The following is a 57671-nucleotide window of genomic DNA, read 5'->3' as shown; positions in this document are numbered from 1 at the left end:
AAAACAAGTGCCTGATTACCGCAACCGTCAAATTCGGAACAATTTTCATCGAGTAAGAGATTTCAACCCGTTCCCATTGTTTATGGGCATCTTTGCCATAAGGACCGATATTGATCACGGGGACATCCAGCTGACGGATCGCTTCCAGATCCATCTGGTGCTTCACTCCCCAGACGGGCATGTTCATTTCAAAGGCCTGAATCTCTTTTTCATCATCACTCAGCGCCACAAAGCTCATGTCCGAAATATACGGAAAAAATTTGCGAACTTGTATTTTTTCCGCACAGTAAGGTTCGATTTGCTCCACAGCGCGATGAACTGCTTCAATCAGGCGGAAGTCGCGCGGATCATCTTCGTTCAGGACAACACGGGGGATATACGGAGATGCGAAAAACAGGATGACCGCCGGTTCCGCATCCCCGCCCCAGCGCCATAATTCCTCTACCATCTGCTTGGCGTACTGGCGTATATCCACTGATTCCTTGTTCAGCATATTGTGGGAAAAAGCCAGGATCTGCTGTTCAAACTCCGCCCCGTGTTTTTCCCGGCAAAGGTGGTAAAATTCCTCATATGTGAAAACGCGCGGTTCAATCTCCGGAGGAACATACGAATTTCCGCTTAATCGGCTGTAAAGGCGACCCCGCTGGTGATACTTTGCAATGGCCGCTTCAAACGCTTCACGGGCAATCCCCTTCAACCGGCACAAAACATCGCGCGGCGACCAACTGTGAACAAAAAAGTTGTAGTAAACAAAGGCGGTTTGTGGAGTTTGCACATCATACTGCTTTTTTAGATCAGTCTGTTTCAACGAAACCGGAGGCATCGTCACCTCGCCGAACATTTCATCGCACAGATCAGGATTGTAATCAATGCGGGAGGTAAGTTCAGCCGCAATCAGGTTTGGGTCGAATCCTTCAAACGCCTGACCGACATGCGTCTCTTTGCCGACAATATAAAAGGCGGGGAGCAGTTTGCCAACCGTACCCAAATAAATATAGCGGTTCGGGTCCCCGTCAAAACGCGGGGCCGTATAATCGGAATTCACCGCGGCAATGAACCGGAGTTCTTCTTCCCGGGCCAGCTGATGGATGTCGGCCAGAGCAGATAAAATTCCCCGCGAATTATTCTCTTCATCACATGTGACCAGAAAGAGAAGGTTCCCTTGAAAACGGTGCCTGTTTTCGGCAAAGTAGCGCAAAATCGCCATATTGCCGGCAACCCCGCTTTTCATGTCCAAAACTCCCCTGCCGCCCATGTAATTCCCGCCGGCCAAGTCCCTGGCAACGGCAGCGGGAATTTTTCCTTTGCTCCATTCCCTGAGCAGCTCATCCGGTGAAAAGGCCAGTCCCATCCATTTGCCGTAATCCTCGACACCCACGGTATCCAAATGCCCCATCAAGATCACCGTTTCGGAACAATTTTCATCCCTTCCTCTGACCAGCGCCAGCACATTGTACCGTTCCCGGTCATCATGCCGGGTCGGCGTAATGCGCAAATGATGCGGATGATCAAGGAAATAAGGGAGCTGACGCAATTTTTCATAAATAAAAGCCGCCATGTCCCGCTCCCCGATCGTGCCGACAATGCTGGGATGCTCGACGAGCTCTTTGGTTAAAGCACAGATTTCATCCTGGAAGTTAATCATCGCTGATCCCCTCCATTTCAAAATATCAAAAAATATATCCAGGGAGGAAGATTCTGATTTCATCAAGTTTGAAAGCGATTTTTGAGGAGGCAAACTCAAAAATCGCTTTCTTCAGCTCAGAAGAAGGAAAACTCTTCTTCCGGTTCACCCGGATTTAATTCGATCACTTCCGTCCCTTCAACCGCTTCACGCACCAGGCGTTCCAGATCCAGTTTGGCTTCTTCACGGGCCGCCACCTGTTTATCCGGCCGGGTTTTGGGCGCTTTTGGCAAAAAGACCGTACAGCAGTCCTCATAGGGCAAAATCGAAGTTTCATACGTTCCGATCCGTTTGGCAATCGTCATGATTTCCTGTTTGTCCATCCCGATCACCGGCCTTAAGATCGGCATATTTGTCACTTCATTGATGGTATTCATACTTTCGAGCGTTTGGCTGGCAACCTGCCCCAGGCTTTCCCCCGTCACCAGGGCAAGCGCACCATGTTTTTTGGCGACGGCCTCGGAGATGCGCAGCATGAACCGGCGCATGATCGTAATGGAATAAGAGTCATAGCAATGTTTGTTTATTTCCGTTTGAATTTCCGTAAACGGAACGATGTGCAGATGGATTTTCCCGCCATAACGCGTCAGGATCTGTGCCAGGTCGATCACTTTCTGCTTGGCCCTCTCGCTGGTGAACGGGTAGCTGTGGAAATGGATCGCATGCAGTTCCACCCCGCGCTTTAAAGCGAGATAGCCGGCCACAGGACTGTCAATCCCTCCCGACAAGAGCAGCAGGACGCGGCCGCTGGCTCCCACCGGCAATCCGCCCGGTCCCGGAATATCATTTCCGTAGATATAGGCGTATTTGCTGCGCACTTCCACATGAAGCGTCAATTCGGGATTGTGCACATCCACTTTGAGTTCGGGGACATTTCCCAAAATGAATCCGCCGAGGCGGTGATTCATCTCCTGCGACCGTATCGGAAACTTTTTGTCCGCCCGCTTGCTGTTCACTTTGAATGTCCGGACACCTTCCTGCTTTCGCACCAATTCCAGGGCCGCTTCCTTAATCTTTTCCCAATCGTTTTCCACCCGGATCGCCGGGCAAATCCCGACCAGACCAAATACGGTCTTCAGTTCGTCAATGAGCGCTTCCGGTGCTTCATCTTCCAGTTCCACAAAAATGCGGCCCGGTGTTTTCACCACGCTCACACCGGCAAAACGCGCCGTTTTTTCGCGGATATTGTTTACCAGACGGTCTTCAAAATCCGCCTTATTCTTTCCTTTTAATGCCAATTCTCCGTAGCGGAGCAAAACACAGTTTCTTTTCATCTGTTATGCACCTTCATCACCTGTTGTAACATGGGGATCACTTTGCCCAGCGCATCGGCACACCGCATGAGATCCTCTTCGGTGTTCATCCGTCCCAAACTGATGCGAATCGAGCCGAGCGCTTCTTCATCCGACCGTCCAATCGCTTTCAGGACGCGGCTGGGCAACTCTTTTTTGGAGGAACAGGCCGACTTGCTGGAAACATAGACTCCCTCTTTCTCCAACGCATGAACGATCACTTCCGATTTCAGGAAGGGAAATGAAAGATTGATAATATACGGCGCACCGCCTTCCCTGCTCACATCGCCGTTGATGATCACGGAAGACAACCGCTCCTGGATCTGTCTGAGAAAAGCTTCTTTCCAGTTGGCAGAATCGCGTATAAAAGCATCCCCCTTCTGCCGGGCCAACACGACCGCTTTTGCCATTCCGACAATTCCCGGTACGTTCTCGGTTCCGGAACGGATTCCCTGCTCTTGTCCGCCGCCGATCAAAAGAGGCGGGAGGTGAAGATTTTTGCGTATATATAAACAACCGACTCCTTTCGGTCCATGCAGTTTGTGGCCGGACGCGGAGAGGAAGTCGATTTTCGCCTGGCGGGGCAATAAGGGAATCTTGCCGAAAGACTGTACGGCATCCACATGGAACAGCACTTTGGGATAGCGCTCCAGCCGCCGCCCGATTTCCTCAATCGGCTGAATGGTGCCGATTTCATTATTGACATGCATGATGGAGACAAGCACCGTTTCCTCTGTGATCGCCCGTTCCACATCATCAGGATTCACCCGTCCCTGTGAGTCTACAGGGAGATAGGTAACGTTCCACCCTTTGCGTTCCAAGTATTGAAACACCTCATATACCGACGGGTGTTCAATCTCGGTTGTAATCAGGTGTTTTCCGCGGCCGGCATATTCTTCGGTTACCCCGCGAATCGCCAGGTTATTGGCTTCCGTACCGCCCGAGGTGAAAAAAATTTCCTCAGGGGAAACGTTCAAGGCTTGCGCGATCACCTTGCGCGCCCCGGTGACCAACCGCTCGGCTTTTACCCCCAGTCCATGCAAAGATGAAGGGTTGCCGAACACATCGACCATCACATCAGCCATTACTTTGGCCACTTCGGGATCTGTTTGCGTTGTGGCGCTATTATCCAAATAGATCACCGACTTGCCCTCCTTTCCTCTCTTCATAACTTCACCATTCTATCATAAAACAAAACACCTGACATGAGATTCAGGTGCAATCCATTTCCCTGTTCTTTTTCAAACTCGATTGGCGGATGATGAGTTGTGACGGAATCACATGCTCAGCAGGCAAGCTGCAATGTTCCGGATCGCTCAAAGCGTTCAAAAGCAGTTTCACCGCCTCCATGCCGAGTTCGTACGATAAGATTTTGACACTGGTCAAAGGAGGATTCGTAAAGGACAACAACGGCGAATCGTTAAAACCGACAATCCCGAGTTCTTCGGGGACGCGCAGTCGGTTATGTCCGGCAAATTGCAAGGCTCCCAAGGCGAACAAGTCATCGGCCGCCAGCACCGCGTCAAAGTCGACACCGCGGGATTTCAGTTCCTGCAGGGCATTAAATCCGCTTTCGATGGAAAACTCCGCCGTCACTGCTCTTTCCGCCGCGAAGCTTATTCCCTTCTCGCTCAATGCTTGTTTATACCCGCTGATCCGGTCCTGACTTACGATCAGATTGGGATCGCCGCTGATAAAAACCACTTTCTCATATCCTTGCTCCAATAAATGCAATGTTGCTTTTTTGGCCGCTTGTATATTGTCATTATTCACCGATAAAACCGGGTGTTCACAGCTTCTCCCGATCAAGGCGAAGGGAACGTTTTCGGCAATCAGCAGGTCGATCAGCGGATCCTGCTTGCGTGAAGTGGAGACAATCAACCCGTCGACCCTGCGCTCGCGAAAGAGTTGCATGCATTTTTGCCGTTCCTCTTCCGGTGTCCGGCTGATAGACAAAAGGATGTTGTAATCCCTTGCTTGGGCGATAGTCGACATCCCCCGCATCACTTCTGAAAAAAAAGGATTGGAAAAAGCCTGATCCGCCTCCCGGGCGATGGTAAAACCGATGGTTCGCGAGCGGCTCCGCGCCAGACTTCTGGCGATCGCGTTCGGAACGTAGTTCAGTTCTTCCATCGCCCGTTTAACGCGGAGCTTGGTTTCAAGGCTGATCCGGTTGCTTCCGGCAATCACCCTCGACACTGTCGATGGCGACACATCCGCCAGTTTCGCCACATCTTTAATCGTTGCCATAAAAATACCCCTTTAACAAATGATCAGACTGTTTTTCAAACCAGCACCATTCCCTGATAAGGGGAAAGAATCAACTCCATCCGGTTTCCTGATGCCTGGCCTTTTTCCCCCGTCAACAAATCGGTCCAATTCCTTTTTGCCCATGTATCCAGCGGCAAGGAAACATTTTGCCAGCTGTCGCTGTTATTCAGGACAATTCCTGCATTTTCCCCTTGCCATGAGCGCACAAAGGCATAGACAGGGGAACCTGGATCAGCCAACCATGTCCGGAAACTCCCCCTCCGCAACGGAGCACAACTCCGGCGAATCCGGATGAGCCGTTGATAATAGGAGAAAAGCGCCTGATTTTGCTCCTCTTTATCCCACAACATCGGCCGGCGGCAATCAGGATCTGTCTCTCCGGTCATGCCTATTTCATCCCCGTAATAAATCAACGGCGTCCCCACATAGGTCATCTGAAACAAGACGGCCAGGCGGAACCGTTCTTCCTTTTCACCGCAAGAGGTCAAAAAGCGCTCGGTATCATGGGAATCAAGCAGATTCCATGCCACTTGCAGCGCCTGATCCGGATAAGAGATGCGTGCTGTGGTCAATTCGGCATCAAACTCGCTGGCATCTGATGTTTGCTCTGCAAAAAAACGATAAACGCAGTCGCGAAACAAATAATTCATGACCGAATCAAACTGATCCCCTTCCAGCCATTTTACCGCATTATGCCATACTTCGCCGATGATGAGGGCTTCCGGATTCAGCATCTTCACAAAAGATCGGAAATCACGCCAAAAGGCATGATCCACCTCATTGGCCACATCCAGCCGCCACCCGTCGATCCCCATTTCTGTCCAGTAGCGGACGACCTGGAACAAATATTCTTTTACCTCCCTGTTTTCCGTGCGCAGCTTCGGCATGACAGGAACATTGACAGCAAACGTCTCATAGTTGGGCTGTGGCGTTTGCACAACCGGAAACTGCTCGATGAAAAACCAGTCTCTGTATTGCGAGTCCGCTCCCTTTTCCAGTACATCGCGAAAAGCAAAAAACCGGTCACCCGAATGGTTGAACACCGCATCAAGAATGATTCGCATCCCGTGCCGGTGAGCCTCCCTGATCAGGCGCTTAAACGTGTCCAGATTGCCAAACTGGGGATCAATTCTCAGATAATCCGCTGTATCGTACTTGTGATTGGATGGGGAGGCAAAAATGGGAGTGAAATAGAGCGCATTAACCCCCAGTTTGCGCAAATAGGGGAGGGAATGGATCACCCCCTCCAAGTCACCGCCGTAAAAACTGTCCCTTCCGAGCCGTGCATCCTTGCTCCAATCTTCCGTCCGGGGCGGGTCGTTCTCCTTGTCACCATTGGCAAACCTGTCCGGAAAAATCTGATAAACCACCGCATCCCTGGCCCACTCCGGGGTCACAAACAAGGCTGATTCATGGATATAGGCATACTGGAAAACTCCTGCCCGGTTCCGTTCCTTTGACACTCCCGATTCTCCGAAATAAACCCGCTCTCCTTTTTTTCCTTCCAGGAGAAATACATATTGCAGGCGTTTTGCAGTGCACTCCAGCAAAGCTTCAAAATAATCAAACCGCTGGTCCGAGGCCATCCATTCCGCTTCCGTCTGCTGAAAACAGGAATCCAGTAATTCATAGCGATCCGCGTGGAGCACGAGACAGCGGGCGATTTCTCCTTTCCCGGCACGCAGTCGCACCCTGAGGGAATGCAAATTTTCCGGACAGGCATAGGGAACCCTCGTTTCGTGAAAAAGTGCTTCAATAAGCATGAAAGCTCATCTCCTCCCTGAATCAGCCTTTATTCGCTCCTGCAGTCAATCCGGAGATAAAGTAGCGCTGTAAAGACAGGAAAATCACCGTGATCGGAACGGCAATCAACACGGAACCGGCAGCAAACAACGTATATTGCTTGCCCACATCTTTGTTGATAAAGCTGAACAGCCCGACCGCCAGCGTCTGATTATCCGGGCTGGTCAATATGATTTGCGGCAACAGAAAATCAGTCATCGGTGTCATAAAATTAAACAAAAACATCACCGCCAGAATCGGTTTGGCCAGCGGCATGATCACTTTCCAGAAGATGGTGACATGGCCGGCCCCGTCGATCCGCGCTGCTTCATCAAGGCTGTAGGGTATCGTGTCAAAATACCCTTTCACCAACCAGGTGTTGAACGGAATTTGCGTTCCCGCGTAAAAAATCAGCAACCCCAGGTGCGTATCCAACAGACCGATCCAATTCAGCAACAGATAAATGGCAACCATTGTCATCATCGACGGGAACATCTGCAAAGTCAGAAATAAAACTAATCCGTATTTGCGTCCGAAAAAACGGTAACGGGAAAACACATAGGCCGTACCAGTGGTGATGATCACGGACACAAACGCATTGATCAGGGCGATTTTCAGGGTGTTCCAATACCAGGTCGGATACTGGCTGTTAGGATTGAAGAAAAGCCAGCGATAATGAGCCAAGGTCGCATGTTTCGGAACCAGCGAAGTGGAAAAGATGCCGTCCCCCGGGCTGAATGAAGCCCCGATCACCCACAGCAACGGGTAAATACAAATCACAGCCATGATGATCAGAATCAGGTAACTCAGGAGAAGCCGGAGATACGTTTGCCGTTTGCTGCTGTTCATCGGATCATCCCTTCCTCTTTGAACGAACGGGTTCCCCTGAATTGCAAAACGGCCAGCACGGTTACGATCAAGCCGATGATGACGGAAATCGCCGCGGCATAGTTGTATTTGGAGGTTTCAAAGGTTAATTTGTAAACCCAGGAAATAAGAATGTCCGTCCCCCCGGCCGTTTGTCCCGGGATGGCCGGAAGCCCTTTATTAAAGAGATAAATGACATTGAAATTATTAAAATTGCCCACATATTGAACGATCAGCAACGGAGCCGTTGCATAAAGCGCCATCGGCAAAGTGATATGGCGAAATTTCTGCCAGATCGTCGCCCCGTCCACCTCAGCCGCCTCATACAGATCCGCAGAGATCGCTTGTAACACACCGGTATATAAAGCCATGCTGAAGGGAAAGCCAAGCCAAAATTGGATCAGCAAAATGGCGATTTTGGCCCAAAAGGGATCCGTCATCCACGGCAGTGCCCCCAGCCCGATTCCCTGCAAAAAAAGGTTAACCGTTCCGAAGTTGTTATCAAACAGGCCGGAAAAAACAATGATCGAGACAAACGAGGGAACTGCCCACGGCAAGATCAAAATGGTGCGGAAAAACTTTTTAAACTTCAGTTTTTTCTGATTGAGGATCACGGCCAAAAACAGGCCCAAAATCACCTGAACCGTTGTCGAAACCAACGTCCAAACCACCGTCCAGCAGAGAACGCTGAAAAAAGATGTTTTCCAAAAGCTGAGTTGAAACAGGTGCACGAAGTTATCCAGCCCGACATAGTCGACCAATTTGGCCGGAGGTTGATGATAAAGGTCATAGTTCGTGAAAGCGAGCACTATCATGAACAAAATGGGAAAGAGCACCACAAACACAAGCAATATCATGGCCGGTCCGATCACAAGATACGGAAAACCCTGATCGGTAACATGCCGGAAGGTCTGCATCACTCCGGGAGGTTTGACTCCCCGTTCCCGCAATTTTCCCACTTTGTAGGCATCGCGAATATTGAAACCGTAACAGCCCAGGCCAAACAGGATAAGTAAAATGGAAATAATCCCCTCCGCCATCAAATCGAGCGAATTATCCACTTGCGGAATTGTGCCCAAGGTGGCAATGCCCCAGAGTCCGATGTTAAAAAAAGGATAGAAAACAACGATATAGGCGATCTGCAACCCCAATAACAATCCGCCTTTCACCCACTGTCGATTGTACATTTGCCCGAGGCCCATCGACAAAGCGGATAGCACGGCGGCAACCCTGCTTCTTCTTATTAACGGACATTTTGCTGAATTCATCCAACCTCGCATCCTTTACCCTGTATTCCGTCTGAAAAAGCATGTTGCAGGACGGGTCGTCGGGGCCCCGGCAGTCGGAGGCCCCTGTCTTCCCTTCTGATTTTGCTTATTGTTTCATCGTTTTGATGTTTTCTTTGATCAATCTGACTGCGTCATCCAGTGCTTGTTTGGGAGTCTGTTTCCCTTCCGCGACAAAGGTGTGGGCATTGTTAACCGGTTCCCAGACAACCCCCATCTCCGGAATGCTCGGCATGGGCACCCCTGTTTTCGCCTGCTCGGCAAAGCCATTAATCAACGGATTGTTTTTAATCATCGGATCATTCAGAAGATCCTTGCGCGGAGGAATTTCACCCGTTTCCAGAAATCGTGATTTCAATGCTTCTCTTCTTGTCAAAAATTTCATCAGATCAGTCGCGTATCGGGGATGCTTGCTGTAAGCGGATAAATACCATCCTTTCACACCGACAAACGTCCGTGCCGGTTTTCCGTCAACCTTGGGAAGCGGTGCGACACCCAGATCAATGCCGGCAGCCTGATAGTCCTTGACTGCCCAGGGACCGTTCAGGACGGCCGCCACATTCCCTTCTTTAAAGAGCCCGCTCACGGTATCCCCTTTCAGCCCTTTCGGCAACAACCCCTGACTGAACCATTTTTCCACTTCTTTCATCCCGGCAATCGAGCCCGGGCTGTTTAATTCAATTTTATCCGGATCGGTTTTGCCACCGGTCTCCCCAAAAACGGAACCGCCTTTGGCCGCAAACAGGAAATACGTATAATAAAGATTATTCGCCTCAAACATGATTCCATATTTATTTTCCGCCGGTTTATTGTTCTCTTTTGCGTACTTCATCAGATCTTCATACGTTGCCGGTACGTTGTTCATTAATTTTTTGTTATATATTAAAGCGATACTCTCCGTCACTTTCGGCAGACCATAAACCTGACCGTTATAAGTCATGGCCCGCATGGCGTTATCATCAAATTGCTCTTTGACGGAATCATCTACCTGAATCGGTTGCAAAAGACCTTTGACAATCGCTTCCCCCAGCCGGTCATGCGGCCAGGTAACCAGGTCAGGCCCTTTTCCGGCCGGGCCATCCAGCGTCAGTTTATCTTCCTGTTTCAAGAGAGGAACGGCAACGACATCGACTTTGATCCCCGTTCGTTTGGTAAACTGGGCGGCCAATTTTTTGGTGTTGTTGATTTGCACCCCGTCATCCGCGTTTTCCCAGACTACCAGCTTGTCCGGCTTCCGCTCGATTCCACCGGCCTGAACATGGGGATCGCGCTTCGGCCCGCATCCGCTCAACAGTGCGGTCACTATCGCGAAAACCGCGACAAGACCGATCCATTTTTTCATCTCCGAAGCCTCCTTTGTGCAAACGGTTGCATAAACAAAAATACGTCGATTCCATCTCTATTTTATCGCCTCATCATTTATCTCACAAGAAATTATATTATTTATTTTCGCAATAATATTTTTGTAAAAAAAGATGCCGCCTCTTCAAGAAGCAGCATCGGTCGATTTCAGGATCAGATATGGCACGAGTCAAGGCCGCGCTTTTGCAGGTAGCGTTGATGATATTCTTCTGCCCGCCAGAATGTTGAAGCCGGTGTGATCTCCGTGACGATCGGATTTTTCCAGCGGCCGCTTTTGTCCATCTTTTCTTTGGATGCTTCGGCTAATTTCTTTTGCTCTTCATTATGGTAGAAGATCACGGAACGGTACTGCGTTCCCACATCGGGACCCTGACGGTTTAACGTCGTCGGATTATGGTTGTTCCAAAAGATATCGAGCAGATCCAGATAGGAGACCTGCTCCGGATTATATTCGATTTGCACCACTTCCGCATGTCCGGTGCGGTCAGTGCATACATCTTCATAGGTTGGGTTCTCCAACGTCCCGCCCATATAGCCCACTGTGGTGTTGATTACACCCGGAACCTGGCGAAACGTTTCTTCTACTCCCCAAAAACAGCCTGCACCAAATGTTGCGAGCGCCATTTTTATTCCCCCTTTTCTTCATCAATTTTATCAGAATAAGATTCCACTTGAAAGCCGGAGACCAAACTTATTTCCGCCCGTCATGAATCAGCTCCAGCTCCCCGGTTTCGGGATCAATGATCAAACCGTGAACCTGAATTTCCTGGGGAAGCAGGGGATGATTTTGGATCAGACGGATGCTGTTCATGACCCCTTCTTCCACGTTTGCGCATCCGGCTAACCATTTATGCAGATCCACCCCTTGCTCACGAACGGCTTCAATTTCGTTCTGCGTGACCCCGTGCTCCTCTAAGTGTTCCAGAACCGATCCGGCTCTCAGCCCTTCCATGCCGCATCCTTTGTGCCCAATCACAAAGATTTCTTTCGCTTTCAGCAGCGACACTCCCACCAAAATGCTTCTCATCACGCTGCCATATGGCTCTGTCACCATGGCACCGGCCGTTTTTACCACTTTGGCATCTCCGTTTTTAAGATTGAGCGCCTTTGGCAAAAGCTCAACCAACCGGGTATCCATACAGGTTACGACCAGCAGCTCTTTTTTCGGATATTTTTCCGCCAGATATGGTTCATATTCCTTATTATTCACAAATTCCCGATTATAGGCCAGAATCTCTTCCAGACGGCTCATCTGATCTACTCCTTTGATGTCGTTTTTTAATTGTCCAAAAAGCTGACCATTTTTTATCCCAGGTTGGTCGGGTATACTAATTACGATGACACCCCAAAGCAAAAGGTGGTTTATTGTTCCCCATGAATGACAGAGTAAAACACGTGATCAAAGTCGTACTTGGCTGGACATTTCTCGTCCTCGGGATTATTGGCTTTTTTGTCCCGATTCTGCAAGGGTTTCTCTTTACGCTGATCGGGTTGATCCTGTTGTCGCAAACCACGCCCTGGGCGAAACGCCTGCTTGATCGCCTGCGCCGGCGGTACCCCGAAATAGCAGTAAAATCGGAGAAATGGATTGAAAAATGGGGAAATAAATTCCGCTTTGGCTCAAAATCAAATCCGGAATGAGAAAAACCCATGTGAATAACTGCCGAAGTGAAACATTTTCCTCCGGCAGTTTTTATATTTATTTGACGCGGCAAATTCCCAGACCGTCACCGATGGTAAGCAGAATGGATTCCAACCGGGGATCGGTGGCAATGCGGCGGTTAAATTCCCGTACGGCCACAGGGGACGGACCTTGATAAGACTCATCCAGGATTTTCCCGCCCATAAAGAGATTGTCCGCGGCAATGATCGCTCCCGGTTCAGCCAGTTCAATCGCTTTTTCCAAGTAATGCAAATAATTCATTTTATCTGCATCAATAAAAATAAATTGAAACCGCTCATTTCTTTGGGTCAATTGGGACAAACTATCCGCCGCATCCCCCACCATAAAGGAAACGCGTGTATCCAGCCCTGCTTTTGTCAAGTTTTCCATGGCAAAGTCGGCATGCTTCTGTTTCAGTTCAAGCGATACCACTTTCCCGTCTTCCGGCAAGGCTCGGGCCAACCAGATCGTACTGTATCCACCCAGTGTCCCGATTTCCAACACCTTTTTGGCTCCGGAAATCTTGGTGAGCAGGTAAAGCGTTTTTCCCACTTCCGGCGGTACGGAAATCTGCGGCATGTCGCGTTCGGCCAATCCGGCGGCAATCCCTTTCAAGACCTCGTCTTCCTGGACAAAGAGAGAACGGACATATTCTTTTTCCTGCACAAGCATCCTCCCCGATATTTTTTTAAAAAACACTCTCTTATTTTATCCCAATTTAATGAAAAAAGAAAAGGTACCACCTGACGGTGGTACCTTTTCATGTTGGAGCGGACGACGGGAATCGAACCCGCACTACTAGCTTGGGAAGCTAGTGTTCTGCCATTAAACTACATCCGCGTATCGACATGGTCATTATACCATAAACCAATACACAAAAACAAGCCCCCTTTTTTGGGGACTTGTTTCCACCCGGAAGGTTAAAATATCAAACGAAACGGAAAGAGTACAAACGCTAAAATCAAAGCAACGATTCCCACAGCAATGGCCCACCAGCCCAACGTGCTTTTCCTTCTGACGGCGAACGCACCGACGACGATGCCGGCAATCGACAAAACGAAAGGCCAGAAGAAAAAGGCGAGGACGGACAGAACCAAAGCGGCGATGCCAAGTCCCATACCACCATTTTCGGTACGCGCGCCTCTCTGGTCGTCACGGTCGTTGTCTTCACTGGCAAAGGTGGGATTGGGTGAAAGTTCCGCCGCTGTTTCCTCATCATCCGGTCTATTTGCGACATTCGGTTCGTTCTGGTTTTCTTCTTCCTTATTCAGCTTCTTGTCCTTAGCCATGCCGATCCCTCCATTTGGTTTCCGGGTTTAGGCTTAGTATGTGTTTCTTCCTGTAAAAAAACGTTTGTTAAATGGAGGAAATAAAAATGGAGCGGAAACCGACTCCGCTCCCAAGCCAACAAAGAGGTTTTGCAACAAGTTGTTCCCATTTTCCGTTTTTCCCCAAGCAAATTCCTTATTTTTTATCTGCTTCCGAATAATCATTCGGCCCGACCGGATGGCGGATAATTCCCGTCACGTCCGGCTGCTGCGCATAAGCGATATTGTAGAAATACAGCGGAGTGATCGGCGCTTCATCAAACAAGATCTGTTCAGCATGATGAAGCAACTGGTCACGTTTGTTGATATCGCTCGTTTCCGAAGATTGTTCCAGCAAAGCGTCATATTCTTTGTTGCTCCAATGCGTATGATTCATTGAATGATCGGTTTGCCAGCTCTCCAGATAATTATAGGTGTCGTTGTAGTCAGCTAGGAAACTTGCCAGCTGCATGACGAAGTTCGAACTGCGTTGATCGGCGAAAAACACCTTCTTCTCCTCGGCCTGCAATTGTATCTCCACATTCAGGTGCTGATGGATCATCTCTTGTACTGCTTCGGCGATCTTTTTATATTTCTCATTGGAATTGCTGTACAGCAGCGTGACTGTCGGCAGTTGGCTCCAGCCTTCTTCTTTCATGCCTTCCTGAAGCAATTTTTTGGCTTCATCATACTGTCCGTCCTTAATCAAGTCGCCGCCTTGTTTGCGAAATTGATTCGGGGCGGAAGGGGCCACATAGCCATACGCCGGTTTTACTCCTCCGCCGACGATCTTCTCTGCGATGGTCCGGCGATCAATGGCCAGTGCAAATGCCTTGCGCACCTTAGCATTGGTAAACGGCGGTTTCTTCGTATTAAAGCGGAAAAAGGCAAGCCCGTTGCCGTCCATCGTCTTGATTGTCCCGTTTTTCAGCATGGAGGGAAGCAGATCCGCCGGCATTTGCGCTCCGGCTGCGACATCCAACTTTTTTGTTTGATACAGTTGGTAAATCGTTTTGTTATCACTGACAATCGAATAATGCAGTCCATCGAGTTTCACTTTCTCTTTTTTGTAATATTGGTCATTTTTCTCAAGGGTAAGATGATCATTGTGCTTCCACTCCGTCAGGTTAAACGCCCCGTTGCTCACATACGTTTTTGCATCGGCAAATGCATTCGGATTTTTCTCGACTACTTTTCGGTCAACAGGGAAGTAGACGGGATAAGCCGTCAACTGTAAAAAGGAAGGGGTGGGCTTTGCCAGCCGGACTTCCAGCGTGTCATCATCCAAAGCTTTGACCCCGACCTGATCCACGCTCCCTTTCCCCGTGTTATATGCTTCCGCTCCTTCAATAAAATAGAGCAAGAACGCTGGTTCCGCGGCCGTTTTCGGATCGAGCACCCGCTTCCATTCGTATTCAAAATCATGCGCGGTCAAAGGATCCCCATTGGACCATTTGGTCTTTTTCAGGTGAAACCGGTAAGTCAGCCCGTCGGAACTGACATCGACCTTATCGGCGAGCGCCGGTTGCGGCTGATCGTTTTTGTCCAGACGCATCAAACCTTCAAACAGGTTGTTGGTGATTTCCAGCGTATCCTCATCAAATGCCTTGGCCGGATCGAGACTGGTCGGTTCGCCGGTGGCATTCAAATTCAGGATCTTTTGCTCTGGACCATTGGCTTTTGAGGCGCATCCCGATAAACCGGCAGCCAAAACAAGCAATAAAAGCAGAGAAATAAGGCCGAACTTTTTCAAATCTCTCCCTCCTTCAATACACAAACAAAAAACGGAATGAAAATTACTTCGTCATATCCGTATTAAAAACCTTCCGATAAATGAAATTATACTAATATTAAATAAAAAATATGACTCTCACGATGACAGGCTTGATTTGCAAGGCGGCAACACCAGAAGGACGGATGAGGGGTCTCCAAAGAACAAAATCTCTCCGGGTATCCTGTCTCTTTTTTTGCACAAAAAAAGCGATGGGTATCCACCGCTTCAGATGTACATTTGCCCTGACTGCGAATTCTCTTGTCTCATACGTACCGTTGAATAAATCAATCCTGCCGATGATATAATCAGAAAAATCTGTCAAATAAATCTTCCTTAAACAGCCGGCTTTCGTCCAGAAATTCACCCGTTACTCAAATCTTTGCTCAATCGTCGGTCCAAATATTGATAGATGCTTCGGATAATTTTTCCGTTCCACCCGAAGTCAACAAACTTTGCCCTCAGTGCGGCATGAATATCAACCGCCGTCCGGAGCGGGGTGATATCGATCACGGTGACGACCAAATCATGTTTCAACCCTATACCATTGCGACATTCCAACATAACCTCCCCGCGAGATTCATCCACATGAATCAACCGAAAGGAAGGAAACTGCCCGGGCAACCCTTTTAACGCTTCGATTGCCTCCCATTTTTGATTTCGGTAATATCTTGTCCTCAAATTGGGCTCCTGCTGATCCCCAGTTTCTGTCACTCCGCTGAAAAAACGCTGAATCGCTGACAATCGTCTCCTCCTTATCTGAGCACGATTTGTTCCAATCTCTCCAGGCGCATGAGAATCTGATCCATCAGGTCATCATTCTGATTGGCTGCCGCACCCGAACCCCCTTGATTTTTCTTTAATTTTTTGATCTGATCCTTTAAATATTCATTTTCTTGCAGCACTTCTTCATAATTTTTTATAACTAAATCCAAAAATTCGTTAACCTCTTCAATATCATAACCACGGATGGCATGCTTAAAATCCTTATTAAAAATATCCATTGGGGTTAGTCTGCTCATGGATCACACTCCTCGGCCAACATTTCTTTCACAACCATTATATAAAAAAACAAAGACGAATAAATCCCTATAGAGAAACTTAATTAATTACAAATAAGAAAACCCATTCCCCGTAGAAAATGGGTTTCTAAGGAAAATGGGTTTTCTGCTTATTTTGCTTCCGGGAACGTTCTTCTGATCATATCGCCCAAGTTTTTGATAAACCCGCTGATCGGTCTCCCGTTTCGCAAATCATTGGCATAATTATTCATTTGTTTGACAAAGTTCGGATTGGAGGAGACATAGACGTTGCGCAAGCTTGGATCAACTGCTTTGGCCCTCCTGGCAATCTGTTTTTTTATCCTCTCCGTCAATTTCCCGTCGCCGGTGTTATGTTTCAAAGTGACCGCAACATAAGCGTTACGACCCATCACAATGGCGGCAGCAGTATTCACCTGTTTCAAACCCGCTACCCCCCTGGCAACGTCATCCGCCACCCGCACGTTGCGCGACAAATTATTATCATTGGTATCGGTACGATTCAAGTAGGTATTCCCATTGCGTACATCATTGCGCACATTGCGGTTGCGCAGCGACTCATTGGCCACTTTTTGCGTACGATACCCCGGTTCGTTCGGATTGGGCAATCCTTGCTTGCTTGTGGCACAGCCCACGGACATGGTGATCATCGAAAGCACGACCAAGCCGCTGATGAACAGCCGACGAGTCAGCATTCACAGTTCCCTCCTTCAACTTTTTATTTGCCTTTAGTATGTGAATGCCAACCGTTTCTATTACCCCTGAGCCGCTTCCGTTTTTTTACAACAAAAAACTCAAGCCTTTTCGGCGCAATCCGGGTGAGAAGTCCGAAAAATCGGGGGGAAAGTGGTTCCCGACGGTCCGGCCACCGAAATGCCGGCAAAGAAAAAACCCCTGTAAAAGGGGCTTTGGCTTGTTAATCCCGGTCATTCTGGAAAAAGAGAATAAAGACATATTGCAACAATTCAAGCAAGGCGACCAACGCACCGGCAACGTAGGTGAGCGCGGCAGCACCCAAGACGCGGCGAACGCCTCTTTCCTCTTCAGGACCGTGCACAAACCCTTCAATCGCCATGATTTTCTTGGCCCGGCTGCTCGCATTGTATTCCACCGGCAGCGTGACGAGATGGAACAGCACCACAACCGAGAAAAAGATCAAACCGAGCATCAACAGGCCGGTAAACTTAAAAAAGATCCCCGCCATCAACAAGAAAGGCGCCAGACCGGAGGCAATGTTCAGAACGGGAACCATGCGGTGGCGAAACACCAACGCTCCATAAGCTTCTTTATGCTGAATGGCATGTCCGCATTCATGGGCCGCCACGGAAATGGCCGCGATTGAATCAGATGTGTATACGTGTTCTGACAGGCGAACCGCCCGCGCAGTCGGATCATAGTGGTCAGTCAGACTCCCCGGAACCATTTGCACCGGCACGTGATACAAACCGTTTCGATCGAGAATCCTGCGTGCAACTTCCGCCCCGGTCAATCCCGATCTCGCACGAACCCGCGACCAGATTTGGTAATTTCCCCGCACTTTCCACTGGGCCCATAGCGTGATCACGAGACCGATAATGGAAACTAGCACAAAGATGGGGTTCACACCATACCAAATGGGAAAAAACAATCTGATCCACTCCTCTCATCATCTATTTTAACATTACCCGCTTTTGTTTCATTTCATGACATGTACTTCCCTTCAAAATCAACGCTTCTGTGAAGAGATGATCGAATTTGGTCAAAAAATTTTTGACTTCTTTTCCTATTATTAATGATAATTATGACATTCTCCTCAATCAATGGTTTTATTTACCACCCTTTTTTTTATAAAAAACCCCCCTTGGCCGGATGCCGCATTCCGGCAAGGGGGTTGCACCACTTTAAGCAACAAACGTGTCAAACATCAGTTCATTGCGCGAACGCATGCCGACATTGAGCGCAAAGCCGATGGCCATCATCTGGGTGACGAGCGAGGTTCCTCCGTAACTGATAAATGGCAGCGGAATGCCAGTAATCGGCATTAACCCCAGCGTCATCCCGATGTTTTGGTATATCTGGAAGACAAACATGCCGACAATCCCGGAGGTGAGGTAAACGCCAAACGGATGCGAGGCCCTCATCGCAATTTGGATCAGGCGGTAAAGCAAAAAGAGATAGGCACACATAAGCACACTGGCTCCGATAAAGCCAAACTCTTCCCCGATCACAGCAAAAATGAAGTCATTGTACGGTTCGGGAATCCAATTTCCCTGCGCCTGCGTCCCGTGATGAAATCCTTTCCCTTTCAGCATTCCCGATCCGATCGCGATTTTGGCCTGTGTCGACTGATAGCCGGCCCCGGTGGGATCGGACGCCGGATCGAGGAAAATTTGAATCCGTTGAATTTGGTGCGGCTGCAAAATGAGATGGAGCAGGGGCGAATGCGTGGTATAGAGAATTATAACAGTGCCGGCCGCTATGGCCACAACGGCGATTCCCCCGGCAAACCATTTCCAGTTGAGTCCCCCGACAAGCAACATGCTCGCCGTAATCGCCATCAGAATCATGGCTGTTCCCAAATCCGGCTGTAAAACGATAATCAGGAATGGGATGGCAAAAAAAGCGATTATTTTTCCCAATGTCTTGAGATCGGACCAAGGTGCTCCTTTTTTCACGGAAAGGATTTTTGCTAAGATCAGAATAAAGATCAGCTTCATCAACTCAGACGGTTGAAAGGTTAAACTTCCGATTCCGATCCACTGCTGTGCACCGTTTACTTTTATTCCGACACCGGGAATCATGACGATGAGCAACAACAATATGCCAAACCCATAAAGAATGTACAAAAACCGACCCTGAAGCAAAATTTTATAATCAAAGAGGAGAACCCCGATCATACATAGAAAGCCGATTGAATACCAGAGCATCTGTTTTTGCACAAATGAAGGATCGCTCGTGTAAGTCGCACTGGATATGGCAACAATGCTGATAGCAGCAAGTACGAACAGCGTCAGAATAATAAATGGATCGATTTGCTTAATTCGTTGCATTTTCTTTAACATACAATTGATTCTCCTTTTCGCTTCGGTTTCCATCCTGCCATCATGAACGGAATTGAAAAACATTTCGCAGAAGGAGATTTTCACGATGAAACGTGGCAAACCTGATTTTTGGTTAATTTTGGTTACCTTTATCTTGCTCGGTTTTGGTCTGGTTATGGTATTTAGCGCCAGTTATTTTAAAGGTTATACCGACCCGCATATCCATGATTCCTATTATTTTTTTAAAAAGCAACTTGCCAACGGCTTGGTGGGTCTGATCCTTTTTTTCGTCGTTTCCAATATACCATATGAAACTTATCGGAAACATGTAGGCTGGATATTGGCCGTGAGCGTCATCCTGTTGCTCTTGGTTCCCCTGGTCGGACAAGTGCACAACGGCGCCAAACGCTGGCTTGGATTCGGTTTTCTTTCCTTTCAACCTTCGGAATTGGTCAAGCTGGGAATGATCATTTACACAGCTTCGATCATGGTGAAAAAACAGCCCCATCTCGATAAATTCCGTCGCGGGTTGCTGCCGCCCCTGATCATCATCGGCTTTGTTTCCGCTCTGCTTGTCATCGAACCTCATTTCAGTGCGACGATGATCATTATCCTGACCAGTCTGATCATCATTTTTTGCGCCGGTGCCAGGTTCAAGCATCTCATGTATCTCTTTTTGTCCGGTGTTCCCGTTTTGATCCTGGTGATGCTCTCGGGAAGTTACCGGGTAGACCGGATCAAAACCATGCTGAACCCTTTAAGCGATCCCACCGGGGACGGATATCAAATCATCCAGTCCCTTATCGCGATCGGACCGGGAGGGCTGACCGGCGTCGGCCTGGGGAAAAGCATTCAAAAACTGGCCTACCTGCCCGAGGCGCATACAGATTTTATCTTCTCCATCATATCAGAAGAACTGGGCTTTGTTGGTGGCGCTTTTTTGATCACTTTGTTTATTTTTCTCATTGTGCGGGGAGTATTGATCTCATTGCAGGCTCCCAACTCATTCGGGACGCTGCTGGGAATCGGAATCGTCAGTTCGATTGCCATTGAAGCGATCTTCAACCTGGGAGTGGTGACGGCGCTGCTTCCGGTGACCGGTGTTCCCCTGCCGCTGATCAGTTACGGAGGAACCGCCCTGATCCTCAAACTGACCTCGCTGGGAATTCTGCTCAATATTTCCCGCTATCGCACCAAAAAAACAAAAGCGGCCAAGCCCGATCCGGTCTCCCGACAATTCCGCATCTGAATAAAAAATCCCCTTAAGGATGTCCTTTACCCTTAAGGGGATTTTTGTTATTTTACCAAGCCGGTTTGCGGACTGCTGGCACTGGCTGTCGTCCGTTTGGGAATCCGCCCAGCTTCAAAGCCCAATCTTCCTGCTTTTACCGCCCATTTCATCGCTTCGGCCATTTTCACCGGGTCATCCGCTTGCGAGACGGCGGTATTCAGCAGCACACCATCCGCTCCCAATTCCATCGCCTGCACAACATCAGCCGGAGAACCGATCCCCGCATCGATAATCACCGGAACCGGCGATTCTTCAATAATATAACGGAGGTACATCGGGTTGAGCAAACCTTGTCCCGAACCGATGGGCGCACCTCCCGGCATAATGGCATGGGCACCCGCTTCCCACAATTTGCGGGCGATCACCGGGTCATCGGAAGTATACGGCAAAACGGTGAACCCCTCTTCGACCAGGATGCGGGTAGCTTCCAGTGTGGCGATCGGGTCGGGAAGCAACGTTTTCGGATCAGCAATCACCTCGACCTTAATCATGTCACACAGGTTGGAAGCTTTGGCGAGACGGGCGATCCGCACAGCCTCTTCCGCTGTCGTCGCCCCGGCCGTGTTGGGTAAAAGGGTAAAACGCTTCAGATCGAGTTTCTCCAAAAAGTTGGGCTGATCCGGATTAAAAACATCCAGGCGGCGGATGGCAAACGTCAATACATCTGCTTCAGAGGCTTCCACCGCCTCTCGTTGTACTTCGAGTGAAGAAAATTTTCCGGTTCCCAAAAACAAACGGGATTGAAATTGATATCTCCCGATTTTCAGCATGCTATTAACCTCCTCCGACAAAATGAACGATCTCGACTACGTCGCCTGCCCTGAGCGGAGTTGCCTTGTGATCCTCTTTGGACAAGACCCGACGGTTATGTTCCACAATCACAATCCGCTCTCCCAGATGAAAGTGCTCTAGCAGGTCGCCAATTGTATCGATATGTTTTTCCACTTCATAGGGCTGGCCATTTAATTGAATGGTTTTCATCTTCTCCCCCCTTCGTCCGTCTTCAACAGACGCATCGGTGAAAACGGCAACCACTCTTCCGCTGTTTCACCGAAAACCATCCGCGCCATCCATTCTCCGGTGAGCGGGCTGAGCAAAATTCCATTGCGGTAGTGACCACTGGCGATATACAGGTTATCGTATTCCTCCCATCGCCCGATATAGGGCAGACCGTCGTAACTTCCCGGACGAATGCCGGACCAGAACCGCGTGAGATTGGCATGTTCCAAAGCAGGAACGGCCTTGAGGGCCCATTCGAGGAGTGAACGGATCGCTTCCGCCTGCACCTGGCAATCGAATCTCCCTTTTTTTTCCGTCGCCCCGACAATGATTTCCCCGTTGGCTTTCGGCACCAGATAACCTTCTTCGCCAAACAGGGTGTGTTTCAAAACCAGGTGCGGAGATTGCAGTGCAAGGGACTCACCTTTCACCGGAACCATGGGTAGGGAAATATCCATCCCTTTGGCCACCCATTCGGTCCATGCCCCTGTCGCCAGAATCACCACATCGGCACTTTGGAGTCCGAGACTGGTCGAAACGCCGATCACACGCCTTCCTTCCCTCTGAAATGAATCGACACGGCACCCTTCGGCAAACTTGACGCCAAGACGGCCAGCCGCTCTGGCAAACGCCTGTGTCAGCCTCGGGGCCGATACTTGGTAATCATCGGGAAGATGCAGCGCGCCGACAATCCGATCACTCAGACCGGACTCCAATTCAAAACATTCTGTTACAGAGAGCCATCTGGCTGTCTGCCCGGCTTGCCGCTGCCACTCGCCCCGTTTCTTCAACCTTTCGGCTTCCGCTTCATCAAAGGCTAATTTCAATAAACCGGTCCTGTTTAATTCGATATCCAATCCGGTTTCATCCAGCAAGGCTTCAGCCAACCGTAGAAACATCGCCCGGCTCTTCAATCCGGCATCAACCATCGGTCCGGGGCGATCCATTTCCGCCTGGGCCCCAAGCATCCCGGCAGCCGCAGACGATGCCTGTGCACCAATCCTGTCGCGCTCCAGCACGGTTACCGTACATCCTTTTTTAGCCAGATGGTAAGCGATTGAACAACCGATCACCCCACCGCCGATTACCAAAACGTCACGATGCAAAATTCCACCTTCTTTTCATCTCTTCTGCCACTTTCTCCGGGGCTGGTGCTTGCGAAACTGCGGTAATGACAGCAACCCCGGCACAACCGGCCTTTCTGATCCGGGAAAGGTTGTCCATCCCGATCCCGCCAACCGCGATCACCGGAATGTTCACCCGGCTGACGATCTCCTCAAGGTGCTCTGTGCCAAGCGGAGGAAGTCCAGGCTTGGAGTTGCTCGTAAAGATATGCCCGACGAAGATATAATCCAATCCCTCTGTTTCAGCCCGTTTCGCCCCTTCCAGAGAGTGAACGGAACGCCCCACCCGCATCACCCGTTGCAACCTGCATAAAGTACGCGGAGAAATCTCTTCCTTTTCAGGCAGGTGAACACCGCCACAGTTTAACTGAAGGGCAACATCAATATGGGTGTTGATTACAATGGAAGAGGGCGGGAGATCCGTTTGCTGCAACAAATGATTCGCTATCGCCCGAACGCTGTCGGCGGACCGGTCCTTCAGCCGCAGATGAAAAGCATCCACCCACGGACAAAGAGACGGCCATATCCTGACCAGATCAGCCGGCGATTGCGTCCGGTCCGAAATCACGTGCAATTCCATCATCCATCTCCTCTTTTAACAAAAAAACCGGCATCCGCATGGGGATACCGGTATTTATCCAAAAAACAACGAATACACGAATTTCCCCACTTCCTTTCGCTGGTATTAACCAGTTCAAGTTCAAAGGGTTGGAACCCCTTCCGTTCCTCTCAGCACAATGTGCACCCCTAGTGGCCATATGAATATGAAATTAACCAAAATACTAAATGTATCGTTTTTATTCTATCCCTTTTTTTCACTTTTCGTCAATTGTTTTCTAAGATATATCAATACAATCCCCTCCGGGGTCAATCGTTCGGCCACCCGGACAAACCCGTGTTTCTCATAACAGCGGATCGCCGGCAGATTGGCTTTCCCTGTCGTCACTCCCCACTCCTTCACCCCGTCTTCCTGCAATACTTTTTTTAACAACGCAGACGCCACCCCGCGGCGAAAATGGGAGGGGGAAACGGCGAGACGGCAAATGCGGATAAAATCACCCGTCCGCTTAAAAGCCAAAAAACCGGCCAATTCCTCTCCTGCAAAAAACCCGAGGAACGTTTCCCCTGATTGCTTGATTGAATCTTTTGTATCCTTTAACGGCGGTAACTCTTCACAGCCGATCATTTTGGCCTCCACCCGGTATGCCGCCTGCTGCACCTGTAAAATTTGTCTGACCTGCTCTTCGCTGCCCAAATGAATTCGCTTAATCAAACTCATTCACTCTTTTCCGAATTGACTGAGATTCGAACGTCCCCGTAAACAAACAATTGACAGGCTAACCGGCCTCCTTGAACCAGCTCTTCATCCCCCAGCCGATAAAGCTCTGAATCGGTATAATCGCTTAGATTCTCCATTCCCTCCTGCACATGGACCCTGCAGGTTCCACAGCGTCCCGTCGTGCATTGGAACGGCAGAGGAATCGACCTGGAGGCCGCCTCCAACAATAAATTGGCCCCGTCATAAACCTCGAATTCATAAGATTGATCTGCCAGTTCAATCTTCACTCTCGGCAATTCTTCCAGCTCCTCTTCCCATGATAAAAAACCATCACCTCTTGTGCGATGATGGCAAACTGCGATCGCCCGGTCTATTTGGTATCCAATCCGTTGCTGTTCTGGCTCTGGTTCCACAGAAACCACCCCAGAAAAATCAGGATGACGGGCAACGCTACAAGAAGAATACGGGCACCATATTTGTGCATCACCTCAAATCCTGTCTCCCAATTGGAGCCAAGGACATGTCCCAATCCGATAAAAGTGGCGCACCAGATGACTGCTCCCGCGTAGGCAAACAGCGAAAAACGGGAAAATGAAAGGCGCGATATCCCGGCAAGATAAGCAGTTACATGACGAACCCCGGGAATGAAATACCCGGCAAACAAAAGCCAGTTTCCGTACTTGCGAAAAAGAACCTGAGTAATGCGCAGACGGCGACGGGTAATAAAGATTTTGCGTCCGTACTTTTTCAAGAACGGGTAACCCAATTGCCGGCCCAGCAGGTAGCTGATCGTGATCCCGGACGCCGAACCGATCAAAGCGCTCAAATAAGTCATATACAGATTTAATTTTCCGATCGATGTCAAATACCCGAGAAAGGTCATTAAGATCTCATCCGGTAAAGGGATTCCCACAATTCCCAGTACCAGGAAAAGAAAGATGGCTATATACCCATACTCCTGCAGCATTATGAATAGCGTTTGTTCCATTGTATAACCCCGTTTTTCCCTTTACGTGCAAACACTTTAAGAATATCATACTTTAACCTTGAGCAAAAGATGCACGAATCCTGCGAGAATATGAGAACGTTGTTTCCGGAACTCCCCTGTCCTGACAAAGGAATCAGGACGGTTATAAGAAACCGCCCTATAGATACTGCGTGATTTCTGCCACTTTCTGCTCGTCAAGCCCTTTCACCGCTTCATGCAGGAGGCGGGCTGCATTTTCCAGATCGGTTTTGCTTACCATGGAGACATGGCTGTGAATATACCTTGCCGCAACTCCAATCACCAGCGAAGGCGTTCCTTTTCCATACAGGTGGAACTGGCCGGCATCGGTTCCGCCTCCTGTCATGATCTCAATCTGATAAGGAATATTGTTTTTCTCGGCCACTTCGACGACATAATTGCGCAGACGAATATTGGGAACCATTGTCGCATCCAAAAAGGTGATCAGCGGGCCTTTCCCCATTTTCGGTTTATTTTCTGTTTCCACTCCCGGTTGGTCTTCGGCAATTCCCACATCAACGGCAAAAGCCAGATCCGGTTTCACCAGGCGCGGAGCCGTCGTCGCTCCTCTGAGTCCCACTTCCTCCTGAACGGTTGCCCCGGCAATCACGGTATTGGGATGTGACTCCATTTTCAGCCGTTCCACCATTTGCAGAGCCAGCCAGCAGCCGGTCCGGTTATCCAGCGCTTTGGCCAAAATCGTATCATTGTCAGGCATGATCTCAAACGGGCAGAGCGGCACAACGGGATCACCGACCCGGATGCCCCACTCCTTTACCTGCTCATCGCTGTGGGCACCGACGTCAATAAACATTTCTTTCATCGGATACACCCTATTGCGCTCTTCCGCTGTTAAAACGTGCGGTGGTTTGGAGCCGATCACGCCTGTAAACACGCGATTTTCAGTCATGATTTGCACGCGTTGCGAAAGCAGCACCTGGCTCCACCAGCCTCCCAACGGCGTAAAGCGAAGGTAGCCCGATTTGGTAATTTCAGAAACCATAAAGCCAACCTCATCCAGATGGGCTGCCACCATGATGCGGGGTTTGCTGCTGGTTCCCTGAATCTCGGCAAATATCCCGCCAAGGCCGTCTGTCATGATATGAACATGATGCTTTTTCATTTCGCGTTCCATGATGGCACGAACTTCGTGCTCGTACCCGGAAACGGCTCTCGCTTCGGTTAATTCTTTCAATAAGTGCATTTTCATCCCCCTTATGGTCTGGCCTTTTTATAAGTTCTGCTCTTTTCATCCTTTTTATAACCCTCTTTTTAACCAGTCCCTTTACATATTTCTGCGGATCGTTTTTCAAACTATCCTTAAAAGCATTTGAGGAGCCCGATGCGATGAAAGCATTTTTTGCTTCACTGATGCTGTTTGTGCTGTTGGGGCAATCCTTGCTTCCGGACTCCACAGGCAACCCGGCCGCCGGGACGCTATGGCAAAAACCGTTATACGGCGATTACGGGGCTGAAATCAGGGAGAAAAAACCGCGGGCGGACGGGCTCTTCCACGTGGACACCCCGCAAATGATCCATCATCTCAAAGATTTAAAGGTGAACACGTATTTTTACTTAGTTTGGCATCAACCTTCCGACTGGGACGATTTGCGCAATGAATTTCTTCCTGCAGCGCAAAAAGCGGGAATCCGTGTCTGGGTCTATCTTGTCCCTCCTTCCGAAACGGCCATTCACTCACCGGAACCGTACGGGAAAGATTACGTGGCCTGGGCGCGTGCAGTCGCCCGTTTATCGCTGCGTTATCCCAATTTGCAGGGAATTGTGATGGACGATTTCAGCGAAAATCTTTCTTTTTTCACACCGGCCGTCCTCAAAGCGATCAAAGATGCGGGAAAAAAGGAAAATCCCTCTTTTCAGTTTCTGCCGCAAATCTACTATCCGTATATCACCGATGGCTTGCTGAAAGCCTACCGCCCTTACTTTGACGGTGTGGTAATGAGCTTTCGCGACGACCAGTTTCGCAACACGCAAAAAATCGACCGCCTGGTTGACCAGATTGACACGATGCAGGCACGAACCCGGAAGGTTGGATTGCCGTTTATTCTCATGCTCTATACAAGCAAGTTGTCAGCCACCCCTGCTAGTCCGTCCGTTTCTTATGTGGAGGGGGCTTTAAAACTGGCGCTTCACCGCCTGAAACTGAGACAAATTCAAGGTGTGGTCACGTATCTGTTGCAAAAGGAATTTACGGCAGAAGACAATGAGAATATTGCTCCCTCAGGAATGGGATATGCCAATCTCTTCGTTCCCACCGGCATGAAAAACCGGAACGAGAACAATGTACAGTGGGTTCAGCGGATCTATCTTCCACCTTCGCCTTCATATGAACTCACCTTTTGGCATATGAGCACTTATCCGGCCTCCGGCAAGCCGATCTCCATCCAAAAACAGCTGTGGATTGATGACTGCCTCGTTTGGAAAAAACCGCTGAATGCCACCCCGTCTGAAAAATGGGTCAAAGAGACGGTTCATCTTACTCCCTACCTGAAAGGAAAGCGAACCGCCCTTCTCTCCCTGCGCCTGTCCGTAAAGGAAAAAGATCAGGCAGACTGGGCCTACGCCGGTTTTGACCACTTGCAGACAAAAGGATTCGTGGTTCAAAATGCCGATTTTGAAGAACGGGATAAGCATTGGACGGTGATGTCCACATCCCGGGGGTTAATCGGCGAAATCTTGATCTATGATCCCGGTCGCCGGTACCGGGTTTACCAAGCGATCAAAACTCATTTGACCGCATTTGATCTTTATCAAACAATGGTCGAATCGACAGACCGACCATTGCTCGCCCGCCAGGCCGACCACCTGTTAAACTGTGTCCTGCTGAAACAGGACCAATCCGCTTTGCAAACACTGGAACAGATGACGCAAAACCTCATTTTTGACAAATCGGTCTCCTTGATGGCAAAGAAACGGCTGATTCAGGAAATTTATCAACTCTATCGCATATTGGATGCGCAATCTCTGGGAAACAAGGCTGTTGACCTTTCTTCGTCAACGGCCTTTTTTGATATCCCATGCACGCCAGAAATCCCCATCAACTCCGACACACACTCCCGAGCCGACCGCCATATCGCGGGTTTTACCAATCATCAAAAATCTTTCGGCGAACATGATCGCACCTCACATTCCCATCCAGGCCATAAAAAACAGACCATGGCAAATCGCGCATGGTCTACATTTCTTCCCGATCGATCACCTGCCTGCGAAAATTGTCGGAGGCATCGGCAATGGCCAGGCGGTTTTCAAGAGTGTTGATCACATTGGCATAATAGGTGGCAGCCTGATCCATATGTCCCATCTCAATCAAGTTTTGGTAAGTATCATAGCTTTCCGCGAGCAAACGAAAGGTTTTGTTGAATTCAGGCTCGTCCATGATCGGCGGGCGATTGTCCCCTTCTTCGTTATAAAACATTTTATATCTCTCAATATACGCATCATACGAAGTAAAATCCGGATTCATCTCACTTCAACCTTTTTTAACATATTTAGGGTTAGTTTTGCTTCTTTCGCCCCAATCTATGCGAAATCCGGACATAAAAAAAGACTGCCGACATTCAGCCAATGCCAGCAGTCACGGATGACGCACAAGCGTCTTTTTGCTCCGAACAAGCGATGAGAAAAGCAAACAATAAGCCGAGTTCTGTTCTCCGGGTGGTCCGGTCGACGGCTTGCTCGTCTTCCACCCATTGGAGTGGCAATCATCTGTCTAGGTCGTACATTGCTGCACGACTCATGCGACCAACCCGAGATCACTGCGGGCCACAGTTGCACATCATGTGCTGATCTCCTATCAGGTCTTGCTCCGGGTGGGGTTTACCTAGCCAGCATGTCTCCATGCTGCTGGTGCGCTCTTACCGCACCGTTGCATCCTTGCCTGTGAGGCAAACAGCCTCCATCGGCGGTCTACATTTCTGTGGCACTAGCCTTAGGGTCGCCCCCACCGGCCGTTAGCCGGCACCCTGCCCTGTGGAGCTCGGACTTTCCTCCCGTGGGACCTTGCGGTACACCACCGGCGATTGCCTTGTTTACTTTTCTCCTGTGCATCTACATATTTTAACAAAGCGAGAAATCAAGCGCAACTGGTAATAAGCGGAAATGCTATCCCCCGATAAAGCGGAAGGGATTGGTGTTGACGCGGGAAGCAAAAACCGAAACGGCCTCGCCCAGTTGCCGTTGCAGGATATGGCGGACCCGGTCGACAACATGATGCTCAACATGATGGCCGACATCCAGCAGATTCAGCCCGATGGCCTCTGCCTCCTGCGCTGTGTGATAATCGATGTCTCCCGTGATGTACACATCGGCGCCCGCCTGTTTCGCTTCGTGAATATACCGTCCCCCTGAACCGCCGAGAATCGCCACCCGACGGACAGGATTGGACCACTCACCCACCGCTTTTAAACCGTCCAGTTGATAGGACTGTTTCACCGTCCGCGCAAAATCAAGCAGTGTTGTTTGTTCCGGCAGTTGGCCGATTCGCCCGAATCCCAGCTTTTTCCCTTTCAGTTCCAATGGATAGAGATCGTAGGCAACCTCCTCATAGGGATGGGCAGCCAGCATGGCCTGAATCACTTGTTCCTGCAGATGATCCGGCAAAATCGTCTCCAGGCGAATTTCTTGCACTTTTTCCAACTCACCCTGTTGCCCGATAAAGGGGGAAGTTCCTTCGCGGGGCATGAATGTACCGGTTCCTTCCACATTAAACGTGCAATGGCTGTATTTGCCGATCCATCCGGCGCCGGCCGCACACACGGCGTCGAGCACCTGTTCATGATGGGAAACCGGAACGGTGACAACCAGCTTTTTCAGTTTTTCCTCACGGTAGGAAATGAGCACGCGAAGATGCTGAAGGCCCAACTTTTCTGCCAAAACAACATTTACCCCTTCGTCGGCGGCATCCAGATTCGTATGGGCCACATAAACATTGATGTCATGTTTAAGCAATTTGGCAAACATTCGTCCGGCGGGTTGATCCGTGCGTACGGCTTTAAGGGGATGGAAGATGACGGCATGATGGGCGATGATCCAATTCGCATTTCTCTGAATCGCTTCATCGACAACCTCTTCATTTACATCGAGCGTAACCAGCACTCCTTTGACCTCTGCTTCCGGATCACCCACCTGCAGCCCGATCCGGTCGTTATCCACGGCCAGGCGCGGTGGTGCATAATGATTCATCGCTTTGATCAATTCGACTCCCCGGATAGACATGTGAACACCTTCCTCCATTGTTCCAGTTCGTCCGCGAGTTTTTTCCTGCGGATGACTGCTTCCTCCGACTTTCCTTTTGCCAACTGCTGATACACCTTTTCTTTGGCTGCAAGCTCTTCTGCAACCTTCCGATGCAACAACGGATGCTTTTCTCTCCACAATACCGGTCCGATCTCCAGCAGCAGGGAAGAAGGCAGACCGCTCCTGCCATAAGCATCCTCTTCCCCCGGTTCGGCGACGATGATCTCATACAAAATTCCGGCCTCTTCCACAATCGTCTCGGCGACAATGCGGAAGTGGTTTTGCCGCAGCCACTCCCGAACCCGGTACGCCCCGATATTCGGTTGCAAGATCAAACGACGGACACGGGTCAGCTTTTCTTTTCCCTCTTCGAGAATGTTCGCGATGAGTGAACCGCCCATGCCGGCAATCACGACCGCATCCACTTCCCCTTCCTCCAGGACCGACAGGCCGTCTCCGAGACGAACCTCGATCACTTCCTCATACCCCATAAGCCGAACACGATTTTTGGCATTTTCAAAGGGTCCCCGGTTGATTTCCCCGACGATGCCCTTTTTCAGCCGCTTTTGTTTCGCCAGATGGAGCAACAGAAAAGCGTGGTCGCCGCCAATGTCCGCCACGCGGATCCGGTCGGGAACAAACTCGGCCAGGGTCTGAAGTCGTTTGGATATTTGCCATCCTGGTATGTAAGATGATGATTCCACCATGGCTAAAGCTCTCTCCTCCTGTTCTCGGCCCTCTTATTATAACATCTTCGCCCGCCGCTGAATAAAATGGCATCCGAAGGAGGGATGAAGATGTCCGTCAACAATATTTTCAACTGCAAAATCAGCAATATGTTTACCACCGCCCGGATTCAGGTGGGCAACTCCCTTCAACTCGCTCCTGAGAACAGATCAAAAACCCTTGGCGGTGCGTCAACGATCGGAGACGGAGGCGTCAATGTAAGCGGAGCCGGCAACGTATCGATCGATCCGGATCTGATCGACCAAGTTTACGCCTGGATTTAAAAAAAGCCGGAAATGATTCCGGCCCGAAAAACAAGAGTCCGACGGGTCTGTCGAAAAGGTCGCTGCGAGTTTCCCCGCGATTGAACATCGGACGCTTATTTATGCTTGAAATACAGCCATTCATCGAAAAAGGGAGTGAGATCTTTTCCGGCCACCTCGTTGGCAACACGGATAAAATCCCGGGTGGTCGCCACTTTAAAACGATATCGTTCATAATAGGTGTGCAGAATATCCATCACCTTTTTCTCGCCGATCTCGTCCATCAGCTGAAACATCATCGCCGCCGGACGAATATAAACCATCATGCCGTAGACGGCGTCAGGATAGTCATATAATCTCTCCACCGAGGTTACCCCGACGACGCGGTGAATTTCATCCGTCCGTTTGGCAGCTTTTTTTAACAGTCCCCGCTCATCCTCTTTCATTTTCTTTTGCATGTAGAGGAATTCCGAAAAAGTGGTCAATCCTTCGTCCAGCCAGGGTTCTTTTACCTGGTTGTTGCCGACAACGCCATACCACCATTGGTGGGCCAACTCATGCACGACCACATTGACAGCCGGCACCTGTCCCGACTCTGCCGGCACTGTCGGAATCGATGTCACCAGACCGGGATACTCCATGCCGGCAATGCCAAACCCCGTCTCCCCGAGAACGATGTCGACCTCATCATAGGGATAGGGGCCAAACCGCTCTCCGTAAAATTTCATCCCCGAAACAGCCGCCTCATGCAGCGGTTTCACCACATTTTCCATCCCTTTGAGGTACCATAAATTCACCTGGATGTTTCCCATTTTCCCGCGCGTCACCCGGTAATCTTTGGTCAAAACCGCCGCAAAATCGCGTACGCGCTCCTGTTTTACCGTAATGGGGGAACGAACCTTCCCATCTGCATTATTCCCGGTGGAGATCACCTGATATCCTTGCGGTAAACGAAACGTGACTTCAAAGTCGGACATTTGCGTGTAAAAAGGATCGCCGACGGTTGTATACGGCTCTGTATGCCAACCGTCCTGATCCCTGACCGACAGCATCGGATACCACTGCGCCAGAAAAGCAGTCTGTTTAAAGGTATTTAACCTTGTTCCTCCGCGGGGCAGATTCAAAAGAAAATCCATTTCGATCCGCGCACTCTTTCCCTTCGTCAGCGGTGTCGGCAAAGGAATCCGCATGATAATCCCGCTGATTTTTTCCTTTACCGGTTTGCCGTCGACGCGCACATTGGAAATATCGATGTAACCCGGTTTTTGCGGTTTTGCTTCCCGACCGTATTTCCAGTCGCGAAACACATTGGGATAAAGGTGAAAAAAGGCTTCCGTCTGTGCTCTTGTTCCCTGTGCGGGCAGGATCAGCTCCATATGCGCCTTTACTTCATCCTTTTGCGGTACATACGTCGCATCAATCCGGTATTGCGGCCGTTGTCCTTCCGCCGCAGGGGCAGCAAACATCTTCCCTCTCATGCCAAACAGGAGTGGGAATATCAACACCAAACAAACGCCGATAGAAAAAAAGCGGCTTTTCATCTGTCCGTCACCTCGAATCCAAAGTCAATTCCCGTTTAGGATGACCGATTCTCCCAAAAAATATGACAGACGAAAAAACCGCTTCGCTGATTCACCTGTCTTACAAGTTTCCCCGGCGAGCCTGTTCGCGTTCGATCGCTTCAAACAAAGCCTTAAAGTTTCCATCACCGAAGCCACGCGCGCCTTTGCGCTGGATAATCTCGAAGAACAGCGTCGGCCGATCCACGATCGGTTTGGTGAAGATCTGGAGCAAGTAACCTTCATCATCCCGGTCCACCAAAATGTGCAGACGTTTTAAATCTTCGATGCTTTCATCAATTTCGCCCACCCGGTCAAGCAGTGTTTCATAATACGTATCCGGTGTGTAAAGGAATTCGACCCCATTTTCTTTCAGAGATTCCACGGTGGCGACAATATCCTCGGTGATGAGAGCAATATGCTGAACTCCTGCACCGTGATAAAAGTCCAGAAACTCCTGGATCTGAGATTTTCGTTTCCCCTCTGCCGGCTCGTTGATCGGAAACTTGATCCGGCCTGTGCCATTTTGCATGACTTTTGACATGAGCGCCGAATATTCAGTGCTGATATCTTCATCATCAAAATGGATCAATTGTTTAAAGCCCATCACCTTTTCATAATACGAAACCCATTCTTCCATCTTCTCCACGTTGCCGACCACATGATCGACGCCGATAATGCCGACGGAACGAACGGGCAGGTTGAGTTCTCCCGGCACGAATCCCGGTGCGAACAGCCCGTTGTAGTTTTTTCGCTCAACCAGGGTATGCACCGTGTCCCCATATGTTCCGATCACCGCTTTCTTCACGATTCCATGTTCATCTTGTTCGGCATAAGGCTTCCTGATGGCGATCGCTCCCCGTTTGATCGCCTCGGTGAAAGCGGTTTCGGCATCCTCGACGCGAAGGGCAATATCCTTTACTCCATCCCCGTGTTTTTGCACAAACCGCGCAATCTCATGATCCGGCTGATATGATCCGCTGACCAGGATGCGCACGTTCCCCTGTTCAAGCAGATACGAAACTTTTTCCCGATTGCCGGTTTCCAGGCCACTGTACGCCACCGGGCGAAAGCCATAAGTTTGGCAGAAAAAGTAAGCAGCCTGCTTGGCATTTCCGGTGTAATATTCCAAATAGTCAATGTCATAGATCGGGAAAAAATCAGTTTGCAACTCTTCGGGAAGTTGGAATGATTTGCTCATGACAGAATATTCCCCCTTTTTCGAAATAGTTTCCTAACTCAAGAATATCGTGCAGCCCAAAACGACGCAAGCATCTACAGTGCTGCGCCGTCGCTTTTACGTAATGAAAGGCTGTGAAAATCTTCAGGAATCATGGAATAAATGCAGGTGTTTCGCAAACGAAGATCAGCCGACAACTGGTCATTGCGAAGCACGCCTTCCAATGTATAACCCAGCCGTTCAGCCACTTTGCGACTCCTCACATTTCGCTGGTCGCAACGAATTTCAATCCGGTTCGCCTTCAATATTTCAAAGGCAAACACGGTTAAACCCCGGACCGCTTCCGTGATATACCCTTTTCCCATCATTTTTTTCCGGCACCAATATCCAATCTCGAACTTGCGGATTCTCCAATCGATTCTGTGCAATCCGCTGCTGCCGACAAAGAGATTGCTTCCTTTTTCAAACAGATGGAAACGAAGATCGCTCCGCTCGAGAAACTGGCAGTAAGCCTGGCGGATATTCGCTTCCATCTCCACCTGATCCAGCGGTTTCTGTGCCCAATCCATCCATGGTTTCAGCAACTCCAACGTCTCGGTGGCAGCTTCATATACCAACGCTCCGTCACCAGGCAAGGGGCATCGGATCACAAGCCTTTCCGTTTCAAAGGAGTGCGGAAAATTCATCAAAATGGGCGGCAATGGTTTCATGACTGAAAGATCTCCATTTCCTTAAGATTTTTCTATCCAAATTTTACAGGACTCTTCCAAAAAAACAAACCGATTCCGTTTAAGGAAATCGGTTTGTAACCGTCATGCTTCCGTTTCGCCTGCGCCAGCCTAACTTTCCTGACGGTTGATCATAAACTGCTCCCGTAATTTGTATTTTTGAATTTTCCCGCTTGCCGTCATCGGATAGGAATCGACAAAAATCACATGCTCGGGAATTTTGTATTTGGCGATCTTGCCGGTACAAAATTGCCGGATCTCCTCTTCCGAACAATCGGTCCCTTCTTTTTTGCGAACAAAAGCGACGGGAATCTCTCCGTATTTTTCATCGGGGACGCCAACGATCTGGACATCCAGCACTTTGGGGTGCGTGTACAAAAATTCCTCAATTTCCCGAGGGTAGATATTTTCCCCGCCGCGGATGATCATATCCTTGAGCCGTCCGGTAATCCGATAGTAGCCCTCTTCCGTCCGTATCGCCAGATCCCCCGTATGCAGCCAGCCCTCTTCATCAATCACCTCTTCTGTCTCGCGCGGCATTTTGTAATACCCTTTCATCACGTGATAGCCCCTTGTGCATAATTCCCCCTGCTGTCCGTCTCCGAGCAGCTCGCCCGTTTGGGGATCAACGATTTTCACTTCAACATGGGGCAGCGGCTTCCCAACAGTTGTCACCCGCATCTCCAGCGCATCATCGGTTCTCGTCTGCGTGATCACCGGAGAAGATTCTGTCTGCCCGTAGGCGATGGTCAATTCCCGGATTCCCATCTCTTCGGTCACTTTCCGCATCACTTCAATCGGACAGTTGGACCCGGCCATGATTCCCGTCCGAAGCGTACTGAAATCGGTCCGGGAAAAGCGCGGGTGATTCAATTCGGAGATAAACATGGTCGGAACACCGTGAAGAGCAGTGCATCGCTCTTTTTCCACCGTTTCCAGCACCTTGCCGGCATCAAAGGTAACGAGGGGAATCATGGTTGCGCCAACACTGACACAGGCAAGGGTACCCAACACACAGCCGAAACAATGGAAAAAGGGGACAGGGATGCACATGCGGTCCGCCTGCGTCAGCCTCATGCATTCAGCGATATTGCGGGCGTTGTTCACGATATTCCGGTGGGTCAGCATCACCCCTTTGGGAAAGCCGGTTGTGCCTGAGGTATATTGCATATTGATCACATCGTCGGGGGACAGCGATGCTTCTCTTCGCATCAGTTCTTCATCATCCAGCTCCGCACCCATCTCGATCAGGTCCCGCCAGATGAAAGTACCCGGATAACGTTTGTCACCCAGCAGGATGACATTTTTCAGATGCGGCAGCCGCTTCGCTTTCAATCTTCCCGGTTGCGAGTGGATCAGCTCGGGGCAAATCTGGTAGAGCATGTCGATAAAGCGCGTCCCGTGCACCTGTTCTTCCAAAATTAATGTTTCCGTATCTGATTGCCTTAACAAATACTCCAGTTCACGTACCCGGTAATGCGTATTGACCGTAATCATCACCGTGCCGATTTTCGCTGTTGCAAATTGTGTGATCAGCCATTCCGGTTGATTGGTCGCCCAAATGGAAAGATGATGCCCTTTTTTCAGGCCGAGTTTCATCAGCCCTTTGGCTGTTCGGTTTACCTGATTTTGGAACTTGCGGTAGGTCCAGCGAAGATTTTTTTCCGGATATACCACGGCCTCCTCTTCTCCGAATTTGTGGACCTGCTCAGCCAACAGCCCGCCAACTGTGAGATCCAACAATTCCGCCACTCGCCGCCGCCCCCTTTTTTCTGTGAAAATTTTTTGCTATTCCCTGTTAACAGCCGATCTCCCGCGCGATGATGTTGCGCTGTATCTCCGATGTCCCTTCCCCGATTTCCGTCAATTTGGCATCACGGAAGAAGCGCTCCACTTTATAATCGCGCATATAGCCCCAACCGCCGAGAATCTGCACCGCCTGTGTCGTCACCCACATCGCCGTCTCGGAAGCAAACAGTTTGCACATCGAGGCTTCTTTGGTAAATTTGCGCCCCTGATCCTTCAGCCAGGCGGCTTTATACACATAAGTCCTCGCCAATTCGATTTTCATATGCATATCGGCCAATTTATGGGCAACTGCCTGAAATTTGGAGATGGATTGGCCAAATTGAGTCCGTTCTTTGGCATATTGAAGAGCCAGTTCATAGGCTCCTTGGGCGATTCCCACAGCCATCGCCCCGATTCCGATTCGCCCTCCGTCGAGCGTGATCAAAAACTGTTTAAACCCTCTGCCGATTTCGCCCAGGCGATTTTCATCGGGAACCCGTACGTTTTCCAGAACCAGCTCCGTGGTATTGGAACTGTGAAGCCCCAATTTTTCATAATTATCAATCACCCGGAATCCCGGTTGGTCCGTTGAAACGATAAAAGAAGTGATTTCCCTTTTGCCTTGCGAGTTTCCCGTCACTGCGGTCAGGGCCAAGAAATCAGCGTAACTCGCATTGGTGATAAAGCATTTGGAACCGTTAATAATCCATTCATTGCCTTCTTTCACCGCACGTGTTTTGGTACCGCCTGCATCCGAACCGGCATTCGGCTCCGTCAGACCAAATGCCCCCAGTGTCTTCCCCTCACACAACGGAACCAGGTATTTCTGTTTCTGCTCCTCCGTGCCAAACAGGTAGAGCGGGGCACAACCGAGAGAAATATGGGCGGAATAGGTGATCCCAGTCGAAGCGCAAACCCGGCTCAGTTCTTCCACGGCAATCGCAAAGCTGACCGTATCCGCACCGGCCCCGCCATATTCTTCCGGAAAGGGCAATCCCATCAGCTTCAATTCGCCCATTTTCTCGAATATCTCTTTTGGAAATCGCTTGGTCCGATCCCGCTCATCCGCTCCGGGAGCAACTTCTCCTTCGGCAAAATCACGCATCAAGTTGCGAATCATCTTTTGTTCGCTCGTCAGTTCATAGTTCACAGCACTCCACTCCTCCCAGATGTATGACAGCGCTTTCATTTTCATTATAGGTTGACTTGTTTTATTACTTCAAGAATTTTTAAAAGTCAGTTGGATGCCTGCCAAATTAAACAAAAATTGTCCGAAACTTATTTGCATTGGGGATTGAAAAGGGATAAAATTTAATCAACAAAAAACAAAAAAGCACCCAATCCGTGTGGGTGCCCAGTTTGCGGGAGAGAGTTATTCAAGGAAATCTTTAAGCCGTTTGCTGCGACTCGGGTGGCGCAGTTTCCGTAAAGCCTTGGCTTCAATCTGGCGAATCCGTTCCCGTGTAACACCAAAAACTTTTCCTACCTCTTCGAGAGTCCGGGTACGTCCGTCATCCAGCCCGAAACGCAGGCGCAAGACGTTTTCTTCCCGTTCCGAGAGAGTGTCCAGCACTTCTTTCAACTGCTCTTTCAGCAGTTCGTAAGCTGCGGCATCCGCAGGAGCTTGTGCATCGTCATCCGGAATGAAATCCCCCAGGTGAGAGTCGTCCTCTTCACCGATCGGCGTTTCCAGAGAAACAGGCTCTTGGGCGATTTTCATGATCTCACGCACTTTTTCCGGGCTGAGCCCCATCTCTTCCGCAATTTCTTCGGGAGACGGCTCTCGTCCCAACTCCTGAAGCAACTGCCTGGAAACACGTATCAATTTATTGATGGTTTCCACCATATGAACGGGAATCCGAATCGTCCTGGCCTGATCGGCAATGGCGCGGGTGATCGCCTGGCGAATCCACCAGGTTGCGTATGTGCTGAATTTGTATCCTTTGCGGTAATCGAACTTCTCAACGGCTTTGATCAAACCCATATTGCCCTCCTGAATCAAATCCAGGAACAACATGCCACGCCCGACATAGCGTTTGGCGATGCTGACAACCAGGCGCAGGTTTGCCTCAGCCAGCCTTCTCTTCGCTTCTTCATCCCCCTGTTCGATCCGTTTGGCCAACTCCACTTCTTCTTCCGCCGTCAACAGGGGAACACGGCCGATCTCTTTCAGGTACATCCGAACGGGGTCATTGATTTTAACCCCCGGGGGAGGGGTCAAATCCTCTTCCAGATAATCCTCGGCTTCTACGTCGACATCATCCGCATCTTCAAACTCATCGTCGTTGTCCTCGTTAATCACTTCAATTCCCTGATCGCTCAGATGTTCAAAAAACTCATCGATATGCTGGGAATCCTGCTCAAATGGAGCCATTTTTTCCATAATCAGCTTATATGTGAGAACCCCTTGTTTTTTCCCAAGTTCGACCAGTTGCTCTTTCACTTGGTCCAGAGTTAATTCCAACTCGGTATCCACATTTTGTTCCTTTGCCAAATTCGTCTTCCTCCTTTCTGATGAACTCGCTTACTTCATCCGCATTTGCAACTGCTTTCTGAGCTGCAAAATTTCCAAGGACAACTGGGCGGCTTTGACGGGTTCATCAGCACGCGATAATTGTTCAACCATTTTCTCTTTTTCTTCGATCTCTTTAAGAAGAGGAGCCATTTTCACATGCCGGACATAATCCAGAAGCGCATCCTCCGCAATCTCCTCCGGTAACTCGAGCATAGCCAGTTCGCTCGCTTTTGAAGACAGGCTCTCATCCTCGAGAGAACTTATAAAACGGCCAGGGTTTTCGGGATTTCCTTGGTCATAATAAGCATATAGATAAGCAGCCAGCGCTGCGTAAATTTCATTATAAAAGTCTGCTCCCAAATGATTTTTCACCCATTCGGTAACAGATTTGCTTCGGATCATATGGGCTATAAGAAACATCTCGGATTTTTCGGCAACCGATGCCGGACCACCACTACCGAGCAAATGTTTGCTAACCTCTCGATACCCATTATTCCACTTGGTTCCCTCTTTATCCCTTCTGGCCTCTCTCTTTTTTCGCGTTCGCGCCTTTCTTCTCTCTTCCTTCAGGGCCTCCAGCGACAGCTGAAACTCTTCGGACAAACGGCGCAGGTAGTGATCCTGTTCGATGGCCAGCGGCAGTTCGGCAATCGCATCAATAGCTTCAGCCAAATACTTCATCCGCTGGTCTTCGTCCTTAAGATCATAATTTTTCTTTAGACTTTCCAGTTTAAACGCAGTTAATGACAACGAGGCAGCCAAGATTTCCTCTTTAAAGGCTGTACCCCCAAATTGCCTGATGTAATCATCGGGATCAAGTCCGACAGGCATCTGCGCCACCTTGACGGTCACTTCACTCCCTTTCAGCACATCAAGACCGCGTACCGCGGCATTCTGTCCCGCGTTGTCCGCGTCATAGCAGATATAAACCGTATCGGTGTTTCGCTTGATCAAGCGCGCATGGGCATCGGTCAATGATGTCCCCAGGGTGGCTACGGTGTTGCAAATCCCCGCCTGCCAAGCAGTAATGACATCCATATACCCTTCAAACAAAAGGACAGACGCTTCTTTTCTCATGTGAGAACGTGAACGATGAAGATTAAATAAATGATTCCTTTTATGAAATAACGGTGACTCCGGACTGTTTAAGTATTTTGGACGTCCATCACCAAGCAGGCGACCGCCAAACGCGATCACTTTTCCCTGCGAATCGTGGATGGGAAACATGATCCGGTCACGGAAGAGATCAAAATACCTTTTCTTCGATCCTTTGTCCCGTGAGGTGATTAACCCTGCTTTTTCGAGCAGTTCTTCATGAAACCCTCTTTTTTTAAGAAATGGAAGAAGAAATTGATAAGAAGGAGGTGCATACCCGAGCTGAAACTCGGCAATTGCTTCCGGAGAGACATTTCGCCGGCGCAAATATTGTCTTGCTGCTTTTCCATACTCGGTTGCCACCAAGATGTGATGATAAAGCTTCGCTGCCAAGTCCAAGGCTTTGCGCATCTGCTGGCGTTCATCCTCTTCCGGATCACCAGGATCGGCGTCCGTATCCGGTATGTGAATGCCGGCTTGATCTGCCAAATGCCTGATCGCTTCGGCAAATGTGAGCTGTTCAATCTCCATAATAAATTTTATGCAATCCCCGCCCGCTCCACAGCCAAAACAATAAAAAATCTGCTTGTCCGGCGAAACTGAAAAGGAAGGGGATTTTTCGGAATGAAACGGACATAATCCAAAATAATTTCTTCCGCTTTTTTTGAGCTGAACATATTGTTGGACGAGATCGACAATATCAAAATGCTGCCTCACTTGGTCAATCAATTCGTCAGGGATTCTTCCTCCCATAAAAACCACTGCTTTCTACCCCAGACCATGGTATGACTCCTGATCAAACTCTTCCAGAAACGCGGAACGAATGTTATCATTCGCCACCATTCGGCAAAGTCCTTCCGATTTTTTCGCTCCCGCCACTGGTAATATATAGATATTAAAGTTCGTTCATTTCCTTATCCTCCTATTCTACAAAAAAATAGCTTCTCCTTCTGTTAACCTTTTTTTACAATAGAAGAAAACGAAAAAAATGTCGAGCCTGCCCAGTATGTTTTCTTAACAATTTATCTTACTTCGATCAAAGAATTATTTCAATAAAAAATGCCCAGGATCTGGCTGGGCATTTTAAGGGAATCTCTGTCAATTTTTTTGTTTTTGTTCCTTTTTAACGGATATTGCCGCTTGTGCTGCTGCCAACCGCGCGAGCGGCACCCGGAACGGCGAACAGCTCACATACTGAAGGCCGGCTTCATGGCAAAATTGAATGGAGTTTTTCTCCCCGCCGTGTTCCCCGCAAATGCCGACTTTCAATTCCGGTTTGACCGAACGCCCTTTTTCCACGCCCAGGCGGACCAACTGGCCGACGCCTTTCCGATCCAGCGTGACAAAAGGATTATCCGCCAGAATTTTATTTTCCACATACCCGTGCAAAAATTTCCCTTCCGCATCATCACGGCTGAAGCCAAATGTCGTCTGGGTCAGATCGTTGGTGCCGAACGAGAAGAAATCGGCTTCCGTTGCGATCTCATCCGCTGTCAGCGCAGCACGCGGCACTTCGATCATCGTCCCGACGGAATAGGAAATCGCTTCTCCCTCTTTTACCGTTTCCGCCGCCACGCGTTCGACCAGCTCCCGCATCCGTTTTAATTCGTTCACATGCCCGACGAGCGGAATCATGATTTCCGGCATCACGTTAATTCCTTCCCTCCGACATTCGTCGGCGGCAAGGAATATTGCCTTTACCTGCATTTCGTAGATTTCCGGATGAGTGAGCCCCAAACGGCATCCGCGGTGACCGAGCATCGGATTAAATTCGCTGAGCGCCCGAACTTTTTTCAGCAATTTTTCCTTTTCAAGGTATTCTTCTTCCTTGTCTCTGCCTTGCATTTGCATTTTGGTCAGTTCAACGATCAATTCCTCACTGTTCGGCAAAAATTCATGCAACGGGGGATCAAGCAACCGGATTGTTACCGGCAAACCGTCCATTTCGCGAAAGATTCCTTTAAAATCTTCTTTCTGCATGGGAAGCAGTTTGGCAAGTGCCCGCTCCCTTTCGGCAAACGTCTCCGCCAAAATCATTTCCTGGACGATCGGAACCCGTTCCGCCTCCATGAACATGTGCTCCGTCCGGCACAAACCGATTCCTTCCGCACCCAGCTGCCGCGCTTTCCCTGCGTCGACAGGATTGTCCGCATTGGCTCTCACGCCCAGAACGCGCCGCTCATCAGCCCAATTTAACAACTCCCGGAATTCGGCGGACAACTCCGGATCGATCAGCGGAACTTCTCCCCGAATCACCTGTCCCGTGCTTCCATCGATGGAAATGAAATCGCCTTCCTTGAGCCGAATTTCCCCGAGCACTGCTTCCTTCAGGCGCAGGTCGATTTTTAATTGTTCCAATCCGCAAACACAGGCTTTCCCCATGCCACGGGCAACCACGGCAGCATGGCTGGTCATTCCACCCCGTGTCGTCAGAATTCCCTGAGCCGCCAAAATCCCGTGAATATCTTCCGGCGTCGTTTCCGGACGAACCAGGATCACCTTTTCCCCTTTACCTGCCAACTGCTCTGCCTGATCCGCGTCAAATACGATTTTTCCGGAAGCCGCACCGGGGGAAGCGGGAAGCCCCTTCGCCAGCACCTCCTTGGGCGCATTGGGATCAATCCGGCGGTGCAACATTTGATCCAGTTGTTCCGGTGCGATGCGGAGAAGCGCTTCATCCCGGTCGATAATCCCCTCATACGCCAGATCGACGGCGATTTTCACCGCAGCCTGCGCTGTGCGCTTTCCGGCCCTGGTTTGCAGAATATACAGTTTTCCCCGCTCAATGGTAAATTCGATGTCCTGCATGTCCTGATAATATCGCTCCAGTTCCTGGCAGATCCTCTTCAGTTCTTGATCAATCTCCGGCATTTTCTCCTGCAAAACGCGGATGGGCTGGGGTGTGCGAATTCCCGCCACGACATCTTCTCCCTGGGCGTTAAGCAAAAACTCGCCGTAAAGCTCCTTGTCCCCGGAAGAAGGATTTCGTGTAAAGGCCACACCAGTTCCCGAATCCTCTCCCATATTGCCGAACACCATCATCTGAACGTTGACGGCGGTTCCCAGCGTATCCGGAATCTTGTTCATTTTGCGATAAACCTTTGCCCGGGCATTATTCCATGATTTAAATACGGCCTCGGCAGCCTGATGCAACTGCTCCATCGGATCTTCCGGAAAGCGCTTTCCCGTTTGCCGTAAAATCAGCTGTTTAAATCGAGACGTCACTTCTTTCCAGTCGGCCGCCTCCAATTCCGTATCATATTGAACTTTGGCTTTCTCTTTCCGCTCATTGATGATCTTTTCAAACAGATAATGGGGAATCTCCAGCACGACATCTCCAAACATCTGAATAAAGCGGCGGTAACAATCGTAAGCGAAGCGGGGATTACCGGTGGCACTCGACAGCCCTTCGACGGTACGGTCGTTCAGCCCCAGGTTTAAAATCGTATCCATCATCCCGGGCATGGAGAATTTTGCCCCCGAGCGAACGGAAACGAGCAACGGTGAATCAGGATCCCCAAATCTTTTTCCGCTCTCCCTCTCCAGGTGTTGCAAGGCTTCCTTCACTTGCTCCCACAAACCGTCCGGCAACATTCCCCCGTTGTTCATATAGAAGCGACAGGCGTCTGTTGTAATGGTAAACCCGGGAGGAACCGGGAGGCCGGCCCGGGTCATCTCCGCCAGATTGGCCCCTTTTCCTCCCAGTAAATCCTTCATGCCCGCATTTCCTTCATGAAAATGAACCACCCATTTCTCACGCATGCCTGTTTCCTCCTCTTTTTAAGATATCCAGGATGATATTCGCCGTTTCCTCAACCGCTTTATTGGAAACATCGATCATCGGGCAACCCAGACGGCGGATCACCTTTTCGGAATACTCCAGTTCATACAAAATCCGCTCCATGCTGGCATAATTGGCGCCGGAGGCGAGCCCGAGCGCTTTCAGCCGTTCGCGGCGAATATTATTGAGCTGGTTCGGATCGATCGTTAACCCGATCAGGCGGTGAACAGGCACACGATACAACTCCTCCGGCGGTTCAACCTCGGGAACCAAGGGCACATTGGCTACTTTGTATCGTTTATGCGCCAAATACATCGACAGCGGCGTCTTTGATGTACGTGATACCCCCACCAGCACAACATCGGCACTTAAAAGTCCCCTCGGGTCTTTTCCGTCATCATATTTCACGGCAAACTCAATCGCTTCAACCTTGCGGAAATACTCTTCGTCCAATTTATGAATCAAGCCCGGTTCCATTTTCGGGGTAAGCTGGTACAAACGGGACATTCCCTCCAGCATCGGGCCCATAATATCGACATAGATCACCTGCTTGCGCTCCGCCTCTTCAATCAGCAGCTGACGCAGCTCATGAATAACCAAGGTAAAGGCGATCATCGCATGTTCTTCTTTTGCTGCCTGTACTGTCTCGATAATCGTTTCGCGATCAGTGGCATAGGGGACACGGCGAATTTCAATGTCACCGCAACTAAACTGGCTGGAAGCAGCTTTTACAACAAGTTCAGCCGTCTCCCCGACCGAATCGGAGATGACGTAAACAATGGGTTGATTGTTCATGAAAATGGGTTTCCCCTCCTTCAGGTTTGTTTCTATGGTTGTCCGAGTTCCACAAAAACTTTGACCAGTGTTGTTTTGCTGATGCGCCCGATTACTTCCCATTCACCGGGCCTGTCGGCGAAGGGTCTGACCACGGGCAGCGAATCCACCTCGTGCCGCATCATTGACAGTGCAGCTTCAAACAGGGTGTCATCCGGCTGGCAGGTGATGATGTTGGGCATCCGGGTCATGACCACCCCCACCGGCATTGTGTGCAGATCCTGTTTTCCCATGGCCGCCTGCAACAAATCCTTTCTGGAAATGACCCCCGCCAGCTGCCCTTCTTTTTTGATTACGTAAAGGGAACCCACATCTTCCAAGAACATGCTGCAAATCGCGTCGTAAACAGAAGTATCCTCCTGCACAACAACCGGCATCGATTTGTAATCTCTGACGTAGAGATTGCGAACATGTTCACCCATCAACTGATTTGCTGTTTTTCCCGAATAAAAATAGCCAACGCGCGGACGCGCCTCCAATAAGCCGGCCATCGTCAGGATCGCCAGATCCGGTCGCAGGGTTGCACGGGTCAGATTCAGCTTTTCAGCAATCGATTCACCAGTGATGGGCCCCTCCGCTTTTACGATTTCAAGGATTTTTTCCTGACGTTTCGAAAGTTCGATTTCAATCGCACCTCCAGATCACGGGGATGTAGTTAATTGTGACATACTTTTATTTTGATATCCACATATAGTATATACTAATCGACGAGCGAATTACCACCGTAAATTTTCTTCGGGAGAAAGAGCCCGTTTCACATCCTGCTTTGAATGGAATTTTTGTTTTGCGATCATCCTAACAAAAGAAGTTCGCAGCTCTTATTCTGCCTCGGCGATATTTTATCCCGATCGCAAGGGAAGCTATCAAAACAAATCATTCCCGATCAACCCACACCCTCTAATAACCTACAATCATACAGGCAGGTGTAAAACACATGATGAAAAGCAATCAAGACTTAAAACACACTCTTTCCTATCTACACTCTGAACTGAACCGCATTGAAACGATGGCGGGAACATTGGCCACGATTGAACAAGAACACTACGGCAAACTCACCAACTATGATCATCGTGAGTTGGTCGACATTGCCGTGGAAGAGCAACATGCGGCCCGTCAGCTGGGGACCATCAGGCAAATGTGCCTGGCGATGGCACAAAAGGTGGAAAGCCTCAAAAACGGGATCGACCGCGTGGGACCCAAGGAGCATACGGATCATGCTGAAATTCATTGAACGATGGATTCGGGCCACGATCAACGAAACAATCGATCAGGCGATTCTCCGGACCATTCGGGATCAGTACATCGAAAACCTGTTTGAAATGGTTCCCGCCACGACAAAAGTGGGGGTCACCAATCTGATGGAAATCGCCATGAGGGCAAATCAGGGCACTCCGGTTTCCCGTCCGTTGGGCAGCCCGATACACTTGTCCCCGTGGGAGAAAATCCTGTTTAATCCCGTCCATCTCTTCCGCTTCCCCACCCCTGAAAATGTCGGAATCAACACTTCGGTGACCATCGGCCCCCGCGCCAAAAAACCGATGACCATCTCCATTCCGATCATGATCGCCGCCATGTCGTTTGGAGGAGCACTGAGCAAACCGGCCAAAATCGCGCTCGCCAAAGCAGCCACTATGGTCGGGACAGCGACCAACTCAGGGGAAGCGGGACTCATGAAAGAAGAACGGGAAGCGGCCAATCTGTTTATCGGTCAGTACAATCGGGGCGGTTGGATGAATCAGCCCGAAAAATACAAGCTTCTGGATGCGGTGGAGATCCAGTTGGGGCAGGGGGCTCAGGGTTCGGCCCCGCAACGTACCGCCGCGCATAATATCGGGGAAGATTACAGGGAAGTGTTTGGTTTGCGACCGGGGGAAGATGCACGAATCCACTCACGGCTACCCGGTGTCAATTCCAAAGAAGACTTCATCCGGCTGGTGAGAAGGTTGCGCGAGGAGACCGGTGTACCTGTCGGTTTGAAAATCGCCGCTACGCATCACTTGGAAAAAGAATTGCAGATTGCTGTCGAGGCAGGAGTCGACTTTATCACGATCGATGGTGCGGAGGGGGGAACGCATGGGGGAGTTCCCACGTTGCAGGATGATGTCGGTTTGCCCACTCTCTTCGCCATCACCAGAGCTTCGGATTTCCTGGCGCGAAAAGGAGCCACACGCAAGATCAGCCTGATTGCCACCGGAGGGTTGGTCACTCCGGGTCAAATGTTGAAGGCACTCGCCCTGGGCGCAGACAGCGTTTATATCGGAACGGCGGCTTTAATGGCACTGGCGAGCGAGCAAATGGTAAAAGCACTTCCCTTTGAACCGCCAACCAGCCTGCTCGTTTACACAGGCAAAAAGACGGATCAACTGGATGTCGAGCAGGCGGCACGAAACTTGGTACGGTATCTGAACGCCGTGGTCCGGGAAATGGAATTGGTCATCCTATCGTTGGGCAAAACGGCTGTCGCCGACTTGTCCAAATCGGATTTATGCACGATTGATCCTTTTATCGCCAAAGCTACGGGAATCCAGTTAGGCTATGTCTCTCCCGAAGATCAATCCCGTTTCTTTGCGGAGACGGAACCGGCGTTTCATCATTTCCGCGATTTCCCTCAGCCGGAAAAGGAGCAACCTGTTATTCCCCCACACTAAACGTCATTGATCCGTTGCAGGGATATTCCTGCAACGGATCAATCAATCATAAAATTGGTTCCTGTTATTCGGGATTCACTGCTGCATCCCCAAAAAAGCTTCATACAGCCACTCTTCAATTTGTTCTGCACTCTGTGTGCCATCGGGGTTTTTCACAGCTTCCGCTTCTTCCCTGGTCACACCGTAAACTCTGGCCTCGCGATTGTTGGCTATCCCTTTGCTTATGTAATAAAGCTTGCTGTTTCCGAAAAAGGTTTCATCAAAGCCAAAAAAATCAGGCAGCTGATAGCTTTTTTCATCAAAAGCAACATGGCCGACCCTTTTCCATTCTCGTGTGGCTAAAGGCGCCCGGTCTGTGCAAAGAGTCCATAATATCGTTTTCTCTTTGTTTTTGAACTCGGTAAGCGTCCATTTCTTTTTGCTGAATAACGAGTAATATTCCAAATATAAATCCTCATCCTGTTTCCCGCCCCGAACGATCATGCCATAACCATAAACTTTTTTCCCGAGCAGTGGAATGGCCACCACATCGCCCGGTCTCCATTCAGCCTGCTTCGTCAGCTTTTTCTTCTTCAATTTTCCTTCCGTGATCTGATACCCGGTCAAATCAGCGATCACTTTTTCTTCCATCCCTTGGAAACCCAGGGCAATCATGCGCTCCCACTCTTCCAGAGAGGGAATCCTCCCGGTCAGGCTTTGGTACAGCTTTGCTGCTTCCAGAAAAGACTTTTGCAGAAATGTGCGCAATTCTCCCTCAACTGCACTGTTTAAATGTAGTTCGCTTTTGCTTTTCTTTTTCTCTCCCATCATGGTGCCTCGCTTTCCTGACTAGATCGTAAAAAAGCCCCTACGCAGAGGAAGGGGATAATTTTACCATGACATGAATCCCGACTGACTGCAAGCGGTTTTTGTGAATAACGATTTCCCTGGAAATAGTCCAGACGGGCCTCTGAAAAGAAAAGCGCATATCATCCCCGTGGACGACATGCGCTGATCGTTTTAAGCAAATACCAGATATTCAAAGGAAGCGAATCTCCTGGTCAACCGCATAATCCCGGCAAGCAGGGCCAACCGGTTAAAGCGGACTGCCGGATCATCGACCATTACCATGATCTCATCAAAAAAGCGGTGAATTTCCGGAACCATATGGGCAAGCGCACTGTAGAGAGCCGCCGGATCCTTTTGCTCGGCCGCACGCTCCCATAGTGCTTCCGCTTCTTCAAACGCCCGAAGTAAAGCCTGTTCTGCCGGTTCCGTGAGCGCCTCTTTGTTCAATTCTGCGCCATCTGCTTTGGCTGCGAGATTGGCAACGCGCGTAAACCCTTCAACTTCCTGTTTGAACGATTCGCGCGAAAGCTGATCCATCAGCACTCCGGCTTTTTCCAGCACTTCTGCCGGATGGGAAATGCCGGAAGCAATGACGGCATCGATGACATCATAGCGGATTCCCTCTTCCTGAAGCACCGTTTTGATGCGCAGGGAAAAGAACTCCGTCAGATCCTTTTTCACACCAGCCCTATCCTGTTTTAGCAGGCCTGCTTGCTCCAATTGTTCCAGAGAAAGCTCCAACAGTTCATCCAACGACAACGAACGGTATGCCGGAGACAGCAAAATTTGCACAATTCCTGCCGCTTTGCGCCGCAATCCGTATGGATCCTGCGAACCGGTCGGCTGAATGCCGATGCCAAAGCTTGAACAAATCGCATCCAGTTTATCGGCAAGGGCCAGGATCCCTCCGATTTTTGTTTGCGGCAGTTTATCGCCGGCGAATCGGGGCAAGTGATGTTCAAAGATCGCTTCGGCAACCGCCTCCTCTTCCCCTTCTTTCCGCGCATACGTTCTTCCCATGAAACCTTCCAATTCGGGGAATTCTCCAACCATTTGCGTGGCCAGGTCAAATTTGGCGATTTGGGCCGCACGGCTTAATTGCTGCAACTCTTTCTGCTCAAGGTTCAAGCGCTCACCGATGGCCGATGCAAGATTTGCCATCCGCCGAATCCGGTCTCCGACACTGCCCAAATTCTCTTGGTAAACGATCTGTTCCAGTTTGGCAACCGCTTGCCCGATCGGCTGTTTCAAGTCTTCTTCATAGAAGAAACGCGCATCGGCCAAGCGGGCGCGGAGCACCTTCTCGTTCCCTTTGACCACTGTTTGCAGATAACGGTCATCGCCGTTGCGCACCGTCACAAAATAAGGGAGCAAATGCCCGTCCGCATCTTCTACGGGAAAATAGCGCTGGTGTTCCCGCATGGTGGTGATCAGCACTTCCTTGGGAAGCGTCAAAAATTCTTCGTTAAACGTTCCATACAGCGCTGTCGGGTATTCCACCAGATAAGTGACTTCCTCGAGCAGACCGGGGTCAACCGGAATAACCCAACCCCGTTGTTCCTGCAATTGGCGCAGTTGCTGCAAAATGAGCTCGCGCCGTTCGGTCGCGTCAACCAACACATATTGCTGTTTCAACGCATTCACGTATTCCGCCGCATGGGTGATCTCAATCTCATGCCCCAAAAAGCGGTGTCCACGCGTCTTGCGTCCGGCTGTCAACCCTGCCCACTCAACCGGTACAACCGCGTCATCGAAGAGGCAAACCAACCAGCGAACCGGGCGGATAAACCGGGTACGCCCCTGCCAGCGCATCGTTTTGGGGAAATGCAACGCTTGAAGCACCTCCGGCAACCCTTCCTGCAATTGGCGTACGGTGTCTGCCCCTTCATGGTGCACTTTGGCAAATACATAATTTTCTCCCTTGATCTCTTTAAACACGAGGTCGTCGACCGCCACTCCCTGTTTGCGCGCAAACCCCTCCGCTGCTTTGCTCCAGCTTCCATCCGGGGTTTTGGCAATCCGCTCGGCGGGCCCTTTTACTTCTTCATAGAGATCTGCTTGCCGTTCGGCCACTCCGTGAACGTGCACAGCCAAGCGGCGCGGTGTGGCATAGGTATGGTACGTCTCATATGAGATCCTCTGTTCATTGAGCCAATCGGCCAGCTTTTGGCCAAGTTGCCTGACTGCATCGCCGACAAAGCGGGCGGGAATTTCCTCACAACCAATCTCCACCAGCAGGTCTCGCTTATTCATTCTCTTCCCCTCCCTTTCGGTTCATCAATGGGAAGCCCAGTTTTTCTCTCTCTTCGATGTACGCCCGGGCAATTTTGCGTGCCAGATTGCGGACGCGGCCGATGTAGCCCGTTCGTTCCGTCACACTGATCGCTCCGCGCGCATCCAGCAGGTTAAAAGTGTGGGAACATTTCAAAGCGAAATCATAAGCCGGAAATACCAAGTTTTCGCTCAATGCCCGTTTGGCTTCCCGCTCAAAATCATCGAATTGCCGGAACAGCCAATCCGGATCGGAAATTTCAAATGTATATTTGGAATGCTCATATTCCGGCTGGCCGAATACATCGCCGTACAGCACTCCGGGAACCCATTCCAATTCAAACACATTTTCTTTGTCCTGGATATAGGAAGCCAACCGCTCCAGCCCGTATGTCAATTCAACCGAAACAGGATCGACATCCAGGCTCCCTACTTGCTGGAAATAGGTGAATTGCGTCACTTCCATCCCGTCGAGCCAAACTTCCCAACCGAGGCCTGCCGCGCCAAACGTGGGGTTTTCCCAGTTGTCTTCCACGAAGCGGATGTCATGTTGCAACGGGTCCACACCCAGGGCGCGCAAACTGTTCAGATAAATTTCCTGAATGTCGGCCGGTGCCGGTTTCAAAATCACCTGGAACTGATGGTGCTGATACAAGCGGTTGGGATTCTCGCCGTAACGCCCGTCAGCAGGGCGACGCGAAGGCTCCACATAGGCCGCTTTCCACGGTTCAGGGCCGAGTGAGCGCAAAAACGTCATCGGGTTTAACGTCCCTGCCCCTTTTTCCACATCATACGGCTGGCAGAGGATGCATCCCTGTTCCGACCAGAAATCTTGCAATCGCTTGATCATTTCTTGCATATTCATCGCAGCCACCTCCATTAATTCCCCAAATTAAATAAACCTCCCGCCCTTATGACACGATTCGATGCCATAGGGACGAGAGGTTGTTCTCCCGCGGTTCCACCCTATTTGGTCAGCATGCAGCGTGCTGACCCGCTTTTTCTTCAAACCTTCATCCGCGCTCAAGAACTGCCATTCACCAAACACCAAGATCGGGCTTGCACCCTCCCCGACTCGCTATGCATGGCTCTTTTGGTTACTCCTTTTCTCTCATTGCGCTGTATATTGAAAAAATGTTAATTACAGATATAGCAAATCAATCAGACTTTGTCAACCATCGTTTGGCTTATTTTATCCAAGTTGCGCGAATCTGTTCCAACAAGTTGAGGGATTTGGACTGAAACGGCAAATATTCCTGCATAAAGGAACGGACAATCTGTTGCAATTGCGCTTCCGTTTCCGGTCTTACCTTTACTTCCCCCAACCGTTCCACCGGGATGCGCTCCAAAACCGGCAGAATTTTGCCCGTTGCCGCTGAAACCGGAATCGCCTCCGGATCGCGTTCCTGGCATTCTTCACACAAAAAACCGCCCTGACGGACACTGAAGCGAACAGGGCTGCGTTCCCGGCGGCAGATGACACAATGATTCAATACCGGCGTATATCCGGCCAATTTCAAGATGCGGAGTTCAAAAATCCGCGTCAAAATCTCCGGATTGGTTCCTTTTTCCAAACGTTTGAGCAGGGCGCTGAGCAATCGGTGAAGCGGCGGCAGGGGTTCTCTCTCTTCCGTGCATTTATCCAAAAGATCAAGCCAATAGGCGCCATAGGCTGTGAGCAGCAAATCGGAGCGAATCGGGTGATGGGAATCGAGCGAATCGGCCTGCGACAAGGTGGCAACCCCGCTCCCTCCCGTAAACAGGACAAATTGCGCCTCTGTAAACGGCTCCGTCACTGCACTGAAACGACTCTTTGTTTTTTTGGAACCGCGGGCCATCGCCGCCAGTTTTCCCTGCTCTTTCGTAAACAGCGTCAAAATTTGGTGGCTTTCGCCGTAATCTTTCGCTTTGAGGACAATCCCTTCCACTTTCACCAACATGAGATTCGCCCTTTCCTCTCAGCAGCAGTTTTCCTCCCCTTCTTCCTCTTGTTCCGCCCTTTCCGCAACATCCTCCAGTGTTTGGAGTTCCTTGAACAAGAGGTAAGCGTCGATACTGCCAGTCACTTGGAAACAATTCCAGACAAAATTTCGCAACTAGCATCATCCTTTCTCTATTCCTCATTACAACCATTAGGATGACCTAGAGCAGCGGGGAGTATTAGATGGAAAAATTGGCATTCTCCCTGTTATTGACTTTCACTCATGATGTTGTTCCTGCGTGCTCTCACGGGCCGGGTGGCGGTGTGCGTCCAACACTCGGCACGCAGGGAATTCCTCCGGGATCGAAAAAGTCATGATCATTTCCCGTACGGTTCACTCGTCTTCCGTATAACCAAACTGCCGCAGCATCAACACTTCATTGCGCCAGTCTTTTTTTACCTTGACCCACAAATCGAGAAAAATCCGGGTTCCGAGCAAATGCTCAATCTCCAGCCGGGCCCGTTTCCCCACTTCTTTAAGCAGTGCTCCTTTTTTGCCGATCAAGATTCCCTTTTGCGACGGACGTTCCGTGTAGATGGTGGCCCGCACATCGATGAGGTCTTTCTCCTCTCGTTTGCTCATCTCTTCCACCACAACCGCCACCGAATGGGGCACTTCCTCCCGGGTCAGTTCCAACACTTTCTCGCGAATCAACTCGCCTACGATGAAGCGTTCGGGATGGTCAGTGATCTGGTCAGCCGGGTAATATTGCGGCCCCTCCGGCAAGTAGCGAAAGATCTGCTCGACCAGTGTCGATGTATTATTGCCCTGGAGGGCGGAAATGGGAATCACTTCGGCAAACGAAAATTGGTTGCGGTACCGGTCGATGAGCGGCAGCAAATCATCCGGATGAACCTGGTCAATTTTGTTGACCACCAGAAAGACCGGCGTTTCGACTCCCTGCAAATTCTCCATGATAAAGCGGTCGCCCGGCCCCTCTCCTTCTGCCGCATCGATCAGAAACAGGATCAAATCGACTTCATCCAACGCATTCCGGGCTGTTTGTACCAGGAATTCGCCCAGCTTGGAGCGGGGTTTGTGGATGCCCGGAGTATCCAGAAAGACAATCTGCCCTTCTTCTCTGGTCAGAACTCCATGGATCTTGTTGCGCGTCGTTTGCGGTTTATCTGACATAATCGCGATTTTTTGTCCGATTAAATGATTCATCAATGTCGATTTTCCGACGTTTGGACGCCCGATCAGCGCCACAAATCCGGAACGAAAATCATCCTTGTGCATCTAAATCCCCTTTCTGAAACGCTCCTGGCAGCAAATCGGCCACCGTCGTTTCCTGAATCGCCCCTTTCAAGTTGGACAAAAATACTTTCATATCGGGAGGGCATAACTCAACCATGACCTGACGGCATGCTCCGCACGGTGAAACCGGTCCCTCGGTATCGGCGATGACCGCAATCCCCGCAAACTCGCGATAACCTTCGGAAATCGCTTTAAACAGGGCCGTGCGTTCAGCACAGTTCGTCAATCCGTAAGAAGCATTTTCCACATTGCATCCCCGGATAATCTCTCCGTCTTTGGTCAATACAGCCGCTCCCACCCGAAATTTTGAATAGGGAACATAAGCCATTTCCCTTGCTTGTTTCGCTGCTTCAATCAACTCTTTCATCTTTCCATGCTCCTTCTTTTGGCTGGGTGCCTCTATTATAGAGAAAGGATGGAATCATTTACAATAACTGCAGACCGATCGTCGCCACAAAAATGCCGAGAATGCCTCCGATCACCACGGACAGTCGCCGAGGCTGGTAACGAAGGCGCATGCCCACCAGCATCATGAGCAGGAGCAGAACCAAAAACGTAATATGCAGGTTGCCCGTTACCAGAATCAGCAGAGTTGAGATGCAGAGTGAAATCGAAGAGGTCATGCTCGGCTCCCATGTATGCTTTTCGACACGGTGGCACCAACCCTTTAAAAGCAGAGTGAGGAAAAAGTCGAACACGATGATCACGGCCAGCCCGATGTTGGCAGGATAAGAAGTACCCGCGGTCAGGCGGGTAAACAGTTTATCGAGATACGGATAAAAGACACTGATTCCGACAATCACCGCAAGCCCGGCGGTCAACAGCACCGCTCCCGCAGCCACATCTTTCGCGATTTTGGCCAGCGGATGGTATTCCTCCGTCACCATGTCCACCACCGCTTCAACAGCGGTATTGATCAACTCCGCAAATAAAACCAGAATAATCGTGATAAACACGACAAGTACCTCCAACTTGCTGATCGGGAGGTACAAGGCGAAAAAAAGGACAGCGAGGGCAATGAGAAAATGGATGCGCATGTTCCGTTGCGTAATGACCGTATACTTTAGCCCTTCCAGAGCGTAAACAAAGCTGCGCAGCAATTTGGTCACCCACATGAGAAGAAGCCCCCTTCTATCGCTGAAGACCGATCCGGCTTAAAATCTCCTCCTGTCTTGAAAACATTTCTTTTTCTTCTTGCTCGGTCTCATGATCATAGCCAAGGAGATGCAAAAAACCGTGCACAGCCAAAAAACCGAGTTCACGGGCAAGCGTATGGCCGTATTCCGCAGCCTGCTCTTTTGCCTTCGGCAGGGAAATCACGATATCTCCCAGCATGACTCCCTCTTCTTCTTCATCGATTACCCACTCTTCATCGGGTTCCCACAGCGGAAATGACAAAACATCGGTCGGGCGGTCGATCCCGCGGTATTCCCGGTTCAGCTGGTGAATTTTTTCATTGTCAACAATGGTTACGGCCACTTCAACCGGCGGCAGCTCTTCAAAATCCGCGGCAGCCTGCAACGCTTTTTCCAGCGAGGAGATCGCTTCTCTCTCCTCTTCCGTCACCTCTAATTCTATACCCAGTTCCAAACGCAAATTCATCCTTGCTTTACTCCTTTTACTTTAACAGGTTCTTCCGGATATTCGATCCTGGAGTGAAAAATGCCCTGCAACGTTTCACAGATCGACTTTGTGATCATGTCCAGCTCTTTGAACGTAAGATCACACTCATCAAATTGCCCGTCCTCCAGGCGATCCTGCACAATTTTCTTGACCATGTTTTCAATCCGGGACGGGGTGGGCCGGGCGAGGGAGCGAACTGCTGCTTCCACACAATCGCAAATACCCACGATCGCCGCTTCCTTGAATTGAGCTTTGGGTCCCGGATAACGGTAATCCTCCTCCAACACCTGGGTCCCGCTATTTTGTTTCAACGCTTTATAATAAAAATATTTGAGCAAGGTGGTTCCGTGGTGTTGGGCGGCAATATCCTGAATCGGTTTCGGAATGCGGTATTGTTTTAACAATTCCACTCCGTCCCGCGCGTGGGAAATGATGATCGTTTTGCTTAAATTCGGCGAAATTTTATCATGCGGATTGGAGCGGTTCAGCTGGTTCTCGACAAAAAACTGCGGCCGTTTCGTCTTGCCGATATCGTGATAATAAGCCCCCACCCGGGCCAGCAATCCGTCTGCCCCGATCGCTTCCGCGGCTGCTTCCGACAAATTTCCGACAATGATGGAATGGTGGTATGTACCCGGGGATTTGATCAGCAGCTGCCTCAGCAGAGGTTGGTTGGGATTCCCCAGTTCCACCAAACGCATGGGTGACAGGATGCCAAAAGCCGTCTCAAAAAACGGCAAAAAACCGATCGTCAGCACGGCCGAAAAGATTCCGCCCAACATGCCGAACCCGATGGATAAAAACAGTTCGTTCATCGTTCCTTCCGTAGGATACATCATATAAAGGGCCAGGATGGCCAAACTGACGGAAAGTGCGGCGACCAGTCCCGCCCGTAAAATCCCGCTCCGCCTGCGGACATCGGTCAGAGCGAAGGCACTGGCTGCACCGCTGACCAGCGCGGTAAAACCAAAGCGAAAATCAAACAAAATATGATTATCCCCGTTAAAAAAGATGCTGGCAAAAACAGCGAGCAATACGTTGCACACCATGGCCACCTGAAGATCGAGGAGCAGCGTGATCAGCATCGCCCCGAAGCCGACCGGCGCGAGAAAACCGATCATACTCCATTCCAAATTCTGCCCAATGGCCACCATCTTCATCCCGAGCACCGTCAACAGCAAAATTGAAAACAGGAGAAGCAGATTCATATTATTTTTATAAAGCCGGGGCTTATAATTGCGAATATAGGTAAAGATGGCAGCCAACACCACGAAAATAAAGAGCAGCAAGCCTAAATGCGGCCAAAAATTAGTCTCTTTGCGCAAAAGACCCAGTTCCTGCAGTTTATTGTACTGATCCGGAGTGACGACCTCACCCAGAGCGATGATAATTTGCCCTTTTCGAATCGGAATGGGCTGCACGGCATCTTTCGCTGCCTCACGCAAAGCCGTGGTTCGTTCCCGATCAAAAAAATCATTGGGAACAATGCTCTTTTTGGCCAATTCGCGCACAATCGAACGGGAACGATTGTCCAACGAGTCCTGATCCAGCAAAGTAGTAACCAGGACGCGGTCAACCGAATCCCTTTTGTTCTCCAGCTCCTCCTGGCGAACTCCCTTGTTCAGGATATCAAACACAATGTCCCTCGTCTTCAGCCGGATCGCCGTCAGATCGTCGGGAGAGATTTTCAGCAAGTTCGCATAAAAGGTATCGGAAAATGCATCGGAAAATGTTTCTTCCAAAATCAGTTTCACTTTCTGCTTTTTTTCATCATCGGACAAAGTGTGATCAGTCAGCACCTTTCTGACTTCGGCGAAAAAGCGGTCGATTTTGTCAATCTGCTGATTGGTAACCCGGTCATCCTTGGTGTAAACGCGTTCCACCTTTTCCGCCGCCTGCTCTTTTGCCATTTCGGTCGCATATTCATCGATCTTCGTGACGGGGGAAACGATCGTGGCCGGGCTGACTTGTCCCACGCGTATGACGTATTGTTCGGGCAATACATGTTTTAAGAGTAATAAATAGAACGCGATCCCTATGATCGCGTATAAGAGCAAGTGTATGCGAAAACTCGTTTTCCAGGTCTCAACCTTTTTCCCTTTTTTCTCCCGCTGGGATGACGGTTCCTTTTTCTCCTTCATCTTTGAACCGACTCCTTGCTGCTTATTCCTTTACTCGATCCTGTTCATAAGCATCAATAATTTTCTGCACCAACGTATGACGAACAACGTCTTCCTGTCCGAGATAGATAAACTGAATCTCCGGTACTGCCTTTAAAATCCGTTCAGCCTCTTTC

At 49.9% G+C, this 57671-nt stretch carries 56 protein-coding genes, 1 tRNA gene, 1 other RNA gene and 1 riboswitch (2 of these 59 cut by a window edge); of the genes, 6 read left to right on the top strand and 52 right to left on the bottom strand.

Features of this window, described 5'->3' with window-relative positions; translation table 11 throughout:
• From I8U18_RS02075 to I8U18_RS02030, 10 genes are all read right to left on the bottom strand, one after another.
• Positions 1-1645 carry the 5' portion of a M20/M25/M40 family metallo-hydrolase gene (locus I8U18_RS02075; protein ID WP_033101691.1) on the bottom strand. The gene continues 8 nt to the left of window position 1, outside the view, so the window shows 1645 of its 1653 coding nt (coding positions 1-1645); its start codon is at positions 1643-1645; its stop codon lies off the left edge, out of view.
• Between the two features lie 116 nt (positions 1646-1761).
• Positions 1762-2958, bottom strand: coding sequence for a tRNA uracil 4-sulfurtransferase ThiI (gene thiI, locus I8U18_RS02070; RefSeq protein ID WP_198055331.1), 1197 nt, complete (start codon positions 2956-2958; stop codon positions 1762-1764).
• On the bottom strand, positions 2955-4118 hold the full coding sequence (locus I8U18_RS02065) for a cysteine desulfurase family protein (RefSeq protein WP_033101693.1): 1164 nt from the start codon (positions 4116-4118) through the stop codon (positions 2955-2957). The genes thiI and I8U18_RS02065 overlap by 4 nt, the downstream gene beginning before the upstream one ends.
• Before the next feature lie 70 nt (positions 4119-4188).
• Positions 4189-5226, bottom strand: a complete 1038-nt coding sequence (locus I8U18_RS02060; RefSeq protein ID WP_033101694.1) for a LacI family DNA-binding transcriptional regulator — start codon at positions 5224-5226, stop codon at positions 4189-4191.
• A 35-nt stretch (positions 5227-5261) separates the two neighbouring features.
• A complete protein-coding gene (locus I8U18_RS02055) occupies positions 5262-7010 on the bottom strand; it encodes an alpha-glycosidase (protein WP_198064432.1) in 1749 nt (582 codons plus the stop codon).
• 22 nt (positions 7011-7032) lie between these two features.
• Positions 7033-7878, bottom strand: coding sequence for a sugar ABC transporter permease (locus I8U18_RS02050; protein ID WP_033101696.1), 846 nt, complete (start codon positions 7876-7878; stop codon positions 7033-7035).
• Positions 7875-9164: a sugar ABC transporter permease gene (locus I8U18_RS02045; protein WP_198055329.1), complete on the bottom strand. Its 1290-nt coding sequence runs from the start codon at positions 9162-9164 to the stop codon at positions 7875-7877. The genes I8U18_RS02050 and I8U18_RS02045 overlap by 4 nt, the downstream gene beginning before the upstream one ends.
• Positions 9165-9270: 106 nt before the next feature.
• Positions 9271-10524 (bottom strand): maltodextrin ABC transporter substrate-binding protein, encoded by a 1254-nt coding sequence (locus tag I8U18_RS02040; RefSeq protein ID WP_198064431.1) that lies wholly within the window; start codon positions 10522-10524, stop codon positions 9271-9273.
• A gap of 173 nt (positions 10525-10697) precedes the next feature.
• Positions 10698-11168, bottom strand: coding sequence for a peptide-methionine (S)-S-oxide reductase MsrA (gene msrA, locus I8U18_RS02035; RefSeq protein WP_033101697.1), 471 nt, complete (start codon positions 11166-11168; stop codon positions 10698-10700).
• Positions 11169-11235: 67 nt separating this feature from the next.
• Positions 11236-11796 carry a beta-class carbonic anhydrase gene (locus I8U18_RS02030; RefSeq protein WP_033101698.1) on the bottom strand — a complete coding sequence of 187 codons (561 nt, stop codon included), beginning with the start codon at positions 11794-11796 and terminating at the stop codon, positions 11236-11238.
• Between the two features lie 122 nt (positions 11797-11918).
• On the opposite strand from I8U18_RS02030, the gene I8U18_RS02025 reads away from it, so the two are divergent.
• Entirely contained in the window at positions 11919-12185 is a 267-nt protein-coding gene (locus I8U18_RS02025; RefSeq protein ID WP_033101699.1) for a PGPGW domain-containing protein, read from the top strand.
• A 58-nt stretch (positions 12186-12243) separates the two neighbouring features.
• Here I8U18_RS02025 and I8U18_RS02020 read toward each other — a convergent pair whose 3' ends face one another.
• The 9 genes from I8U18_RS02020 to rodA form a co-directional block, all read right to left on the bottom strand.
• Positions 12244-12879 carry an O-methyltransferase gene (locus I8U18_RS02020; protein ID WP_033101700.1) on the bottom strand — a complete coding sequence of 212 codons (636 nt, stop codon included), beginning with the start codon at positions 12877-12879 and terminating at the stop codon, positions 12244-12246.
• Positions 12880-12973: 94 nt separating this feature from the next.
• Positions 12974-13047, bottom strand: a tRNA-Gly gene (locus tag I8U18_RS02015).
• A gap of 80 nt (positions 13048-13127) precedes the next feature.
• Entirely contained in the window at positions 13128-13496 is a 369-nt protein-coding gene (locus tag I8U18_RS02010; RefSeq protein WP_033101701.1) for a DUF308 domain-containing protein, read from the bottom strand.
• Positions 13497-13671: 175 nt separating this feature from the next.
• The gene (locus I8U18_RS02005; protein WP_198064430.1) at positions 13672-15267 is read right to left on the bottom strand and encodes a peptide ABC transporter substrate-binding protein; all 1596 of its coding nucleotides are present in this window, start codon (positions 15265-15267) and stop codon (positions 13672-13674) included.
• Positions 15268-15648: 381 nt separating this feature from the next.
• Positions 15649-16029: a hypothetical protein gene (locus I8U18_RS02000; protein ID WP_052154340.1), complete on the bottom strand. Its 381-nt coding sequence runs from the start codon at positions 16027-16029 to the stop codon at positions 15649-15651.
• An 11-nt stretch (positions 16030-16040) separates the two neighbouring features.
• Positions 16041-16307: a DivIVA domain-containing protein gene (locus tag I8U18_RS01995; RefSeq protein WP_033101703.1), complete on the bottom strand. Its 267-nt coding sequence runs from the start codon at positions 16305-16307 to the stop codon at positions 16041-16043.
• Positions 16308-16456: 149 nt separating this feature from the next.
• The gene (locus I8U18_RS01990) at positions 16457-17020 is read right to left on the bottom strand and encodes a YhcN/YlaJ family sporulation lipoprotein (RefSeq protein WP_033101704.1); all 564 of its coding nucleotides are present in this window, start codon (positions 17018-17020) and stop codon (positions 16457-16459) included.
• Between the two features lie 221 nt (positions 17021-17241).
• Positions 17242-17952 carry a zinc metallopeptidase gene (locus tag I8U18_RS01985; protein WP_220185029.1) on the bottom strand — a complete coding sequence of 237 codons (711 nt, stop codon included), beginning with the start codon at positions 17950-17952 and terminating at the stop codon, positions 17242-17244.
• 253 nt (positions 17953-18205) lie between these two features.
• Positions 18206-19366 (bottom strand): rod shape-determining protein RodA, encoded by a 1161-nt coding sequence (gene rodA, locus I8U18_RS01980; protein ID WP_052154342.1) that lies wholly within the window; start codon positions 19364-19366, stop codon positions 18206-18208.
• 85 nt (positions 19367-19451) lie between these two features.
• On the opposite strand from rodA, the gene ftsW reads away from it, so the two are divergent.
• The gene (ftsW, locus tag I8U18_RS01975; RefSeq protein ID WP_198059165.1) at positions 19452-20594 is read left to right on the top strand and encodes a putative lipid II flippase FtsW; all 1143 of its coding nucleotides are present in this window, start codon (positions 19452-19454) and stop codon (positions 20592-20594) included.
• Positions 20595-20641: 47 nt separating this feature from the next.
• Here the strand turns inward: ftsW and I8U18_RS01970 are convergent, their stop codons facing one another.
• The 8 genes from I8U18_RS01970 to I8U18_RS01935 all read right to left on the bottom strand — a co-directional run bounded on the left by I8U18_RS01970 (position 20642) and on the right by I8U18_RS01935 (position 26248).
• Positions 20642-21406 (bottom strand): thiazole synthase, encoded by a 765-nt coding sequence (locus I8U18_RS01970; protein ID WP_033101705.1) that lies wholly within the window; start codon positions 21404-21406, stop codon positions 20642-20644.
• A 4-nt stretch (positions 21407-21410) separates the two neighbouring features.
• Positions 21411-21617: a sulfur carrier protein ThiS gene (thiS, locus tag I8U18_RS01965; RefSeq protein WP_033101706.1), complete on the bottom strand. Its 207-nt coding sequence runs from the start codon at positions 21615-21617 to the stop codon at positions 21411-21413.
• Positions 21614-22741: a glycine oxidase ThiO gene (gene thiO, locus I8U18_RS01960; protein WP_033101707.1), complete on the bottom strand. Its 1128-nt coding sequence runs from the start codon at positions 22739-22741 to the stop codon at positions 21614-21616. The genes thiS and thiO overlap by 4 nt, the downstream gene beginning before the upstream one ends.
• On the bottom strand, positions 22731-23339 hold the full coding sequence (locus I8U18_RS01955; protein WP_052154344.1) for a thiamine phosphate synthase: 609 nt from the start codon (positions 23337-23339) through the stop codon (positions 22731-22733). Before I8U18_RS01955 ends, thiO begins: the two co-directional genes overlap by 11 nt.
• Before the next feature lie 74 nt (positions 23340-23413).
• Positions 23414-23518, bottom strand: a riboswitch (TPP riboswitch).
• 43 nt (positions 23519-23561) lie between these two features.
• Positions 23562-24038 carry a GNAT family N-acetyltransferase gene (locus I8U18_RS01950; protein ID WP_232330937.1) on the bottom strand — a complete coding sequence of 159 codons (477 nt, stop codon included), beginning with the start codon at positions 24036-24038 and terminating at the stop codon, positions 23562-23564.
• On the bottom strand, positions 24035-24451 hold the full coding sequence (locus I8U18_RS17665; RefSeq protein ID WP_160173884.1) for a 2Fe-2S iron-sulfur cluster-binding protein: 417 nt from the start codon (positions 24449-24451) through the stop codon (positions 24035-24037). Before I8U18_RS17665 ends, I8U18_RS01950 begins: the two co-directional genes overlap by 4 nt.
• A complete protein-coding gene (locus I8U18_RS01940; RefSeq protein ID WP_198055320.1) occupies positions 24409-25026 on the bottom strand; it encodes a DedA family protein in 618 nt (205 codons plus the stop codon). Before I8U18_RS01940 ends, I8U18_RS17665 begins: the two co-directional genes overlap by 43 nt.
• A 157-nt stretch (positions 25027-25183) precedes the next feature.
• On the bottom strand, positions 25184-26248 hold the full coding sequence (locus tag I8U18_RS01935; protein WP_033101711.1) for a M42 family metallopeptidase: 1065 nt from the start codon (positions 26246-26248) through the stop codon (positions 25184-25186).
• 143 nt (positions 26249-26391) lie between these two features.
• On the opposite strand from I8U18_RS01935, the gene I8U18_RS01930 reads away from it, so the two are divergent.
• Positions 26392-28320, top strand: a complete 1929-nt coding sequence (locus tag I8U18_RS01930; protein ID WP_198059168.1) for a hypothetical protein — start codon at positions 26392-26394, stop codon at positions 28318-28320.
• On the opposite strand, the gene I8U18_RS01925 is transcribed toward I8U18_RS01930, so the two are convergent.
• The 4 genes from I8U18_RS01925 to I8U18_RS01910 all read right to left on the bottom strand — a co-directional run bounded on the left by I8U18_RS01925 (position 28238) and on the right by I8U18_RS01910 (position 31004).
• On the bottom strand, positions 28238-28525 hold the full coding sequence (locus tag I8U18_RS01925; RefSeq protein WP_152568590.1) for a hypothetical protein: 288 nt from the start codon (positions 28523-28525) through the stop codon (positions 28238-28240). The genes I8U18_RS01930 and I8U18_RS01925 overlap by 83 nt on opposite strands.
• Before the next feature lie 154 nt (positions 28526-28679).
• An RNA gene (rnpB, locus tag I8U18_RS01920) (RNase P RNA component class A) lies at positions 28680-29097 on the bottom strand.
• A 66-nt stretch (positions 29098-29163) separates the two neighbouring features.
• A complete protein-coding gene (locus tag I8U18_RS01915) occupies positions 29164-30276 on the bottom strand; it encodes a Nif3-like dinuclear metal center hexameric protein (RefSeq protein WP_198059169.1) in 1113 nt (370 codons plus the stop codon).
• Complete coding sequence (locus I8U18_RS01910) at positions 30252-31004, bottom strand: tRNA (adenine(22)-N(1))-methyltransferase (RefSeq protein WP_198059170.1); 753 nt, start codon at positions 31002-31004, stop codon at positions 30252-30254. The genes I8U18_RS01915 and I8U18_RS01910 overlap by 25 nt, the downstream gene beginning before the upstream one ends.
• 90 nt (positions 31005-31094) lie before the next feature.
• On the opposite strand from I8U18_RS01910, the gene I8U18_RS01905 reads away from it, so the two are divergent.
• On the top strand, positions 31095-31307 hold the full coding sequence (locus tag I8U18_RS01905) for a spore germination protein (RefSeq protein ID WP_033101715.1): 213 nt from the start codon (positions 31095-31097) through the stop codon (positions 31305-31307).
• A 95-nt stretch (positions 31308-31402) separates the two neighbouring features.
• On the opposite strand, the gene I8U18_RS01900 is transcribed toward I8U18_RS01905, so the two are convergent.
• The 10 genes from I8U18_RS01900 to ccpN all read right to left on the bottom strand — a co-directional run bounded on the left by I8U18_RS01900 (position 31403) and on the right by ccpN (position 45395).
• Positions 31403-32827 (bottom strand): M1 family metallopeptidase, encoded by a 1425-nt coding sequence (locus I8U18_RS01900; RefSeq protein ID WP_198055317.1) that lies wholly within the window; start codon positions 32825-32827, stop codon positions 31403-31405.
• A gap of 100 nt (positions 32828-32927) precedes the next feature.
• Positions 32928-34046, bottom strand: a complete 1119-nt coding sequence (gene hppD, locus I8U18_RS01895; protein ID WP_198059171.1) for a 4-hydroxyphenylpyruvate dioxygenase — start codon at positions 34044-34046, stop codon at positions 32928-32930.
• A 74-nt stretch (positions 34047-34120) separates the two neighbouring features.
• Entirely contained in the window at positions 34121-34726 is a 606-nt protein-coding gene (locus I8U18_RS01890) for a GNAT family N-acetyltransferase (RefSeq protein WP_198055358.1), read from the bottom strand.
• A 138-nt stretch (positions 34727-34864) separates the two neighbouring features.
• Positions 34865-36496 (bottom strand): AMP-binding protein, encoded by a 1632-nt coding sequence (locus tag I8U18_RS01885; RefSeq protein WP_198055357.1) that lies wholly within the window; start codon positions 36494-36496, stop codon positions 34865-34867.
• A 55-nt stretch (positions 36497-36551) separates the two neighbouring features.
• Positions 36552-37691 (bottom strand): acyl-CoA dehydrogenase, encoded by a 1140-nt coding sequence (locus tag I8U18_RS01880; protein ID WP_033101717.1) that lies wholly within the window; start codon positions 37689-37691, stop codon positions 36552-36554.
• A gap of 222 nt (positions 37692-37913) precedes the next feature.
• On the bottom strand, positions 37914-39035 hold the full coding sequence (gene rpoD, locus I8U18_RS01875; protein WP_033101718.1) for an RNA polymerase sigma factor RpoD: 1122 nt from the start codon (positions 39033-39035) through the stop codon (positions 37914-37916).
• Between the two features lie 30 nt (positions 39036-39065).
• Positions 39066-40904, bottom strand: coding sequence for a DNA primase (dnaG, locus tag I8U18_RS01870; RefSeq protein WP_198055315.1), 1839 nt, complete (start codon positions 40902-40904; stop codon positions 39066-39068).
• A gap of 345 nt (positions 40905-41249) precedes the next feature.
• Entirely contained in the window at positions 41250-43913 is a 2664-nt protein-coding gene (gene ppdK / locus I8U18_RS01865) for a pyruvate, phosphate dikinase (RefSeq protein WP_198055314.1), read from the bottom strand.
• Positions 43906-44727, bottom strand: a complete 822-nt coding sequence (locus I8U18_RS01860; protein ID WP_033101720.1) for a pyruvate, water dikinase regulatory protein — start codon at positions 44725-44727, stop codon at positions 43906-43908. The genes ppdK and I8U18_RS01860 overlap by 8 nt, the downstream gene beginning before the upstream one ends.
• Positions 44728-44759: 32 nt before the next feature.
• Positions 44760-45395 carry a transcriptional regulator CcpN gene (gene ccpN, locus I8U18_RS01855; RefSeq protein WP_033101721.1) on the bottom strand — a complete coding sequence of 212 codons (636 nt, stop codon included), beginning with the start codon at positions 45393-45395 and terminating at the stop codon, positions 44760-44762.
• Positions 45396-45700: 305 nt separating this feature from the next.
• Between ccpN and I8U18_RS01850 the strand changes: the two genes are divergently transcribed.
• Positions 45701-45997: a hypothetical protein gene (locus I8U18_RS01850; RefSeq protein ID WP_033101722.1), complete on the top strand. Its 297-nt coding sequence runs from the start codon at positions 45701-45703 to the stop codon at positions 45995-45997.
• Positions 45981-47414 carry an FMN-binding glutamate synthase family protein gene (locus tag I8U18_RS01845; RefSeq protein ID WP_033101817.1) on the top strand — a complete coding sequence of 478 codons (1434 nt, stop codon included), beginning with the start codon at positions 45981-45983 and terminating at the stop codon, positions 47412-47414. The genes I8U18_RS01850 and I8U18_RS01845 overlap by 17 nt, the downstream gene beginning before the upstream one ends.
• Before the next feature lie 75 nt (positions 47415-47489).
• On the opposite strand, the gene I8U18_RS01840 is transcribed toward I8U18_RS01845, so the two are convergent.
• The 11 genes from I8U18_RS01840 to I8U18_RS01790 all read right to left on the bottom strand — a co-directional run.
• Complete coding sequence (locus I8U18_RS01840; protein WP_198055312.1) at positions 47490-48221, bottom strand: Imm26 family immunity protein; 732 nt, start codon at positions 48219-48221, stop codon at positions 47490-47492.
• A gap of 192 nt (positions 48222-48413) precedes the next feature.
• Positions 48414-50495, bottom strand: a complete 2082-nt coding sequence (gene glyS, locus I8U18_RS01835; RefSeq protein WP_198064429.1) for a glycine--tRNA ligase subunit beta — start codon at positions 50493-50495, stop codon at positions 48414-48416.
• On the bottom strand, positions 50488-51378 hold the full coding sequence (gene glyQ, locus I8U18_RS01830) for a glycine--tRNA ligase subunit alpha (protein WP_033101725.1): 891 nt from the start codon (positions 51376-51378) through the stop codon (positions 50488-50490). The genes glyS and glyQ overlap by 8 nt, the downstream gene beginning before the upstream one ends.
• 322 nt (positions 51379-51700) lie before the next feature.
• Positions 51701-52453, bottom strand: a complete 753-nt coding sequence (recO, locus tag I8U18_RS01825) for a DNA repair protein RecO (protein WP_198055310.1) — start codon at positions 52451-52453, stop codon at positions 51701-51703.
• 18 nt (positions 52454-52471) lie between these two features.
• Complete coding sequence (locus tag I8U18_RS01820) at positions 52472-52609, bottom strand: YqzL family protein (RefSeq protein ID WP_081943948.1); 138 nt, start codon at positions 52607-52609, stop codon at positions 52472-52474.
• 219 nt (positions 52610-52828) lie between these two features.
• Positions 52829-53734, bottom strand: coding sequence for a GTPase Era (gene era / locus I8U18_RS01815; protein ID WP_033101727.1), 906 nt, complete (start codon positions 53732-53734; stop codon positions 52829-52831).
• A complete protein-coding gene (locus tag I8U18_RS01810; protein ID WP_268745629.1) occupies positions 53721-54155 on the bottom strand; it encodes a cytidine deaminase in 435 nt (144 codons plus the stop codon). Before I8U18_RS01810 ends, era begins: the two co-directional genes overlap by 14 nt.
• Positions 54156-54177: 22 nt before the next feature.
• Positions 54178-54867 carry a diacylglycerol kinase family protein gene (locus I8U18_RS01805; RefSeq protein ID WP_198055309.1) on the bottom strand — a complete coding sequence of 230 codons (690 nt, stop codon included), beginning with the start codon at positions 54865-54867 and terminating at the stop codon, positions 54178-54180.
• Between the two features lie 16 nt (positions 54868-54883).
• Positions 54884-55348: an rRNA maturation RNase YbeY gene (gene ybeY, locus I8U18_RS01800; protein WP_370589220.1), complete on the bottom strand. Its 465-nt coding sequence runs from the start codon at positions 55346-55348 to the stop codon at positions 54884-54886.
• 2 nt (positions 55349-55350) lie between these two features.
• Positions 55351-57516, bottom strand: coding sequence for an HD family phosphohydrolase (locus I8U18_RS01795; RefSeq protein ID WP_198055307.1), 2166 nt, complete (start codon positions 57514-57516; stop codon positions 55351-55353).
• 22 nt (positions 57517-57538) lie between these two features.
• A protein-coding gene (locus tag I8U18_RS01790; RefSeq protein ID WP_033101731.1) for a PhoH family protein crosses the window boundary here: on the bottom strand, positions 57539-57671 show its 3' end. Its footprint extends 836 nt past the window's final position; only the last 133 of its 969 coding nucleotides appear in the window; its start codon lies beyond the right edge, outside the window — the gene reads right to left on this strand; its stop codon occupies positions 57539-57541.

The sequence above is a fragment of the Thermoactinomyces sp. CICC 10522 genome, from assembly GCF_016055075.1.
Taxonomy (GTDB): Bacteria; Bacillota; Bacilli; order Thermoactinomycetales; family Thermoactinomycetaceae; genus Thermoactinomyces_A; species Thermoactinomyces_A daqus.
The sequence above is the reverse complement of the archived record's forward strand: the minus strand, read 5'-3'. Positions and strand labels throughout refer to the sequence as shown.

Bases quoted from the DNA above. Each gene is read 5' to 3' on its own strand.
- I8U18_RS01795 (WP_198055307.1), bottom strand. From the start codon at position 57,516: ATGAAGGAGAAAAAGGAACCGTCATCCCAGCGGGAGAAAAAAGGGAAA.
- glyS (WP_198064429.1), bottom strand. From the start codon at position 50,495: ATGAATAAGCGAGACCTGCTGGTGGAGATTGGTTGTGAGGAAATTCCC.
- hppD (WP_198059171.1), bottom strand. From the start codon at position 34,046: ATGAGCAAATCATTCCAACTTCCCGAAGAGTTGCAAACTGATTTTTTC.
- I8U18_RS01930 (WP_198059168.1), top strand. From the start codon at position 26,392: ATGAAAGCATTTTTTGCTTCACTGATGCTGTTTGTGCTGTTGGGGCAA.
- thiI (WP_198055331.1), bottom strand. From the start codon at position 2,958: ATGAAAAGAAACTGTGTTTTGCTCCGCTACGGAGAATTGGCATTAAAA.
- rodA (WP_052154342.1), bottom strand. From the start codon at position 19,366: ATGTTAAAGAAAATGCAACGAATTAAGCAAATCGATCCATTTATTATT.
- I8U18_RS02025 (WP_033101699.1), top strand. From the start codon at position 11,919: ATGAATGACAGAGTAAAACACGTGATCAAAGTCGTACTTGGCTGGACA.
- I8U18_RS02050 (WP_033101696.1), bottom strand. From the start codon at position 7,878: ATGAACAGCAGCAAACGGCAAACGTATCTCCGGCTTCTCCTGAGTTAC.
- I8U18_RS01950 (WP_232330937.1), bottom strand. From the start codon at position 24,038: ATGAGTTTGATTAAGCGAATTCATTTGGGCAGCGAAGAGCAGGTCAGA.
- I8U18_RS01995 (WP_033101703.1), bottom strand. From the start codon at position 16,307: ATGAGCAGACTAACCCCAATGGATATTTTTAATAAGGATTTTAAGCAT.
- era (WP_033101727.1), bottom strand. From the start codon at position 53,734: ATGCACAAGGATGATTTTCGTTCCGGATTTGTGGCGCTGATCGGGCGT.
- I8U18_RS01845 (WP_033101817.1), top strand. From the start codon at position 45,981: ATGCTGAAATTCATTGAACGATGGATTCGGGCCACGATCAACGAAACA.
- I8U18_RS01900 (WP_198055317.1), bottom strand. From the start codon at position 32,827: ATGAAAAGCCGCTTTTTTTCTATCGGCGTTTGTTTGGTGTTGATATTC.
- I8U18_RS01990 (WP_033101704.1), bottom strand. From the start codon at position 17,020: ATGCTGACTCGTCGGCTGTTCATCAGCGGCTTGGTCGTGCTTTCGATG.
- I8U18_RS01935 (WP_033101711.1), bottom strand. From the start codon at position 26,248: ATGCACTTATTGAAAGAATTAACCGAAGCGAGAGCCGTTTCCGGGTAC.
- I8U18_RS01940 (WP_198055320.1), bottom strand. From the start codon at position 25,026: ATGGAACAAACGCTATTCATAATGCTGCAGGAGTATGGGTATATAGCC.
- I8U18_RS01970 (WP_033101705.1), bottom strand. From the start codon at position 21,406: ATGCTGAAAATCGGGAGATATCAATTTCAATCCCGTTTGTTTTTGGGA.
- I8U18_RS01840 (WP_198055312.1), bottom strand. From the start codon at position 48,221: ATGGGAGAGAAAAAGAAAAGCAAAAGCGAACTACATTTAAACAGTGCA.
- I8U18_RS01910 (WP_198059170.1), bottom strand. From the start codon at position 31,004: ATGGTGGAATCATCATCTTACATACCAGGATGGCAAATATCCAAACGA.
- I8U18_RS02055 (WP_198064432.1), bottom strand. From the start codon at position 7,010: ATGCTTATTGAAGCACTTTTTCACGAAACGAGGGTTCCCTATGCCTGT.
- thiS (WP_033101706.1), bottom strand. From the start codon at position 21,617: ATGAAAACCATTCAATTAAATGGCCAGCCCTATGAAGTGGAAAAACAT.
- I8U18_RS01850 (WP_033101722.1), top strand. From the start codon at position 45,701: ATGATGAAAAGCAATCAAGACTTAAAACACACTCTTTCCTATCTACAC.
- I8U18_RS02020 (WP_033101700.1), bottom strand. From the start codon at position 12,879: ATGCTTGTGCAGGAAAAAGAATATGTCCGTTCTCTCTTTGTCCAGGAA.
- ppdK (WP_198055314.1), bottom strand. From the start codon at position 43,913: ATGCGTGAGAAATGGGTGGTTCATTTTCATGAAGGAAATGCGGGCATG.
- msrA (WP_033101697.1), bottom strand. From the start codon at position 11,168: ATGGCGCTCGCAACATTTGGTGCAGGCTGTTTTTGGGGAGTAGAAGAA.
- I8U18_RS02030 (WP_033101698.1), bottom strand. From the start codon at position 11,796: ATGAGCCGTCTGGAAGAGATTCTGGCCTATAATCGGGAATTTGTGAAT.
- dnaG (WP_198055315.1), bottom strand. From the start codon at position 40,904: ATGGGAGGAAGAATCCCTGACGAATTGATTGACCAAGTGAGGCAGCAT.
- ftsW (WP_198059165.1), top strand. From the start codon at position 19,452: ATGAAACGTGGCAAACCTGATTTTTGGTTAATTTTGGTTACCTTTATC.
- I8U18_RS01860 (WP_033101720.1), bottom strand. From the start codon at position 44,727: ATGAACAATCAACCCATTGTTTACGTCATCTCCGATTCGGTCGGGGAG.
- I8U18_RS01905 (WP_033101715.1), top strand. From the start codon at position 31,095: ATGTCCGTCAACAATATTTTCAACTGCAAAATCAGCAATATGTTTACC.
- I8U18_RS01925 (WP_152568590.1), bottom strand. From the start codon at position 28,525: ATGAATCCGGATTTTACTTCGTATGATGCGTATATTGAGAGATATAAA.
- I8U18_RS01955 (WP_052154344.1), bottom strand. From the start codon at position 23,339: ATGGAATTGCACGTGATTTCGGACCGGACGCAATCGCCGGCTGATCTG.
- glyQ (WP_033101725.1), bottom strand. From the start codon at position 51,378: ATGAATATGCAAGAAATGATCAAGCGATTGCAAGATTTCTGGTCGGAA.
- I8U18_RS02045 (WP_198055329.1), bottom strand. From the start codon at position 9,164: ATGAATTCAGCAAAATGTCCGTTAATAAGAAGAAGCAGGGTTGCCGCC.
- I8U18_RS01805 (WP_198055309.1), bottom strand. From the start codon at position 54,867: ATGTGGGTGACCAAATTGCTGCGCAGCTTTGTTTACGCTCTGGAAGGG.
- I8U18_RS02010 (WP_033101701.1), bottom strand. From the start codon at position 13,496: ATGGCTAAGGACAAGAAGCTGAATAAGGAAGAAGAAAACCAGAACGAA.
- I8U18_RS02040 (WP_198064431.1), bottom strand. From the start codon at position 10,524: ATGAAAAAATGGATCGGTCTTGTCGCGGTTTTCGCGATAGTGACCGCA.
- I8U18_RS02060 (WP_033101694.1), bottom strand. From the start codon at position 5,226: ATGGCAACGATTAAAGATGTGGCGAAACTGGCGGATGTGTCGCCATCG.
- I8U18_RS01915 (WP_198059169.1), bottom strand. From the start codon at position 30,276: ATGTCTATCCGGGGAGTCGAATTGATCAAAGCGATGAATCATTATGCA.
- recO (WP_198055310.1), bottom strand. From the start codon at position 52,453: ATGTTGGTGAAAGTGGAAGGGATTGTCCTCAAAGCGAAAGATTACGGC.